The sequence below is a fragment of the Halioxenophilus sp. WMMB6 genome (assembly GCF_033283405.1).
In the GTDB taxonomy this organism is placed as follows: Bacteria; Pseudomonadota; Gammaproteobacteria; order Pseudomonadales; family Cellvibrionaceae; genus Halioxenophilus.
The window spans coordinates 57672-115342 of the sequence record NZ_JAWMQR010000004.1; the positions used below are offsets into that span (position 1 = coordinate 57672).

The following is a 57671-nucleotide window of genomic DNA, read 5'->3' on the forward strand; positions in this document are numbered from 1 at the left end:
GGTATCGGCGTGTAAGAAGAGCAATATATCAGCCTCGGCCAAGGCCGCACCGGTGTTCATCTGCCGCGCCCGGCCGCGTTCACTCACCACCACATTCAAACCCGCCTGCTGCAACAGGCCAACCGTATTATCACTGCTGCCACCATCCACCAGCAGCAACTGGCAATCACTCAAATGCTCCAGCTGGGCCAGCAACTCAGGCAGTTGCTGGGCTTCATTCAGTACCGGTACCACCACCGCAATTTGGGCAACCATAACCAATCCTATCCCGGCTTATTAGCCAGGTCGTTCAGGCGCCAGTCGTATTCCAAAAAGCGCAGTTTAAACTCACCCGCCTGCAGCCGTTTTTCGGCCTGATCACTCAACCCCAAATCAGAACTATAAGCCAATAGAAATTGGTCCAGGGAGTGGTAATCCAACCACCCTTTTTCAAAATCGCCCCGATACCATTTAAAAATTGCCGAGAGTTCCAACACCTTACCCGCCTGCCGGTTTTGTGTTCGATCGGCCAGAAACTGGCGGGTTTGCGCCTGCAGCTGCTGATCCAAGCGATCCGCCGTATAGGCCTCCTGTCGCAAAGGCGGGCAGCCAACGCTTGCGCAATTGAGCGCAAAGTGAATACGTAGTTCCTCATAGCGCCCCGAAGCCCGAATCATTCCATGTTCGATCCCATCCAACGAGACCACTTCGCCCAGCAGGGGAATAAAGGCCTTTTTCCAGGGCGACTGCAACAGGCTACCAATATCGCGGATACTCTCTACCGGGTAGTTCTCCACCACCAGCTGAATGGTCCAGGCGTTATAGGCATTGATTAAAAAAGCCAGACGCTCATCTTTTGGCCAGTTTTGAAAATCGGCGCGACTCACCCGGCTTAGCGAAACCAGATAGGGCTGTAGGGCGGCACTATCGTTTTTAATTTTCTGATAATCGACCCAGGTGTGTTTATGCTTGTCGACCACCACATAGCTTTTTAAAACGTTATCCCAAAGGGCGTGATCAAAGCCCGTAACGGGGTCAGCCATTAGCGGCATAGTGGCTACACTTAATAACAGCGCGAATAGCAATCGAACCACTCACCTAACCCCGGCGCCACTGGTGGTACCTCGCCACCCAGCGCAATAATTTTTTCGGTGCCCGCGCCTTTTTCCATTCACCGGCCGCGTACTTATTGGCCTCATTCCAGGTGGGATAGGGGTGAATGGTCGCCAATATTTTATTCAGGCCCAGCCCCCAACGCATGGCCAGAATAAATTCGGCAATTAATTCCCCGGCGTGGGGGCCAACGATAGTCACGCCGAGAATTTTATCCCTGCCGGGCGGGGTGAGCACTTTGATAAAACCGTAGTTGTCGGATTCCGTAATGGCACGGTCGAGATCGTCGATACCGTAGCGGCTCACCTCAAAGGCAACTCCCTGCGCTTCGGCCTCCTGTTCGTTTAAACCCACACGGGCCACCTCTGGGTCGGTATAGGTTACCCAGGGAATCACCCGGTAGTCCGCCTTGAATTTTTTAAACTGGCCAAACAGGGCATTCACCGAGGCATACCAGGCCTGATGAGCCGCCGTGTGGGTAAACTGGTAAGGCCCGGCAACATCGCCGGCGGCATAAATATTGGGGTAGAGGGTTTGCAGATACTCGTTGGTGGTCACCGTCTGCTGAGTGGCGATGCCTAACGCCTCCAAACCGTAGCCGGTTAAACGGGGTGCGCGCCCCAGGGCACAGATAATTTCATCGAAGCCGAGTCGTACACGCTCGCCAGCCGCTTCCGCCACCAGAAATTTTTGCCGCTGGCCGCCCGCCTCGTCACTCTCAACCGCAATCGCTTTATGGCCGGTTAAAACCTTAACCCCAGATTCCTTCAGGTGGGTTGCAACCAGTGTCGCGACATCGGCATCCTCCTTCAACAACAGCCGCTCGGCCATCTCTACCTGAGTCACCGCAACGCCCAGCCGGGCAAAGGCCTGGGCCAGTTCGCAACCGATGGGGCCGCCGCCCAACACCAATAAGCGCTCTGGCATCTCATCGCGCTCGGCAAATGTTTGCCATAGGCTATCGCTGGTCAACACACCCGCTTCCACCAACCCGGGAATCGGTGGCAGTAGCGGCTCGGCCCCGGCGGCAATAATGATCGAGCGGGTGGTTAATATCTGCTGCTGACCTTCGTGGTCGGTAATGGCGACCGTCCACGGGTCGACCAGTTGCGCGTGGCCAAGCTGCACATCCACCCCCATACCGCGGTAACGCTCGACGCTGTCGTGGGGCTCAATGGCTTTCACCACCGCCTGCACCCGCTCAAAAATTTTGCGAAAAGAGAGCTGCGGTGTTTGCGCCTGCAAGCCGTAGCTTTTCGCCCGGCGCATCGTCTCTGCCACGCGTGCGCTTTTGATCAATGCTTTACTGGGTACACAGCCATAGTTGAGGCAGTCGCCACCCATTTTGTGGCTCTCCACCAAGGTCACCTTGGCGCGCACCGTGGCGGCAATTAAAGCCGAAACCAAACCCGCCGCACCGGCGCCGATCACCACCAGATTGCGATCGAACTTTTTGGGCCGCGGCCATTTTTTATAAACCCGCATCGCCTGTAGCCGGGCCAGAACAAACTTGGCGATCAGCGGAAAAATACCCAGTAGCGTGAAGGAGGCCAGCAACTCAAAGGAGGCGATTTCACCTAGGCTGCTGACCTGTGCCAATTGGGTACCGGCATTTACATAAACAAAAGTACCAGCCAGCATGCCTACCTGGCTCACCCAATAGAAGGTCCAGCCGCGAATGGGGGTTAAGCCCATCACCAGATTAATAATAAAAAAGGGTACCGCCGGCACCAGGCGCAGGCTGAGCAGATAAAAGGCCCCATCGCGCTCGATGCCCTTGTTAATCGCCCGCAGTCGAGCACCAAATTTTGCCTGCACCCAATCGTGCAGCAGATAACGGGAGACAAAAAAGGCAGCCGTGGCTCCAATGGAGGAGGCGAAGGAGACAATCACCAACCCCCACAGCAAACCAAACAGCGCACCGCCGGCCAGAGTGAGCACTGCCGCCCCCGGCAGCGACAGCGCCGTTGCCACCACATAGACAAAAAAGAAGAGAATCGCCAGGCCAACAAAGGAGTCATCCCGCCATGCCTCCAATGTTGCCAGGCTCGACCTGATGCCTTCGAGGGTTAGATAGTCGCGTCCACCCAGGGCGACAAAGAGCACCACCAGAGCGATTAAAAGTGCGGCAATTGCGATTTTTTTCATATTTTTTACCGGCGCGGATTGCAGGTCCTGACCCAAAACACTAGGGCCTGTTAACACTAATTTAGCACCACTGCTGGAGGTCAGCTTTTTGTCCAGCTAGGCGCCAGACGTGCCATGTAGTGGGCCTACATAAGCGGCTGGCAACAACGCTGGGCAAAAAGCTGGCCCCAGCCCGAAGGGTTGAGCTTGATATGAGCTCGCTCGTTGTTGCTCACCGCTGATTTGGGCCCACCAAACTACGCGGCTCGCGCCTAGATCGAGCTCATTTCGAGCTCAACAGAGGTGCTAAATTAGTGTTAACAGGCCCTAGCTCAAGGCGCCACCACAGCTGGAGCCACTGCCGGCAATACAGCCATAGCAGTGATCGGCCACGGCAATGGGTTGGCCGTTGAGATCGTCGCGCAAGAGGTCGCGCAGCTGTTTGCGCCCGGCGCCCATGGGCAGCTCCAACTGCTGATTAAAATCACAATCGTAGAGCTGCCCCTGCCAGTCGACACTGACCAGAGTGCGGCACATCACCTGCGCTAAATTGGCGCTGTTCTGATTGGCTTTTAACAGCGCCAGGTAATCGTTAAACGTCCCCTTGGATATTAGCGTCGAGCCAAACCGTTTGATGGGCATATTGGCCAGGGCAAACAATGTATTAAATTCCACACCAAAATTTTGCCAGAGCTCCCGTTTGTAATCCTGCTCCAACTTGGTTTGATCCGGTGGCAGGCTCGGCCCCTGCGGATTGTAGACCAAGTTTAATTCAAGGCCGGTGCCGGGCTTGCCATAGCCCAGGCCATTGAGTTGCTGCAACCCGGCGATACTGCGGGCAAAAACACCGTCACCGCGTTGGCTGTCGACGTTATCCTGTGAGTAACAGGGCAGCGAGGCGACAATCTGTACCCGCTGCTCAGCCAAAAATTCAGCCAGCCCCTCCTGCCCTGGTTCGGAAAGAATGGTTAAATTGCAGCGATCCATCACCGTTACACCCAGGGCGCGCGCCTGGCTTACCAGGCGCTTAAACTGCGGGTGCAGCTCTGGTGCGCCACCAGTCAGATCCAACAGCTGTATGTTGCGCGCGGCCAACACCTCGGGAATTAATTCAATCAACTCATCCGACATCATCTCTTTGCGATCAGGCCCGGCATTAACATGGCAGTGCAGGCAGCGCTGATTGCAGCGATAACCCAAGTTCACCTGCAAGGTGGTCAAAGGCTGGCGACTAATGGCCGGAAAATCGGAAATTTCCAAGAGTGGTAGAGTTGCGTGCATGAAGTTCGCCTGCGTTAGAAATATAGAGTGAGAGCAAAATAGACGCTGCCGGTTCTCGAAGAAAGGCTTTTATGATCAATTTGTTAAAATTAGTCGGCCCAGTTTGCACTTTGGCAGTTTAATATTGAGCAGTTTACGCGCGCATGATTGCCCACTGTACAATCCGCTCACTATTGAACGGCATAAAAACCATTTAGGCCGTTACAACCAAAAACCATGACCAAGGGGAAACCTATGACCAGCACACCACCCAAGGCCGCTATTGGCATCATTGGCGGTAGTGGGCTCTATCAAATGGATGCTCTGAAAAATATCGAAGAGTACTCGCTGGAGACCCCTTACGGCACGCCATCGGAAGTTTTGGTCAGCGGCACCATCGACGATATTGCCGTGGTTTTTCTCGCCCGCCACGGTCGCGGCCACCGTTTGATCCCCTCCGAGGTGCCCTACCGGGCCAATATCTACGCGTTAAAAATGTGCGGCGTAAAATATCTGCTCTCCATCTCTGCGGTGGGCAGCCTGCAGGAGGAGTTGGCACCCAGGGATATGGTGATCCCCGATCAATTTATCGATCTTACCAAGTCACGTCAGAGTACTTTTTTTGGCCAGGGGGCCGTGGCCCACGTCTCCATGGCCGAACCGGTCTGCCCGACGCTTGCCGAGGTGCTGGCAGAGGCTGTGGCCGCGCTACCGGCCGAGCAGGCGGTCACCTGTCACCGTGGCGGTAGCTACGTCTGCATTGAGGGGCCACAATTCTCCAGCCTGGCGGAGTCGCACTGGTATCGCAGCATGGGGGCTTCGGTGATTGGCATGACCAACATGCCGGAGGCGAAATTGGCGCTGGAGGCACAAATCGCTTACGCCTCATTGGCCATGGTGACCGATTACGACTGCTGGCACCCGAAGGAGGACAACGTCTCGGCCGACATGGCTCTGGCCAACCTGTTTGAGAACGCCGGCAAGGCGCAAAAAATTGTTGCTGAGGTGGTGCAGCGCCTGGGTAGCCAGATGCCCGTCAGTGCTGCCCATCAGGCGCTGACCAAGGCACTGGTGACGCCATTCGAGCAGATGAGTGAAGCCACCCGCGCCCGGCTGCAGTTGCTGGCCACCTGAGGCCGCCTTAACGCGGCATAAAGGCCACTTTTTTTACTGTCTCCAGCGGCCGCGGCTCGGCAATGTAGTAGCCCTGCAGATAATCGACACCTATCTCCTCAAGCTGCTCGACAATCGCCTTGGATTCAACGAACTCGGCGATGGTTTTCAAACCCAGCTCATGGCCCAGAGTATTGATCGACTGCACCATCACCCGATCGACGCGATTGGTGGCAATGTCTTTAATAAATACACCGTCGATTTTCAAAAAGTCGACAGGCAGGTTTTTCAAATAGCCAAACGACGACAGGCCACTGCCAAAATCATCCAGCGAAAAGTAGCACCCCTTGGCCTTTAAGGCATTAATGAAGCGTTTGGCCGCCTCAAAATTGCCGATAGCGGCGGTCTCGGTGATTTCAAAACAGAGCGATGAACCTTCTACGCCATAGCGTTCAATAAACGCTGTAATTTCGTTCAAACAGCTCTTATCGCTGATGGTGGCACCAGATAAATTAATAGCGCACATTAACGGCTCAGTGGTGCCCTGCTTCTGATGATCGCCAAGCCAAGCCAGGGTGTTTTTCACCACCCACATATCCACCTCTTGAATCAGGCTGTAGCGCTCGGCGGTGGGAATAAATGCCCCCGGCGGCACCAGCTTGCCATTTTCCGCGAGCATGCGTACAAACACCTCCACGTGCAGAGATTCATCGGCACTCGGTTGTAAAGGGGCAATAGGCTGGCAGAAGAGGCGCAACATATCCTGGTCGAGGGCGTGGCGAATTTTGGAGACCCATTGAATCTGCCCACGCCGCTCGGCCAGTTCCAAATCGTTGGGCCGATAGAGATTAACCCGGTTGCGGCCGTCATCCTTGGCGGCGTAACAGGCGGAGTCGGCCAGACTCATCAGCTTGGGCAGGCTGGGGGTATCCTGATTAATTTTAACCAGGCCGATACTGGCGCCCACGCTGAACTGCTTACCCCCCCAGGAGAAGCGAAATGCAGCAATGGCTTCGCGAATGATCTCGGCCAGACGAATACCGTTCTCCTCATCGCAGTTGTGCAGCAGCACCGCGAATTCATCGCCGCCCAAGCGCGCCAGGGTATCGTCGCCGCGCAATTGGCGTTTGATCAGCTGTGCGATTTGGCGCAACAACTCGTCACCTGCCTGGTGGCCACAGGTATCGTTGACAAACTTAAAACGGTCGAGATCCAAAAAGCCGAGAATATGCTGCTCTTTGGTGGCGGCACTGCGGCTGATCAGCTTCTGGGCGGCCACTTCAAAACCGCTGCGATTCAGTATGCCGGTGAGGTTGTCGTGGGTGGCCTGGTAGGAGAGCTGGCGCTGCAGTGCCCGGGCGCTGGTCACATCGTGGAAGACCACCACCGCACCAAAGACATGGCCATATTTATCTTTGATCGGCGCCATGGTGTAGCTGACGGCATGCTCAATACCATTGCGACTGACCAGTGTCGCCTGGCTAAAGTCTTCGTTGAGACTTCGGCCGGTCAACACTTTATTGAGCAATTGACGGCTGTCCATCCCCTCTTGCTCAGTGCGATAAACCTTCTCAAACGGGCAGTTGGAGGCGCTGGCCAGGTCCCAGTCGGTCAGCCGCTCGGCGGCCGGATTTAAATAGACGATCAGCCCGTGCTGATCGGTGGTGATCACACCGTCGGCGATGGAACCCAGAGTGACCAGTGCCCGCTCCTGCTCCTTAAACAACTGCTCTTCAATCTGGCGTTTGTCATGCACATCGCGAAACACCGCCGTGTATTGGTCCGAGCCATTGGCCACCCCTTCGGTTACGGTCACCTCCATGCGAAATGGCCCCTGACCACGGCGCAACCCCAGGGTCTCTACCGTCTTATCCAACTCCATGTATTCAAACAGATCGAGCGGACCGGACTGGCGGATTTTACGGTTGCTCTCAAACAAGCTCTGTACCGGGCGCCCCACCGCCGCCACCGCATGAGTATTGAAGATCTGCTCGGCGGCCGGGTTGAGACTGGTCAGTATGCCCTGCTTATCAAAGGTGACGATGCCATCGCGGATATCGCGCACGATGGCCTGAGTCTGTTTCACGGCGTTTTCCAGCGCAACCATCACCCGGTTGTAGCGCTCGGCAATCTGGCCCACCTCGGTGAAGGGCACCACCGGCACCCGGCCGCTGATGTCAGCGCTTTGCTCCTGGTTGTCCATGGCTCGCAGCAGGTCGTGCAGGTCGGTTCTGGCGCCGTGCTCGGCAATATTGAGCCCCTCGCGCTCGGCCTCCACACTCACCCGCAGTGGTTTTATGCGGTTGTAGGTACCCAGCACCAGCAGGGCCACGCCGAACGACCAGGCGCCAATCACCAGCACCCCCAACGCCTGGGCGCCGAGCTGCTGCCAAAAACTGAGCCCGGTGTTGAGCGACTCCGGGTTACCAAACAGCGCCACCGCCAAGGTGCCCCAAATACCGGCACCCAGGTGTACACCAATTGCGCCGACGGCATCGTCAAAGCGGGCGCGCAACAACCACTGGTCGACAATGATCATTACCAGCGCGCCGATACTGCCAATAATGGCCGCCGCCAGGGATGAGACCGCATGACAGCCAGCGGTGATGGCCACCAGCCCAGCCAGGCAACCGTTGATGGGGGTGAACAATGGATCCAGAGTTGGCCACTTACTGATGCGTTCGAAGAGGTAGGCGGCCGAAGCACCAGCCGCCGCCGCCAACATAGTATTGACGATAATGGCCGGCACCTTGCCGTTCAGGCTAAGCGTGCTGCCGCCGTTAAAGCCGACCCAGCCGACAATAAAAAACAACAAACCGATAAAGGCCAGATGAACGTTGCTGGCGGTCATGCGCTGCACCATGCCATCGACAAAACGCCCCTCCCGGGCGCCAATCAACAGCACCCCCACGGCCGCCACCCAGCCACCCAGACTGTGCACCACGGTCGAGCCGGCGAAGTCGACAAAACCGAGCCCGGCCAGCCAACCAGGCGAGCCGTTGATCGCCCCCGACCAGGCCCAGTGGCCCGCCACCGGATAGATAACCACGGTGATCAGTGCCGCAATCAACAGATAGCCGTGAAATTCAATGCGTTCCGCCACGGCACCGGAAACCACCGTTACCGCCGTGGAACAGAACATCGCCTGGAAGAAGAAAAACGCACCGATTTGCGGGGAGGCCTGATGAAAATCCATGGCAAAACGGCTGGCGCCCACCAAGCCATGGACACTCTGGCCATACATCAAACCAAAACCCACCAACCAAAAGAGCAAGGTCGCCAACACGAAGTCGGCGGCGTTTTTCATGGCGACATTGATGGAATTTTTCGAGCGGGTCACACCGGATTCAAAACAGAGGAAGCCGAGCTGCATAATCAGCACCAGCACCCCCGAAAAAACTACCCAGAAAACGTCACCAATATTTGTGGTGTTATTCATACACTGTCGGCTCTATCGTCTTTGACTCGTCACTCCGTAACGGCCGTAGAGTTCCCATAATTACACTATCCGATTAAGAGCCATGCTCAAGCTGAGTCTGCTGCAGCAGCACGCTCAACACTATCGATTTAATGCGGTGTTCGATTACTGCGGTATTCGATTAATGCTCTGTGGATCTTAATGACTGTTCATCTATCCGCAACGCTGGTGCAGTGAATTACGGCTCCCTGACACGCAGCTCAGACACATCCTGTCCCCGGTTTTTACCGTCAAAGGGCTGAATTACGATTGAACGTGGGGGTGAATCCAAACAGCGGACATTGACGCTAACCCTATCGGGGTGAAAGCGCGGAGCATAAAAACTTTTATGCCACCAATTTTGCAACCCTATTTTGCAATCACGCTTCGCAAGAGGTGTGCTTGGCCAAGCCGGCATTAAAAGTATAGTTGGAAAGCTGATCGGCTCCGCGTAGCTGGTGAAATTTATCCTGCGTCACGGGCAAATGCAAAAATCCACTTTTCTGCGGCTTGAGCAGTTGCACTCATCCACCAACAAATCCTTATTCACTGCCACTGCCTTTATAAAGTATTTCCCTATCCTGCGCTTGAACTGTCATTTCGATCGAACCCAATTGCACACAACAAAAACTATCAACAACATCAAATTAAATTATTTTAACTATCAACGTATGTGACGGATACTTCTCCTCACGCCCCCCCTGGCACTAACCCAACTTTGGAGAAGCATCCATGAATCAGATCACTCAATACATCAGCCAAGCCATCCGCACCAGCCACAAAGGCGCCCAAACCACTGAGCAACGCAATCAACCGATGGAGTGCAACTACAGCAACAACTACTACGGCGACCAGGTGTGCCGTAACCGATGCTGCTAGTACCTCAATCTGCCCACCAAAAACGGTTCAACGCCAGCGCCAGAGCCTGCTCATCGGCAACCACCTGCGGCTGCCAATGGCCTGGCAGGCTGCCCTGGTAGGCAGGCGTTGTGTACCTGGGGTCGATCAGTACCACCGCAGCGCGGTCGGTTTCGGAGCGAATCACCCGCCCCCCCGCCTGCAAGACCTTGGCCAATCCGGGAATTCGAAAGCTGTAACTGTAGCCATCCCGCTGCCGTTGCTGCCAATAGGCCTGCAAGGTTTTAGCCGCCAGGTCCGGCTGCCCCATACCAGTGCCCACCACAATCACCCCCTGCAACACCCCACCAGGCAGGTCGACTGCCTCCGCCAACACCCCGCCCAGAACCGCCAGCACCAGGGTTTTCCCCTCGGCAGTGGTCAACGCCGCCAGTAGTGCCTCCTTTTGCGCCGGGTCTGAGTCAGCGGTTTGTTGAAGCAAGCGCCATTCGGGTAACGCCTCAGCCAGCGGCTCGGCGACACTGGCCAAGTAGGCGAACGACGGCATAAAGAGCAGATAGTTGCCACCACCGGCACGACAAACTTTGGCAATTAGTGCCACCAAAGCGGGCAAACTCGCAGCCCGCGCTCGCCAACGGGTATCGACAAACGGAGCAATCAAAGTCAGGCGGTTGCGTTCGGGAAAGGCGCTGGCCAGCGGCAGGTGGTGCAACTGCTGCTCGTCGAGCCCAGCCCAGCCCAGGTTGTCGAGGTAGTAAGGCAGTGGCGACAGGGTTGCGGAAAAGCCCACCAGCGCCCGCACCTCCGCCGCCCGCGCAGCCAAATAGCTGCCGGCATCGGCACTCCAGAGCAGACACACCACTGCACCGCCGGTCACCGTCACCTGGCTGAAATGGCTGTCGCCATAGAGCTCGGCCACCAACAAAAAACGGCGCAACGGCTGCAACGCCAACCCCAGGTCAACACCCGGCACCAGTAACCCACCCGCGGCAGGTTCCGTCGCCCGCCACTGCTCCACCGCCGCCAGTAGCGCCGTTAATTTCTCAAGCAGACGCTCGGGCGGCTTTTGCGGCAGAGGATAGTCGCCCTCCAGTTTGGCTGGAGCCAGCGCGCGCAGCGCCTGCTGACATTGGCGCAGGCTGCGCAGGCAGGCTTTCACACCCGTGGCCCCGGCCAGCGCCATCTCCACTTGGGTCAGTTGTTGAGTGCTTACCTCGGCCGATAACATCGCCCGGCCCCGCTCAGGGAGATTATGTACCTCATCCACCAGCAGCAGTCGTTGATTATTGTCCTGGTCAAACAGCGACAGACGCACCATCGGGTCGTACCAATAGTTCAGATCGCACACCACCCAGGCCATCCAGGGCAACATCTGCAGGGCCAGCTCAAACGGGCAGATCTGGTGTCGCTCGGCAATGGCGCTAATCGTCGGGCTGTCCAGCCAGCCCACCGCCAGGGCTTCATCCCTGGCCGCCGGCAGGCGATCGTAGAAGCCAATGCAGCGCGGGCAGTTCTCCTCCTCATCTGGGGGTGCGCTCGCCACACGACAGGGGCAGAGCTTGGCCTTGGCGGTCAACTGCACTAACGAGGGGGCCAGCCCTACCCCGCGCAGTACCGCCAGCGCCGACAACAACACCTGCTGCCCAGAGCCCTTGGCCGACAGCGCCACCACCTGTTTCACCAGGCTGTTGCCCAGGCTTTTCGCCGCCGGAAAGAGCACCGTCATGGTTTTACCACTGCCGGTGGGCGCCGTTACCAGCAGATGCGTGGACTCCCGCACACAGCGGTAGACATGTCGCGCCGCCGCCAGCTGCTGCGGCCGATAGTTAGCAAAGGGGAAATCGAGTGCCTGGCTGCTGACCACCACTGCCAAGTGCCGCTCGGCCACCCGTTGCAGCCAACGGCAGTAACTGGCCACCAGCAGCTCGGTGTAGCGGCCGAGATCGGCCAATGACAACACCTCACTTTGGCAGGCAAGCGCACCGGTGAGCAGGTCCATTCGGGTCACCTGAATGGTGATCGCGCTGGTATCCGCCAGTGCCAACTCTTGGCCCAACAGGTAGCCATAGACCTTGGCCTGAGCCCAGTGCAGCGTACCGGGCGGCTGTCGATGGGGGTCGCCGAGGCAGGTTTTCAGCTCCTCCACCCGCCATTGGCCGGACTCATCCTGGCGTACAAAATCGGCTCGCCCAGCCAACTCCAGGGTGATGCCCTCGATCAGTAACTGGCCGCGCAGGGTGCGCTCCGCTTGCCAAGGCGGTGGCCGCAGTTGGCGTAGGCGTTTGTGGCCGGCCATGCCCTGCTGGGCGGTGGGGCCGGCGACTGTGGCCGGGCGCAGGTCACCACTGGCCGCGGCAAAGGCTACCAGCTCGCCCACCGAAACTGAGTAGTGATCAAGCCTGCCAGACAACTTTCACCACCTGGTGGTCAATCCGGCGACTGGCGAAAAACTGTAGCCAACGGCGTTGATGGGGCTGCAACTTATCGCCCGGCCCCTTCACCTCCAGCCACTGGTAACCGCCGGCCTTGGGAAAGTGGATCAGGTCGGGCAGGCCCCGCCGCCGGCTCTCCAGGTCCTGCCAGAGATAGTCAAAAATCGCCAGCCAATCCCCGGCCGGAATACGCTCCAGCGCCAACACTAACAACGACTCTGGCAGCTGCCCCCAGTGGATGAGCGCATGATTGACCCCAAGCTTGGTGCGATAACGGGCCAACAGCTCCTCAACGGGTAACTTGCCATCGGTGGCTGCCTGCTGCGCCAGCCAATGGTCGACCTCCCTTTTCTGGGCACGACGGGCGTCGAGAAAGGTGGGCCAAAAGAGATCGTGAGGCTTACTCTGGAAGGGGTGGGAGAAGGCGCCGACCACCGGCGCAAAGATCACCGGCCAATAGGCCAGGGCAAACACCGCCAGCACCAGGCTGTTCTCTACGTAAAAGCAGGGGCCGCTGGCGGCAAAGTGGCTGGCCACCGCCCACTCGGGCAGGCGATCTCCCCAGGGGCCTTCACATTTGGGCAGGGTTAAGGTCACCACCGGCTCACTGTAGAGCGCGGGTTTAGGCCAGTAGCCGCAACTCAGTTTGCGCGCCGTGCGATGGCCAAAGCCCTCGGCAAACTCGCGTTCGTCGTCGCCCAGCGGCGCCGTCAGAATTTCCCGGCAGAGGCCGAGCGCCTGCTCCGGTAACCCCTGCTGTACCAGAATGCGGGCGGCCCGCTCCCGCGCCGGGTGGGCATCGACCTGGCGGTATAGCGCCAGCGCCTCCGGCAGTGCCGGCAACCGCTCCAAGGCCCGGGCCAGAGCGAGCTTTAAGCGCGCTACGCGCCGACGCAGGCGGGTATCGCTGGCGGCTACTGTGGGCAGGCGGGCAAGGAGTGAGGCAATCCCCTCGGCGGAGGGCTCGGTACATGCTTGCCATTCGGCCAGCAGCTGCTCTACCCGCATTTGCTGCTCGACTTGGTCCCAGCTCTGAAACAGGCGGGTGGCGCCGGTGAGGGGGTAGGTTTCATAACGGCTGAGCGCCAATTCGCGCAGCACAAATTCGCTCAAATCCTGGTGGGCATTACCAAAATAGAGCAGCTTTAACCACTCAAAGAGCGGCCGCACCAGCAACTGCACAATGGGCTCACCCGCCACCCGCGCCTGTTCGGCCGCTGTCAAATCGGCCAGTTGGGGGGCCAACCAGGTGTCCAACCGGGCGCGGGTGCATTGGTCAGCGATACCACGTTCCGGGCCCTCAGCCAGAAAACCCGCCCGCCACTTGGCCAGCCATTCAGCTTTATTGAAGAGCGGCAGCAGGCTGGCGACCGTTAGTTCGGGGTTAAGTGCCACAAATCCAACCTCGGCCAGCTGCTTGAGGGGCAGGGCCACCGGCCCGATTTCGACGTAGTTTAGTTTGCTCTGGCGGAAGCAGTCGCCCCGGCGCAGCAGCAGCCGCACCAGTAACGCCTGTGCCGGCTGTGGCAGCCCTGCCAGGCACGCCAAAAACTGGCGTATTGCCGGCGGCAGTAACGACGCGTACTGCAGCTCAACACCACGTAGCAGTTCGTGAAAATTGGCCAGATAGTAGTCGTCGCTGAGCGGCTTTAGAGGGGTTTGCATCTACTCACATCGGCTATAAAAGCAGCCGGCAATATCGGCCTTTTTTATATAACCAGTTAACAGGAACGGATTTATAGGCGCCGCAGCGCTCGAAAGTCATTCAGCGCTAGCCTACAATTTGTGAACAACATTGCCTAGCGAACCGACGCCCAGGCGGTCAACAAACTTGAGCGGGTCAGCCTGTGGCCGCAAACCTATGCAGAGGTAATGCGGCCAGTTGCGGGCCTGGGAGCCCGCGCTAACAACAGCCCCATCGGCTCGCGCACAGCCACTTCTCGCCATCGTTGCTCTGCTATCCAGACGCAGTGAGTCTGTGCCTGGAGACCTCTATCCGCAGCCAAGTGAGTGGGACCAAGGTCGGTATTCGTGTGTGCTACAGGTATTTCACACCGGATTAAGTGTTCATGACGTTAATCAGTTCCACCAAACAGGCCGTCAAACAGCTGCTCACCCGTATTGGCGTGCAGCCGGCAGCGCTGTTGCGCAGCCCGCTGGCATCACCCTATGCCCCCCGCCCAGTAACCGAAACCGGCGAGTGGCCAGCCTTTGAGCCGGCAACAGAAGCCCCCGAACCACACCCCTCCCAACACCTCGACCTGCGTTTGAAAGCACGCGACTATCGCGGCTCGAAAGATCGCCTCTACCGGGTGTTTGTGCCCAGTGGCTATAAACCATCACGGGCGGTGCCCCTGGTGATGGTGCTGCACGGCTGCCAACAGAACCATCTCGATATTGAAAAGATCAGCAACTTCAGTGCGCTGGCGGAGCGCGAGGGGTTTATCGTCGTCTACCCCTACATCACCAAATATGGCGGCATACGGGGCAAAAACTGTTGGGGCTGGTGGATGCCGAGTCAGACTCGGGCCGGCGCCGGCGAGGTGGAGGACCTCTGGCAAATTGTTGAAGAGGTGAAAAGCCAGTTCCACATTGACCCCAAGCGCATTCATGTTGCCGGCCTCTCATCCGGCGCGGGCATGGCGGTGGCGCTGATGGTTACCCACGGCCAGGGGCTGGCATCGGGCGCGTCGGTGGCCGGCGTGGCCTATGGCGAATCGGCCCACGCCGTCAACTTCTTTCGGCCACTCTCCCCCCACTATCGATCAGTCCCCACCCTGGTACGAACCATGGAAGATCAGATGGGCAGCGGCAAATTTAAAGTGCCGCTGCTGGTGATTCACTCCCGGGATGACTCGGTGGTGAATATCAAAGCGGCCAAGAATCTGCGCGACAGCTGGGCGCAGTGTTTCGACATTGCGCTGCACAAGAAATCGGGTATGCGCTCTGGCGAAACCGGCAACAGCCGCTGGCACCATACCCGCTACCGCTCAGCAAAACGCCGCTCCGAGCTGGAAACCCTCTGGCTGGAGGGCCCGGACCACGGCTGGTACGGTGGGCGCCCGGGGGCATTCAGCTACCCCAATGCGTTTAATATCTCTGAATTCATGTGGCGCTTCTTCAAGTCCCACGACAACGAAGCCCCTAGCTAGCGGACGGCAGATACCCATGGAAATCTATGTGCCAGCTGGCTAGAATAGCGCCGCAACCACAATCTGTGCCCTGGCCTATAATCAAAGCAACCAAGATTGCTTTCTATAACGATAAAAGATGTTGAATTCGCCACCACAACGCAGTGCCGCTCTTCTGGCGATTCTGACCGTTACCCTCTGCCCAGCGCTATGGGCAACCGAAACCAAATTAGGTGACGAACTCTATTTTTCCGGCCACGCCACCCTCGGCGCACTCTACACCGAGACCAAAGACGCCCAGTTTTACCGCAACCTCAATCAACGCAACGCCGACTTTGATCAACTCACCCTGGAGAGCGACAGCCGCCTGGGCCTGCGCCTGAGTTACCGGCCCCACAAGATGATCGGTGGCGAAGTGCAGTTGATCACCCGCTACGGCCTCTCCAACAACTTCGAGACCAACCTGTTCGCCGCCTCGGCCCGAATTCGCCCCGGCAACGGCTGGCAGCTGGGCGTTGGTATTCTGCCACTGGAGTCGTTTTATCGTTCCGACTCCATTCACGTGGGCTACTCCTACCTGTGGGCGCGGCCGCCGGTGGAGATGTACAACTTCAACATTGCCAATAATTTTGAAGGCATCTCCCTGCAAAAACGCTTTTTCTGGGGCACGCAGAGCCTCTCCGGCAAGCTCTACGGCGGCGTACTGGGGCGCCAATACTCGACCCACCCCAACGACCAGTACGATGGTAGTCACTCACCCCTGATGGGTCTCACCTTGGAGTACACCGGTGAACACCTAGCGCTTAGTTACGGCTGGGTAGAGTTCGACATGGCGGACGAGGCGCTGCTGACCACCAAAAACAACGCCTTTCTGGCTCCTCCGGAAGGGGGCGACGCGGCTCTGCTGCAGCTGCTGTTTGACAGCCTGGTAGACAACACCGATATCAGCTATCAATACCTTGGCTTTGCCTATGAGCAGGGCCCCTGGCGCCTAGAGGGTGCCGCCGCAGAAACCGATAGTGGCCTGCGCGTATTTCAGGATACCTACAACGGCTACTTAAGCCTGGGCTATCGGCTGGACAACTGGACTCCGTTTGCCATGGTCTCCTACGCCCACAACAACCCGCCACACTCCCTGCGCGGCAATCTGCCTGCATTCATTGAGGGGGTGATATTGGAAGGGGTCAAGGCCGCCCAGGCCGAGCAGACCAATCTGGCCTTAGGAGTGCGGCTTGACCTGAGCGCCACCCTATCACTCAAGTTGCAGTTCAATCACATTGAAGAGGCGCACAGCGACAGCTATCTCTGGATTAACGAGTCCCCCGATTGGAACGGCACCGCCAATCAGTTCTCCCTGGTAATGGACGCGATCTTCTGATGGCCTGGATCAAACGCCACTGCCGACTCCTACAGGTCCTGATTGGGGTGACCTGGCTACTGGCCGCCTCAGCCCAGGCCGAAAAGCTCTACGTGGTGGTGAATGCCGCCGTTGAGGTCGAGTCTTTAAGCCACAGTGAAGTACTCAATATCTTCATGGGGCGCAGCCAAAAGCTCGACCGGCAACAGATCGCACTGCCACTGGATATCAGCAGTGACCACCCGGAAAAGGCCGAGTTTTACCAGGCACTGATCCACCGCGACCTGGCCGAGGTGAACTCCTACTGGACCCGCGTCATGTTTTCCGGCGACGCCTCCCCACCCCGCCAGATGGACACCTATGAACAGATTCGGCAAGTTATCCGCAACAACCTGGGTGCTATTGCCTATTTGCCGGAATCAGAATTAAAACAGTTACCCGAAGCCAGTTACCGGGTGGTCCACGTTCTGGGGGAGTAGTTACCCAAACCCACGCGGCCCCATCGTCCGGCGTGGCACCTGGGTTGTTCTATACTTGATGTGCCGTTTTAAGAACCTGACCCCGTGGATTCTGAATTTGCCCTCTCTGCCCAAGCCGCTTGTTGTTTGCCTAGTTTGCCTACAGAGCCTTCTGCTGGCGGTGACCGGTGCAGCCCGGGCGGCCGAGCAGGAGATCGCCGACGACCTCTTTTTCAGTGGCCACGCCACCCTGGGCCTGCTTTACAACACGGAAAAAGAGGCCCAGTTTTATCGTGACGCCAGCCAGCTCAACGCCGATTTCAGCCAGTTTACCTACCAAGCCGATTCCCGCTTTGGCCTGCGCCTGAGTTACAAACCCCACAGCAGACTGGGTGGGGAGCTACAGCTGATTACCCGCTATGGGTTATCGAATGAGTTTGAGACCAACCTCTTTTCAGTCTCGGCCAATTGGCGGGCAGGTAATGGCTGGTTGATTAAAGCGGGTTATATTCCCTTTGAATCCTTCTATCGCGCCGACTCAGTCCACGTTGGCTACTCCTATCTGTGGGCGCGGCCACCGACCGAGTTCTACACCCTGAACATCGCTTCCAGCTTCAAAGGGGTCTCTGTCCGCAAAAGTTTTCTGTTCGGCTTCGACACCCTACAGCTGAAGGCCTATGGCGGTTTATACGGCAAAACACCCTCCAGCCATCCGGATGACCAAATCGACGCACGCAATTCGCCACTGTATGGCCTTTCGTTTGACTATATTTCCGGCAACTGGGGTGTCAGCGCCGGCTATAACCGAATTAAATTGGACCGCCAGGCGCTGCTCAGCACCCGAGATAACGCTCTGGTGCCCATCGACACCGGTGATGCCGCCACCGATGCCTATCTGGTGCAGGTTCTGAATGAAGCGCTGATTAAAGATACCAATTTCGAATACAGCTATTTGGGTTGGAATTATGATCGCGCCAATTGGCGCCTGGAGGCGGTGGTCAGCAACACCGACACCGGCTACCGCTCTTTGAGCCAGGCCAACAGCGCCTATTTTAGCCTCGGTTACAAGTTTCAGCGGCTGACCCCTTATGTCGTTATCACCTACGTCCACAACGACGAACTGCATAATCTAAACAGCGGCGGTCTGTCGGACGAACTGAACGCAATCATCAAGCAGAGCGCCAACAATACCCACGGCGAAGAGTTTAACTATGGCTTGGGTCTGCGCTCGGAGCTGGCGGAAAATATTGCACTGAAAATGCAGTACAACCACATCGACAGTAATGAGAACCCAAGCCTGTTTTGGCTGAGAGAATCGGAGAATTGGGATGGCAATGCCAACCTCTTTTCACTGGTTCTGGATATGGTGTTCTAATGGTTGGCCGGCAAACACACTATCGCCAGCGAGCATGCCCAGCAAAGTCAGGTTTTATCTCCGCCGGCGACAGAATGATCGCGGCTAAGACCATGAGAAAATCACTAGCAAGCAGGGTGGTACGCCTTTGAAAACTGCGCATTTCAGCAACAGCCTGGTTGTAAAATCGCTACAGTACTTCGCCTTGCTGGTGACTGTGATTGGCGCGATTTCACTGGCGTTTAACTACTCCCTCGCCAGTAGCGATATCAAAAACAGAACGCTGGCCCAGGTGGAGGGTTTGATCAACACTATCGAGCCCAGCGCAAAAATCGCCGCCTATCTGAATGACCGGGGCCTCGCCCGGGAAATTGCCCGCGGCCTGATCAACAACGATATTGTCTACCAGGTCAGGCTGATCGATTCCGAGGGCGACGATCTGATCTCAATGACCAACACCCGCGGCCATACCATGAGCGGCATAGAGACCACACGCACCATTCGCTCACCGTTCGACAATTCGGTCGTGGTCGGCCAAATCAGCATCCAGTTGGACCAAAACACCCTCGACCAACAAAAATTCCACTACCTGGTGAGCGTGCTAACGCCCATTGTTCTGCAGACGCTGGCGGTAATTTTTGCCATGGTCTGGGCTGGCTGGGCGGTGGCCATGCCGCGGGTTAAGGCGTTCCTGGCCAAGCTTGATAAGCTTGATATCGAAACGGGAGAGCACCTGGATATCGACGAACAGCGCAACGGCGTTGAGTTGGGACAGACCGCCAGATACATCAATACACTGATCGACAAGATGTACCAGGCTTTTAGCCTGGAGCGCGCACTGCGCCGGGAGAGTGAAATCCAACAACGGAAAATGGAGGCCATTTTTGAAAACGCCAGAACCGGCATCTTCCTGGCCGACCGCGACGGCAAGTTGTTGTCGTACAACCATGCCTGCCAAATTATCAGTTTGCGTAAAGGGGTAACACTAACCGGTGACAGCCAGGTTCAGGATATTCTGACCACCGACATTCCGGAGACCAACGAACAGATAGCCAAGAGCCTGAAAAACCTCTCCAAACTGCATTTGGAAATTTACCTGCCGGGAAAAAACGGCCACCGGGAAACCTGGCTGCAGTTGAACCTGACCCCCATCGACGACCACTCAATTCAGGGAATCATCAACGACATCTCCGCCGTGAAGAGCGAAAGTATTGCCGCCCAAACGCTGGCGCGTACCGACCCGCTCACCAAATTGGGTAATCGCCTGGGCTTCGAAGTTGAATTTAACCGGCGCCTGGGTCGCACTGGCTCCGGCCAGCAGAGTCTCACCTTAATGGCCATCGACCTGGATAGATTTAAGGTGGTTAACGACACCCTGGGCCACGGCGCCGGCGACCAGGTGCTAAGAGACGTTGCCCAACAGTTGCAAAAAATGACGCGCGCCAATGACTATATTTGCCGCATGGGCGGCGACGAGTTTGTCATTCTGCTGGACGATATCAACGAGACCATCTCGGCTAAATTGGCCGAGCGTATTGTTGAGCAGCTGCAGGAACCCATTGTTCTGGATGATGACCATTCGGCACATATCGGGGCCAGTATCGGTGTGGTTTATGTGCCGGCCAACGAAAGCGCCTGCGCTGAGGAGCTGCTGCGGCGAGCCGACAAAACCATGTACAAGGTGAAACACAGCGGCCGCAACAACTATGCTGTGGTTAATTTTTCTGCCGCGTAATCAATAGCGGCAGCAGATTTCACCCCCTCCACGCCAATACTCCGCTCAGCGATAATCGGGCGTTTGCCAAAATGTTTAAATGACGCGGCCAGCAAACTGCACGCACCGGTGAATTCATCAGTCAAAAAATTAATTTCTGCTTCAGAGCCAGAGCCTGGAACAACAATTGACCAAAAATGATCACCCGCCACCAAAGTACCAGTGAATTTGATCGAAACAGCGCTATAAACACCCACCCATCTAGGGTATAAATAGTGCCCCAATTACCGCGGGTTATGGAGCTGGGCGCCAACATTGTCTGGCCGAAATTCATGCCAGCCCCTGGCAGAAAATAGCAACATCCAGAAAAACAATTAGCAACATCCAAAAAAGCAATTAGCCAAGGCCCGACTCAACGGCGAGAGTGCCCCGACCAAAACTCTCTATTCCGACACAGGCCAGCGCAAACAAGGAGTATTTCCATGTCCAGTTCCGATTCAAAAGAGACGTTTAAACAAGCCTCGCTGCAATACCACCGCCTGCCCAAACCCGGCAAATTGGAAATTTCCCCCACCACTCCACTGGACACCCAATCCGACCTCGCCAAAGCCTACTCGCCAGGTGTGGCCTACGCCTGTGGTGCCATCGTCAGCAACCCGGCCGCCGCCGCGGAAGTAACCGCGCGCGGAAATCTGGTGGGCGTCATCTCCAACGGTACAGCGGTACTTGGTTTGGGCAGCATTGGCGCACTCGCCTCCAAACCAGTGATGGAGGGCAAAGCGGTTCTCTTTAAAAAATTTGCCAATATCGATGTCTTCGATATTGAAGTTGATCAAACCGACGTTGATAAATTTGTCGATATTGTCTGCGCCCTGGAACCCACCTTCGGCGGTATTAATTTAGAGGACATTAAAGCCCCGGAGTGTTTTGAAATTGAGCGCATGTGCCGTGAGCGCATGAATATACCCGTCTTTCACGATGATCAACACGGTACCGCCATCGTTGCCGCCGCGGCCGTCTACAACGGCTTAAAAATCGTCAACAAGCGCATTGAAGAGGTGGTCCTGGTCGCCTCCGGTGCCGGCGCCGCCAGCATTGCCTGTATCAATTTGATGGTCAGCATGGGGCTGAAAAAAGAGAACGTCTATGTCTGCGACAGCAAGGGGCTGATCTATCGCGGCCGCACCGAAGGCATGAATCGCTACAAAGAGGCCTACGCCCAGGAGACTGACAAACGCACCCTGGCTGAGTGCATGGACGGCGCCGATATTTTCCTTGGCCTCTCCGGCCCCGGTTCCCTCTCCGCCGAGATGCTGGTGGGCATGAAAGAGAACCCCTTGATTTTAGCCATGGCTAACCCGGTACCGGAGATTACACCGGAAAAAGCCAAAGCCACCCGCCCCGATTGTATTATCGCCACCGGCCGCTCCGACTATCCCAACCAGGTGAATAACGTTCTCTGCTTCCCGTTTATATTTCGCGGCGCACTCGACTGCGGCGCCAGCACCATTAATGAAGAGATGAAAGTCGCCTGTGTGAAAGCAATCGCCGAACTGGCCCTGCAGGAATCCACCGACGAAGTAGCCCAGGCCTATGCCGGCGAACAACTCAAGTTCGGCCCCGAATACATTATTCCTAAGCCTTTCGACTCGCGTCTGATTGCCGTGGTACCGCCGGCGGTGGTGAAGGCGGCCATGGAGTCCGGAGTCGCCACCCGGCCCATTGAAGATCTGAACGCCTATCAGCAGCAACTCAATGCCTACGTGGTGCGCTCCAGCATGTTCATGCAGCCGGTGGTAGCCATGGCCCAGAGTGCCCAATCCCGACTCGCCTACGCCGAAGGTGAAAACGAAATGGTGTTGCACGCGGTGCAGAAGGTAGTCGATGAGCGCGTGGCGACACCGGTACTGATTGGCCGTACCCAGGTGATCGAGGAGAAGATCGCCGATTTGGGCCTACGGCTTAAGGTGGGCGAAAACATTGAGGTGATCAACCCGGAAACCTCTGAGCTCACTCAATCCCTGGCGGAGGAGTTCCACGCTGTGGTGGGCCGCAGAGGCAACTCGGTGGAGGCCAGTCAGACCATGGTGCGTACCCACGCCACGGTACTGGCGGCCATGCTGGTTCGCCAGGGTATTGTCGATGGCATGATCTGCGGCAAGATCGGCCGCTTTGATTACCACCTACGCCGGGTAACTGAAATATTGGGCATGAGCAGCAAGCAACCCCACCTCACCAGCCTTTCCACCCTGCTGCTGAAAGATGGACCTCTGTTCCTAGCCGACTGCTTTATCAATATCGACCCCACCGTCGAACAGATTGTCAGCACCACTGAGTCGGCCATCGAACAGGTTCACCGCTTTGGCATCACCCCTAAGGTGGCGCTGCTCTCACACTCCAACTTTGGCAGCTCGACCGCGCCCTCGGCCCAGAAAATGCGCAAAGCCTCCGAGCTGTTGCGCCGGCAGTATCCAGATCTGGAGATCGACGGCGAAATGCACGCGGTCACCGCCCTCGATGAGGAGTATCGCAACACCATCTTTGAGCACAGCCACCTGAAAGGCAGCGCCAATTTGCTGATCTTCCCCAACATTGATGCCGCCCATCTGGCCCTGGGGCTGTTGCGCCGCAAAGCCAATGGCTTGTTGGTGGGCCCCTTCCTCTCCGGCCTGGCAAAACCAGCTCATATTCTGGTCAACTCCGCCTCAGCGCGCAGTATCTACAACACCAGCGCCCTGGCGGCGGCCGATATCCTGCGCTATCAGCAGCAGCTGGCCCGCTAGCCAAAATCTGCCTGGGAGCGGAGAGTGCACCCGCCCCCAGGCTATTAACCTCCCACTCCCGATTAATAGATCCATCGCAAAGATGTGTAGATTTTTACGCCCAACCCAGGTAACTTAACCGTTTAATTAGGGAGAAAACCTGGCCAAAGGTGACGCCAGGTTTAATCAACATGGGAAGCAACTATGACTAGCATGGCCCAGATTCGCGAGCAGCAACCCTTTCGTATCGGCTTTCTACTAGTTGATGGATTTACCACCCTGGCACTGGGTTCGGCCATTGAACCACTGCGCACCGCCAATCTGGTGGCCGGCCGCCAGCTCTACCAATGGCACACACTCAGCGTCAACAAGCGGCCGGTACACACCAGTGAAGGGCTGTTGGTGGCCCCTGACGCCGCCACCAGTCAACACCAACCCTTGGACTGCCTGCTGGTTGTTGCTGGTGACAGCTTCCAGCACCAATGCACCAACCACCATATCCGCTGGCTCACCAGCTTTGCCGACCAGGCCATTGTGTTGGGCTCCCTCTGCCGTGGCGCCTTTCTGCTGGCCGCGGCGGACCTGCTCAATGGCCACCGCATCAGTGCCCACCCTCAATGCCTGCAGGCGATACGCCGCCACTTCCCCAAAGTACTAGCCACCGACAAAGCCTTCCACCTGGCCAGCACCCGGCTGACCTGTGCCGGCGGCACCGCCCCCTTGCAGGCCATGCTCAACCTGGTCGGCCAACACCACGGCGAGGAGCTGGCCGAACAGGTGGCACTGCAGGTACTGCCTAGCTACTCCGGCCGTACAGAAATGAGTGAAAGTGTTGAGGAGTACCCGGAGAAGTTGCGCGAGACTATCGCCCTGATGGAGAACAATATCGAAGAACCTATCGCGCTGGATGAGCTGGCGAACTACGTCTCCATCTCGCGCCGCCAGTTGGAGCGGCTGTTCCAAAAACACCTGGCACAGAGCCCATCTCGCTACTACCTGAAGGCGCGCCTGGCCCGCGCCCGTCAGCTGCTGAAACACACCAGCCTGCCCATTTTGGATGTCGCCAATGCCTGTGGGTTTATCTCCACGCCCCATTTCAGCCGGGTCTATCGCGAAAACCTTGGCCTTACACCCAGGGACGAACGCCGTAATGATCAGGCGGCGCCAATCATGGAAACCAACACCAAGGCCAGCGCTGTAAGCCCGGAGAGCACGAATGAGGCGCGACGTTACTACTCGCCCTTTCGACGCAACCCAGCCGCCAACCTCTCGGCGATGGGCTAAACCTCTAGCTGCCACCGACAATTCGGTGGAACCGGCCATGGAAAAAACGGTTCTAATCCCAGACTTTTAAGTCGAATTAGCGTTATTGTGCGTAATGCAATAGAGTTACGGCACAAATCGAGATCTTTCCAGCCCATCCCTGGCACCTAAGCACCATGCAATCTAACTCAGTGACTGTAGATACGGACGGCCATTCACTCCCTTTTCGCATTGCGCCAGCGGTGGCCTCCGGCGTTTACCTGCGCCTCGCCTTTGACCAGTTACTCGACAGTGATTTAAAGCCCAATCCGGACGACTTCTCCATCTCCCTGCCTCTGTGTGAAGCCGGCGGCGACAGCACGGTGCGTCCTATCCACCTTGAAATCAAAAACCGCGACACCGACCAGGGCCCCCTGTCGACCATTATTTTGGTGCTCGACCACCCGCTGCCACCGGTATCGGAGATGGAGCTGCACTACCATCCGCTGGAGCTACTGATGTGGTCCAATACCACCGGTGACTCCATCGAGCCATTTATTCTGCATCTGCCGGTAAAACTATCCCGCCAGGAACCGAAAGGCGCCCTGCCTGCCAAGCTGCTCGAGTCGCTGGCCAATAAAGCCAAAAAGCAGAAGGCGCCGGAGCTACCTCCGGCCATCACCCACGTCGAAGGCAACCGCATTAATGTCTGCCTCAATCGGCAATTGATTCCGCACCAGGGTGTGGCGGCGGGTGATTTCCGCGCCGAGGCCGAAGACCACTGGTGCACAGTAACCGCCGCCGCCATTCATCAAAGTGGCAAAGACGAACCCCATGAGGTGCAGCTGGGCATCAAAGAGAAGCTCGAACCCGGCGCAGTGTTGACCATTGCCTTTAAGGCCAAACGCTACCCCATGACGGCCCTGGATGGCAGTCAGATCAGTAGCTTTAAGGTCTCAGCCCGCTATCTGGGGCCAGGTAAAATTGAAGCCCTGGCCACCGATACCGGTGCGGCAGAGGCTCAGGTGAAGGCGGACACCGAAAAATATCACCTGCAGGCATTGGAGACGATTCTCGATGATTCGGTAACCCCAAAGCAGGTGTGGGGCGGCTATCTGCTCAACAGTCTCTACTCACTAACCCAGCTGTTGGGTCGACCCCTCTCGCCCAAAGTGAACGGAGCTGTTTCGGTATCGCGCACACAGAAGTTGATGGCCATTGCCCTGGGCCTGATCATCATCTGGTTGGCGATTGTCGGGGTACGTTTTATTGCCAGTTTTCCATCCGCCAATCGACCGGCACCGGTGGCCAACACCGTTGGCAGCGACCCTGACCAACTCACATCCTGCCGCCTCAACTTTGTCTCCGGCAACAAATACACCGGCACCTGCAACAGCGCCAACCAACCCCACGGCAAGGGCATCTTCTCCTGGACCTCGGGCAGCACCTATGAAGGCCAGTTCGTCAACGGTAAACGCTCGGGCCAGGGCATTATGTCCTACCCCACCGGCGCTCGTTACGACGGCGCCTGGATAGACGATAAAAAACATGGCCGGGGAACCTACTGGACAGAAACCGGCGACCGTTTTGAAGGAGAGTTTATCGACGGCAAGATGACCGCTAACGGCACCTGTTACAAACACGATGGTACCCAGGTCTCTGGTTATTGCCCTACCTGAGATGAGTGAGCATTCCGCCAAGCCCGTGGCAAGCCTCTACCTCTGCCACTACTCCGACTGGGATTTTGCCGCACTCAAACAGCGTTTTTACTGGTTGTTAAACACCGAGGAGCAGGAGCGCTACGAGCGCTTTAAAAACCTGGATGCCCAGCACCAATTCCTGTTGGGCAAAATACTCACCCGCTGGTTTTTGGCCAAGCATCTCGATAGGCAACCGGAGAGTCTGCTATTCCAGCAAAACGACCACGGCAAGCCATCACTGGTCGACAACGCCATCGACTTCAACCTCTCCCACACCCAGGGCGTGGTGGCGCTGGCCATTACCAACAACGGTGCCATCGGCCTGGATGTTGAAACCACCCAGCGCAAGAGCAGCACCCTGGAGATTGCCGACCACTTTTTCCACCCCAGTGAAGTTACCGCCATCAGCGCCGGCAATACACCGAACGATCAACGGCAACGGTTTTTCAGGTTCTGGACGTTAAAAGAGGCTTATGTGAAAGCGGTAGGCCAGGGATTACAGAAGTCGCTGCAAAGCTTCTACTTTGCGCTGGGGCCACAACAGCAGGTGGCAATAGCCGATGAAGAGTGTGATTTGGTGGGTAGCCAGGTGCAGATATATTCCTACCGGGTCTGGTCGGACTACCTGCTCTGCTGGCTGCAGTTAGCGCCCTTGGTTGCCAATGGCGGGCCGCAGCTCTGGCAGGTGGCACCAGACTTGACCATCAGCGCGCTTGAGCAAGCTCCAGACTTTTTTGCCAACAGCGTGGCGCTGGCTGCGCATGGCTAACGCCGGCGTCACTCCTCGCCCGATACATCCTGACAAACCTCCGTGCCCAACAGTTGCGACGCACCCTGCTCCAGGGTTCGACGTGCCTGGCGCCGCTCCAGTGCGGTGGACTGTTGCTGCTCCGCTTTGCGAATCCAACGAATCACTTTTAGCCAGTCATCGCGATCGACCGCCGAAGGTTTGGGCAGCTCATTGATCCCAAGCCCCGCCTCCACCGCTTTCACGTAGTTTTGAGTATCGCGCAGGGTCGCCACCACTGGAATTTTCAGGCTATCGAGAAAGCGCTCCAGCTTTTGGAAGCTGAGCGTGTTGCGCTTAACCCGATTCATAATAACCCCCAGCGCCACCGGTTTGGCCCGATACTGGGGGTTCAACAGCAGCTGTTTAACAAAGGCCGCCGTGGCGTTGATATCAATTTGAGAAGGTGCCACGGGAATCAACAGGATATCGGTATCCAGTAACCAACGATCTAAATCCGGTGAGTGGATACCGGCGGGAGTGTCGCACACCACATAACGCACCTGCTGGCCGACCTTGTGAGTCATCCAGGAGCGGGTTACCTGGCCGCGATCATAGAGTTTGGTCGAGAGCGCCGAGATCTTGGGCTCACGCGGGCCACGCAGTTGCAACCAGAAACTGGCACTGGCCTGCGGATCGAGATCCAGCATTGCCACCGGCCCCAGCAGGCTGAGATGGGAGACCAGGTTAGTGGTGACCGTGGTCTTACCAACGCCACCCTTGCCGTTGGCAATCATTATCTGTGTTGCTTTCTGCCGCGCGATTACACGAACTTTCGAGGTTTCTGGCATAACTTCAACAACCAATGTTTCTCAGCATATTACCCACCCTATAGCGAAGCTGTCACCCCTGCACAAAACAACGCTCAGTTTGTTATAGTCCAAACGCCGTCACAGACAACCATATGGAACTCTGGCTGAGCGCGTAGGTCAGTTTCAGTTCTAGCCCAGTTTGCTGGGCAATTTTGCACTTTCACCTTCTAATTTAGCTGTAAAAATGGAAAAAGACTCAACAACTCGCTTAAAAATCTGGGATTTAAGCCTGCGCCTCTGGCACTGGGCGATCGTCGCCTTAATGATTTTTCTCTGGTATAGCGCCGAAGTGGCCGACGATTTAATGGAGTGGCACATGCTGGCCGGCCGCCTGACGCTGGCCCTGATCCTATTTCGCATTGTATGGGGGCTTGTCGGCAGCGATACCGCTCGGTTTAGCCATTTTTTACGTGGCCCCAAAGCCGTATTGCAGGAACTGCGCAATCTACTGCCGGGCGGCCAACTGCGCAGCAGCATTGGCCACAACCCTGCCGGAGGCTGGTCGGTGCTGGTGTTACTGCTGATAATTACAGCCCAGGGCGCTTCCGGGCTGTTTGCCAGCGACGACTATTTCTACGAAGGGCCCTGGGTGAGCTGGGCAAGCAGCGACTGGCAGGAACGTCTGACCGACTTCCACCATCTGGGCTTCAATCTGATTTTGGCAGCGGTGGTTATTCACCTGGCAGCCATTGTTCTGCACTCATTGCGGGGAGATCACTTGGTCGGCGCCATGATCACCGGCCGCCGGAAAATGCCAGCCGAGCGGGCACAGAGCTCATCACTGAAGTGGCAATCGCCCTTTGTTGGGCTGGTGGTACTGCTGATCAGCTGGCTGGTGGTATTTGCCAGTACCAGTAGTTAGGGGAGAGTCGGCGCACTTGGCGGCAGCGTTGCCAAATGCGCCAATTATCGATTAATCCTCTTTAAATTGGTCGTGGCAAGCCTTACAGCTTTTACCAACGGCCGAAAAGTTCTCTTTAAAGCCCGCCTCGGTTCCGGCATTTTCTGCCAAGGTAGCGGTGGCAGAAACAAAGTCGGCCAGGCGCTTATCGAATTCTGCTTTATCGCTCCAAATTTCCTTTTTCGCTTCGGAGCCCTGCACCGCACTTTCCAGCACGAAAGCCTGATCCGCTACCGCGGAGAGAGCGGCCAATACATTGGCGCTGGCAACCATCGCCTCTGCGTTGTAGTCGGCTTTGCCCTTCATCACCGCCCCCATCTTACCCATATGCGCCCCCACCAGGGTGAACAGGGATTGGCGATAGTGAACCTGTGCCTTTACCGGGTCTTTGGAATTATCTGCCCAAACCGGAGCAGCCAGCACGGTGGCACCTGCCAGCAGAGGTAATAACAGCTTTTTCATTACAAACTCCTATCAAATCTTATCATTAGGTTTTCTATTTTTTTGGAAGGTGGAAATCTATCGAAATCTGTAACCATCGATCAATACCGTGTTCCGCTTAACCATTGGCCGGGGCACAGAGTATCATCGAATTGTGGAAAAAAGTTGACCAAAATAGCGCAGAAATTTATCGCCGCGGAAAAAAAGCAATACCGACAATATCAAGCAGTATAACGCGGGCTCGGCAATATCCGCTTTTACCGACCACCAGTAGTGAATGCAAACCAGAATGGCAATAAGGTAGATGCAGTTGTGTAGCTGCTTCCAACGGCGGCCAAGCCGACGTACCAATTTCGGCAGAGAGGTCACCGCTAAAGCCATCACCAGCAGCCAGGCACAGAAGCCCACTGTGATATAGGGCCTTTTGACCACCTCAGAGAGCAGTGTTGACCATTGAAACTGCAGGTCGTAGGCAATGTAAATCGTCAAATGGGCACAGGCAAACAGTGCGCTATAAAGGCCCAGCGGCCGCCGCAACCGCATCAATGCAGACTGCCGGCTGTAGCGCACAAAAGGAGAGACCACCAGCGTCGCCAGCAGCAACTGCAACGCCGTGTCACCGTAGAGATGAATCAACGACTCCACAGGCTCACCGCCAATACGATCATTCAACGCCAGCCAATAACCCCGTCCCAGCCACCACCAACAGCCCAGATGCAATAGCAACTGCACAATTTTTACATGCTGGGGTTTGATGGCGTTACGGGGTAGGAGCTGACGAATCATCGACTGAATTACAAAACCGGAAAATTGAGTGATAGCGTTACCCGCACACGATTAAACTGGCGCGGGCACAACAGATTGGCGGGAACCGTATGATTTAAAAATATCGGCGCAAATCCATGCCGGAGTATAGCCCGGCCACCTCCGCCCCGTAACCATTAAAAAGCTGCGTAGCGATGCGGCTATCGGAGCCCAAGCCACCCTTGGTGATGCGACGCTCCTGGGCCTGGCTCCAACGCGGATGGTCAACCTGCGGATTAACATTGGCATAGAAGCCATACTCATCGGCCGCCGCCCGATTCCAGGTGGTCTCTGGTTGACTCGATTGCAAGCGAATACCAACAATCGACTTAATACTTTTAAAGCCATATTTCCAGGGCACCACCAACCGTATGGGGGCGCCGTTTTGCGGCGGCAAGGCCTTGCCGTAAACACCCACGGCCAAAATGGTGAGCGGATGCATGGCCTCATCCAGCCGCAAACCCTCGACATAGGGGTAACGAATACCACCGCCAAACATACGGCTGCTCTGCCCAGGCATCTGTTTTGGATCGTACAGGGTTTCAAAGGCCACATATTTGGCTGAGGAGTTGATGCCCGCCTTGGCCAGCAACGCCGACAGCGGAAAGCCTACCCAGGGAATAACCATCGACCACGCTTCGACACAGCGTAAGCGGTAAATGCGCTCCTCCAATGGGAAATTAAACAGATCTTCAAAGCCGAGTTCGATGGGTTTTTCCACCAAACCGGAGAGCTGTAACCGCCAGGGGTCCGCCCGGAAGTTTCTGGCGTTTTGCTGCGGATCCGCTTTATCCAGGCCAAATTCATAAAAGTTGTTGTAGGAGAGCACCTTCGATTCGCTGGTAAGCGGATCACTGATGGGGCTCGCCGGCTGGTAGCTGAGCGCTGCCCGCTCTGGTAACGAGGCTTCTGGTTTGTCGTCACCCAGCCAGCTCCACACACCCGCTTGGGAAGGGTTGGCCAGCAAACCACCCAAACCGACAAAACCCATCTGTTTTAACAACTGGCGGCGGTTGCGGTAAACCGACTCATCGGTTACCTGCGCCTCGGTTAACTCACCCGCCTGCTTGCTACGAATCAACATTGTTTTACCCTCTGCCGCCACTCTCTTTGGGACCCAGGCAGCCCTCCCGGGTTCCCGCCACTGGCCTCTGATTACAAACCTTCACGGTTTAGTGATCACCGCAACCTGAACCCTGCTACTGTAAAAGCACTTGTTTATAAGTACCGCTTAAAAGCTCCCTGCGTTAGGCAGCACTTCGCCCCAGCTGCCACATTCTATACCTGTGCCACATTTTGTGAGATAACAAAAAAGTCACAATGCCCATGGCCGACTCACTCCACCCCCCTATGTATATAACCAACAGCGAGCCTGCTCAGCTTTTTTCCTTCTAATTTCAAATTGCCGACGCCGTCGAAGTCCTCGATATGGGTCCAAGCCTGATGCGCTATTTGCCAGAACGCAAAGCGGATAAGCAGCTCTTCAAACAGTTTGATTTCACCTCGCCGGCCATCACTCATATTGAAGAGATTAAAGCGAAATTGCAGTGCATTGTGTTGTTGGCCGTAAAAGCGCGCAACGGTGGTACTAAGCGGCCAATTAATGCAATTGCAGCAGGAACCCGGCCTGCTATTTATTGGCATCCCCTGGGTGACCGACCTGCGCTCGCTAACCGACTTGGGTTTGAGCATGGAGGACTATTCACGCTATGAACCAACCACCTATCTTTTTTTATTGACCGAAGCGCAACGCTCGTCGCTGGAACAGAGTGAGACCATTCAACAGCAACTGCAAGCGCTCAATGAGTCGTTCACCAAACCGGTGGAGCGGCGTACCGCACGGCTCACACAAATTAATGAGGAGCTGCTTCGCTCCCAAGAGAAGTTGCACGAAGAGATGCGCCAGCGACAGGAGATGGAGCTACGCCTAGCGCAGAAAATGGAGGCCCTCGGCCAGCTGTCGGCAGGTATCACCCCCTAAATAAATAGTCCCATTCAATTTGTAGGTGACAGCCTCAATCTTCTGCAGGAGGCGGTGGCCGACATCCAATCCGCCAACCAGGCATACGAAGCGCTGATCGAACTCAACAACGAGACCCAGCAAAAAATTGCAGTCATTGAGCAACGCTACGACCTACGCTACCGGAGCAATCGGGTGCCGGTAAGCTTCGAATGGGCTCGCACCGGCATCAAGCGGATTAGAACCATCATTAAATCGATGAAGGCATTCCCTCACAATGAACAGGTTGAACGAAATTTCTCTGATATCAACCAGGGCATTGACAACACACTGGTGTGTGACCCGCTATGAATACAAAATGTGCGCCGAGGTAACAACCCACTACGACGAGTTGCCACCTATCTACTGCAGCATTGGGGACATTCACCAGTTTTTTTTACATTTAATTATGAACTCGATGCATGCCATTCAGGCGAACTTTGGCGAGCATCCCAAAACCCCACAGGGCAAAATCACGATCGCCACCAAACAGTTAAAAAAAACAGGCTCTCATCACCATCGCGGATAACGGCACCAGCATCCCCACGTCGATTATCGATAAAATATTCGACCCTTTTTTCACCACCAAGTCGGTGGAGAAGGGTTCCGGCCAGGGGCTGTCACTCTGCCACCGGATTATCTGCGGTCGCCACCACGGCAAAATTAAAGTGAGCAGCCAGCCCGGCAGTGGTACCGAATTTAAAATTTATCTACCCAAAAAGCCAAACCGAAAACACCGAGCAGAAGATCAGCAATGAGCAAACCTAAAGTTCTGATTGTCGACGATGAGAAGAATGTGCTCGAAAGCCTGCAGGACCTACAGCACAAAATTTAGAGCGTCCATACCGCCATAAGCGCCAAAGAGGGGCTGCAAAAGCTGACCGACGATGGACCTTTCGCGCTAGTGGTCAGCGACATGATATTATGCGAGAGGTTGACGGCGCCCAACTTCTATCGAAGGTGAAGGCCAGGAGTATAAGCACCATTCGCATACTACCCACCGGCCAGGCCAATGCCGAAGCAGCCAATCGTGCGGTCAACCAAGGCGGTGTTTATCGCTTTTTAATGAAGCCCTGCGAATCTGAAGATCTGCTTGCGGTTTTAGCGGACGCCTGCGAGCAGTAGCAGGCCAATCTGGTGGAGAGCGAACTGCTGCAAACCGCCTTATTGGCCAGCATGGAGGTGATCAGTGAGGTACTCAGTATCGTCAACCCCATGGCATTCAGCCGTAGTGGTGGCCCGCGCATCATTGTTACCAAGCTCGCCAAAGCTTTTAATGCTAGGGCCTGTTAACACAAATTTAACACCACTGCTGGAGGTCAGTTTTTTGTCCAGCTAGGCGCCAGACGTGCCATGTAGTAGGCCTACATAAGCGGCTGGCAACAACGCTGGGCAAAAAACTGGCCCCAGCCCGAAGGGTTGAGCCTGAAATGAGCTCGCTCGTTGTTGCTCACCGCTGATTTGGGCCCATCAAACTACGCGGCTCGCGCCTAGATCGAGCTCATTTCAAGCTCAACAGAGGTGCTAAATTTGTGTTAACAGGCCCTAGCGATTGGAAATTGCCGCCATGCTATCGCAGCTGGGTTGCGTCACACACTCTGGAGACCTGCTGGAAAAAGTTGACACCCGCACAAAATTAACCGAGGCAGAGAACAAACTTTTTAAAAATCATCCAGAAGTAGCCTACCACCCGCTGAACCGAATCCCTCACCTGGAGCAGGTCGCCCTGATGATTCGCAATCAAAATGATCTGCAAGCGCCCACAGTGGCGGAAGGCGACGCGCCCGAGTCGCTCTCCGAGGAAACTCTGCTCGGTGCCCAGATGCTATTTTTCGCCGGGCCTTATGAAGATTTACGCATAGCCGGCGCCAGCCATACCCAAACCATTGAAAGCCGAACAACCATTTCCAAGGCAAGTACAACCATTTTATTGAAGCCCTGGGTAGCGTCGGCGCGGCCATGGATGCGGTGTTAATTACCAAAACAGTGACCCTGGCCGAGCTGATGCCCGGCATGAGCTTAAGTGAAGATGCCTATTCCGAAGCCGATATACTGCTGATGACCAAAGACCAACGAGTGACCGGCACCGTCGTGGGCCGGCTATTGGGGTTTGCAGAGCGGCGGGGTGTGCGACAACCGTTTCGCGTGCAGGCCGCCAAGAGTTAAGCGCCTTCCCGGGTGACGTTTTAGCGTGCCGCAACGCTTGCTATGGCTCCACCAACGATTACACTGGCGGCCATGAAAAAATTCACTCCCTTTGCCATATTCTGGCAGTTTTTGGGCCTTGGCCTGATGAGCTTTGGCGGCCCCATCGCCCACATCGGCTATTTCCAAAAAACCTTCGTAGAGCGGCTGCGCTGGCTCGACCAAGCCACTTTTATGCAACTCACCACCCTCTGCCAACTTCTGCCGGGGCCGGCATCCAGTCAATTGGGCTTTGCCATCGGCCTTAAACACGGCGGCCTGGGCGGGGCATTGGCCGCCTTCCTGGGCTTTACCCTGCCCTCATTTATCTTAATGGCCTGCCTGGCCATCTACGCACCGGCAGAACAGCCATGGGTTCATACCACACTACTGGGGTTAAAGCTGGCAGCAGTGGTGGTGGTCGCCGATGCCTGCTGGAGCCTCTTTATCCGCTTTTGTGATACCCCGTATCGCAAAGGCATCGCCGCTGTCACCACCCTGGCACTATTGGTCTTTCCCGCCCAATTTACCCAAATTTTACTGCTGGCGGTGGCCGCCTTGGCGGGTGAAAAGCCCAACTGGCGTGCACTCACACAGCGCGCTGAAGGACGGCGTCGACCAGCAGTTAACTGGTTGTTTATAAGCTTTGCGCTGCTGTTGCTGGCCGGGCCACTGCTGGCACTGGCCGGCGGGCTCGGCCGGCTTTGGGCCGGCTTTTACCAGTCAGGCAGCCTGGTCTTTGGTGGAGGCCATGTGGTGTTGCCACTGCTACAGCAGTTTGTTGGCGACAGCCTGGATAACGACCACTTCCTGCTCGGCTACGCCAGTGTGCAGGCGGTGCCCGGCCCCATGTTTACCTTCGCCTCGTTTTTAGGCGCTGAACTAACCCCCAACCAACCCTGGTTGGGGGCCGTCACCGCCACTATTGCCATTTTTACACCGGGTTTTTTGCTGGTATTGGCCACCGTTAAAGGCTGGCAGAGCAGCTGGCAACAGAGCGCCCTGCAGCCGGTTTTCGCCCGGGTAAATGCCGCCGTGGTCGGATTGCTATTGGCGGCCTTTCTGCAACCGGTGCTGGTCACCGGGGTGACCAACGGAGTGGATACCACCGTGGCTGTGGTGGGGCTGATTCTGGTGAGAACCGTTAAGCTCTCTGTGCTGTGGCTGTTACTGGGGATGGTGGCCACCGCCTGGCTGCGTAGCTTTCTCTAAGCCACCGTCAGCACACCCATAAAAAACCGGGGCAACCTCAGTAGGCTGCCCCGGTTTGGTGTGGGTGCCGCACAGGCCGGCACCAACGTGTTCCGCCGCTTAGAGATTTTGCTCCAACCACTGTTTAATTTGGCTCTGCATCATGGCGCCGGACTTTTTCGCCGCCAATTCGCCACCTTTAAAGATCATCAGTGTTGGTGTGGCCATGATGTTGAGCGATTTGGCGGTCGCTTCGAACTCTTCCATATTGGCCATGACCAGCTTGAAGCGCTCCGGGTCTTCACCATGAATTCGCTCCAGGGCGGGGCCTACCATTTTGCAAGGGCCGCACCAGGGCGCCCACACATCAACGACTACCGGTGTTTCAGCCGCCAGTACCTCGGCCTGCCAGTTGGCGTCTGTCGCATTAATTGTTGTCATGAGCTTTCTCCTAGAATCTTTGAGCCTGGAATAAATGGGCCTTGAATGAATGGGCCGCATTGTCGCAGAGAACTGGGGCCAGCCCACGCAAAAGATGGCGATTGAGCCCATAGGCGAAAGCTATTGAACAGACAATCGCAATCTAATTTGGCTAGTCGAATAGCGGGGAGAACTCGCCAGTCAGCTGGTCCAGCTCCAACACACCACCGGTTTCTATCTCATAGAGCCAACCGTGCAGGCTCACCTGGTGGGTGGCCAGTTTGGCGGCGACTGAGGGGTGGGTGCGGATATGTTGGATCTGCAGCTTGATGTTTTCCCGGGTAATCTCATCAAGGTAATGGCTGGAGAGGTTACCGTGCTTCTCTTTTACTACGGCGGCGGCGGCCCGGCAGTGACCCAGCCACTCCCTGACGTGGGGCAGTTCGCCCAGGGATTCCGGCTCCAGCGCCCCTTTCATCGCGCCACAGTCGGTATGCCCACAGACGATGATATGTTCCACCTTCAATACCTCCACCGCGTACTCAATGGAGGCGGTCATACCACCGGTTTGATTGCTGTGCGGCGGGATGACGTTACCGGCATTGCGGCAGATAAACAGCCGGCCTGGTACGGTCTGCGTCAGCAAACAGGGGTCCAGACGGGAGTCGGAACAGGTTATAAACAACACTTCAGGATCTTGACCATTGGCCAGCTCGGCAAATTCAGCTTTGCGGCTGGGAAAGATTTTTTTCTGAAAGTGGCGCACACCCTTTAAAATGTTGTCCATTCAGTGCATTCCTATAACTGCAGCAGTAGTTAAGAGACGATGATTTCAGCGGTGCATTAGACACTGGCTGCTGCAAAAAGTGAACCGCTGTTAGACAATACTGTTTCCTTCCAAAAAAGCCGCCCACATGCGGCAAAAATGGAATTAAAATTAATCTCTTTAATGGTATCGATTTAATTTTACAAGTACTCTTGCCAACCGCTTTGGCTAACATGCGGCGGGTAAAAGTGCCTGTGGGTCAGGCGTAGAGCCGGCCGCCACCACAAAAGACCACAATGAATTAGAGTCTTTGGCCGAGCTCCTACCCACTTGCCCAAACCAGCAGTCTCGCAGCCCTGCCAGGCGATTAGGAGAACAACACAACGATAAGCCGGACCACCGGCAAGAAAACCAGGCCAAGCTAAAGCCATGGCCCATGTACAACAATTGGGGAACAAACAAATGAAGATCGCTATACCCAAGGAAGTCAAGCCAGGGGAGTGCCGTGTCGCCACCACTCCGGAAGTGGCGAAACATCTCCAGAAATTGGGCTACTCGATAGCTATCGAGAGCGGCGCCGGAGAGAAAGCCAAGTTTCGCGACAGTGACTATGAAGCCGCTGGCGTTGAAGTCATCAAAGATACCAAAGCCCTGTGGCAAGACGCCGACATCATTCTGAAAGTCCGTCCGCCCATGGACCATCCGGAACTGGACATTAACGAAATAGACCTACTGCACGAAGGCCAGACCCTGGTCTCGTTCATGTGGCCCGCCCAAAATCCAGAATTACTGCAAAAACTGGCCGATAAAAAAGTCAATGCCCTGGCCATGGATATGGTGCCGCGGATCTCGCGCGCCCAGAAGATGGATGCCCTCTCGTCCATGTCCAACATTGCCGGCTACCGCGCCTTAGTAGAAGCCGCCCAGCATTTCGGCCGCTTCTTTACCGGCCAGATCACCGCCGCCGGCAAGATCGACCCAGCCAAGGTACTGGTGATTGGCGCTGGCGTTGCCGGCCTCTCCGCCATTGGTACCGCCAAATCCATGGGCGCCATTGTGCGCGGTTTTGACACCCGCCCAGAAGTAAAAGAGCAGGTCGAATCCATGGATGCCGAATTCCTAATGCTCGACTTCGAAGAGGATGGCTCCGGCACCGGCGGCTACGCCAAAACCATGTCGAAAGAGTTTATCGATGCGGAGATGAAGCTCTTTGCCGAACAGGCGAAAGAGGTCGATATTATCGTCACCACCGCACTGATTCCCGGCAAACCAGCCCCAGAGCTGATCACCGAGGAGATGGTTAAATCCATGAAAGAGGGCAGCGTTATCGTTGACCTCGCCGCCGAACAGGGTGGTAACTGCAAGCTGACCGAACCCGACAAGGTGGTGGTCAAGCACGGCGTTACGCTGGTCGGCTACACCGATATGGCCAGCCGCCTACCCTCGCAGGCCAGCCAGCTGTACGGCACCAACATGCGCCACCTGTTGACCGACATGACCCCCGCCAAAGATGGCCAATTGACCGTCAACTTCGAAGACGAAGTGGTGCGCGGCGCTACCGCCGTGAAAGCGGGTGAAATCACCTTCCCACCACCGGCACCCAAGCTCTCTGCCGCACCGGCCAAAAAGCCGGAGCCCGCGCCTGTGGCGGCACCGGCAGAGAAGCCCGAGTCCAAAGGCGGCAGCCTCATCTGGTTTGCCCTCGGCGCACTGGCCCTGATCGGCCTTGGCGCCGGTGCACCAGAGTCCTTTATGTCCCACTTCACCGTCTTTGTGCTGGCCTGCTTTGTCGGCTACATGGTGATCTGGAACGTAACTCCGTCACTGCACACCCCGCTGATGAGTGTGACCAACGCTATCTCCAGTATCATCATCATCGGCGCCTTGATTCAGATTGACTCCCCCGACCCTTGGGTCATGTGGACGGCCGGAATCGCCATCCTCATCACCAGTGTCAATATTTTCGGTGGCTTTGCCGTCACCCAACGCATGCTTGCCATGTTTAGAAAGTAAGGGGAGAGAATCATGTTGTCTCAAGGTATGATCAATATCGCCTACATAGGCGCATCCATTCTGTTCATCCTCGCTCTGGGTGGACTGAGCAAGCAGGAAACAGCCCGTCGCGGTAACTATTTCGGCATGATCGGCATGGGCATTGCCCTATTCGCCACCATTGTGGGAATAGTAACCGCTAACTACGCACTACTCATCGGCGCCGTGATCATCGGTGCGGTGGTCGGCATCATCCTGGCCCGTAAAGTCGCCATGACCCAAATGCCAGAGCTGGTTGCCATACTCCACTCCGGAGTTGGTCTGGCCGCGGTGCTGGTGGGCTACGCCAACTTTCTGGAGCACGATGCCAGCCTCATGGGTGTTGAAAAGACCATTCACGATGTCGAAACCTACATCGGCATTCTGATTGGTGCCCTCACCTTCTCCGGCTCCATCATCGCCTACGGTAAGCTCTCCGCCAAAATCGGCGGCAAGCCACTGCTGCTACCGGCTCGCCACTGGTTCAACCTGATCCTGCTGGTAGTGGCTATTTGGCAGGGCTTTGCCTTTGTCGCTGCCAACGCAGCTGAAGGCGGTAACGCACTGCTACCACTGGCCGTTATGACCATTGTTGCCCTGCTGTTTGGTATTCACATGGTGATGGCCATCGGTGGTGCCGATATGCCGGTGGTGGTCTCCATGCTCAACAGCTACTCCGGCTGGGCCGCCGCGGCGACGGGCTTTATGTTGGCCAACGACCTGTTAATCGTCGTCGGCGCGCTGGTCGGTTCCTCGGGTGCCATCCTCAGCTACATCATGTGCCGGGCCATGAACCGCAAATTCCTGAATGTAATTTTGGGTGGCTTCGGTACTTCCAGCGGTGGTAGTTCTGCCGCCAGTGGCCCTGCCGGCAGCGAGGAGGACATTAAAGCGGTCGAAGCCGAAGAGGTGGCCAACATGTTGTTGGGCGCCAAAGAGGTGATGATTATCCCCGGCTATGGTATGGCCGTAGCGCAGGCTCAGCACACGGTTTATCAAATCACCAAAGCTCTGCGCGATAAGGGCGTGAAAGTACGTTTCGGCATCCATCCTGTGGCCGGACGAATGCCTGGCCACATGAACGTGTTGCTGGCGGAAGCCAAAGTGCCCTACGACATTGTCTTCGAGATGGAAGAGGTCAACGAAGATTTCCCGCAAGTGGATATTTCCGTGGTAATTGGCGCCAACGACATCGTTAACCCTGCCGCCAAAGAGGTTCCTGACAGCCCCATAGCCGGCATGCCGGTACTGGAGCCATGGCACGGGAAAACCACGGTGGTACTGAAACGAGGCATGGCCACCGGCTACGCAGGTGTGGATAACCCACTGTTCTATAAAGAAAATACCCGCATGCTGTTTGGCGATGCCAACGAAAGCTTGAACGAAGTTTATAAGGCAATCGTCGCCTAAACACCCTTCGGGCCGCTGCTTCAGCAGCGGCCCATTCTCCACCCCATAACATTCGCCTTTTGCATTCTTTTCGCGCCAGCGTTAAGTTGATTAGTCGTTGCCTAAGTTTGGCAGCTGGGTATAATCAAATGTTGCAATGCAGCAATAACCTGGTCGATGGCGCAATAAACTACACTTGCGGCTACTGTCAGGTATCAAACTAAAAACCAATCGGCACGCAATGATCGTTTGACACTGCAAGACCGTAAGAAAACAGATACAGGTATTAGGTAACAACCGATAGGTTGGATCGTAGTAATTATGGTTGTCACCTCACGGTAACGCGACTATCCCTTCGCCGAAGCGCTTAGAAATAGCCGAGCGACTGTGCTTATGCGCCTTTGGAGAAAAAAATGCTATATCACCTCTACGAGTTGAACCACGCCGTTCTTCATCCTCTCCGAGAAGCTGCCGGCCTCGGCAAAAAGCTCTTCGATTCCAAGTTAAACCCGCTGGCCTACACCTACCCGGGCAAATTGATCAACGCCAGCTGCGACCTATTTGAAAGCCTCACCCGCCGCTACGGCAAACCCGAATTTGGCCTGAAAGAGACCAAAATCAATGGGCAACCGGTCGCCATTACCGAAGAGATCGCCTGGGAGAAGCCTTTCTGCAGGCTGGTCCACTTCAAGCGCAACGAAGACGACATGATGAAGGCCTATGGCAAAGAGCACCACGACCCTCGTCTACTCATTGTGGCGCCACTTTCCGGCCACTATGCCACTCTTCTACGCGGCACTGTGGAGGCTTTTCTCCCAGAGCACGAGGTCTACATCACCGAGTGGGTTGACGCCCGCGATGTACCTCTTTATGAAGGAAATTTCGACCTCAACACCTACGTCGATTATGTGATTGAAATGCTTCAGGCGCTTGGCCCGGGTGCCAACGTCATGGCCATCTGCCAACCAGGCCCCCCTGTTCTGGCAGCAATCTCGGTGATGTCCGAAGACGACGATCCAGCCCTACCAGCGACCATGACCTTTATGGGTTCACCCATCGATACCCGAAAATCGCCCACCGCCCCCAACCACCTGGCCAAAACTCGGCCTTATTCCTGGTTTGAGAACAACGTTATCTACACGGTGCCGATAAATTACCAGGGCGCATTTAGGCGGGTCTATCCAGGCTTTCTGCAGCTGACCGGTTTCATCACCATGAATACCGAGAACCACGTAAACGCCCACAAGGATTACTTCAACCACCTGATTGAAGGCGATTGTGACAGCGTGCAGAAGCATCGGGAGTTCTACAACGAATATCTCTCGGTGCTTGATCTCACCAAAGAGTTCTACCTGCAGACCATATCCGAGGTATTCCAGAAGCACTCTCTCGCCGTTGGCGAGTTCTACCACAATGGCCGACTGGTTAAACCGGAAACAGTCACCAAAGTGGCGCTAATGACGGTAGAGGGAGAGAACGACGATATCTCAGGTATTGGCCAAACCCAGGCGGCTCACGATCTTTGTAAAAATATCCCACAAGAGATGCAGTTCGACTACATCCAACCGGGTGTTGGCCACTATGGCGTGTTTAACGGCAAACGCTTCCGCACCGAGATACAGCCGCGCTTACGGGACTTTTTCCGCTCCTTTTTTGACGTTAACAAGGAGGCTGCCCTGCGTAAGGAGCAGGTCGAAGCCAAGGATAAAGAGACCAAGGCCGCCTAAGCTAAGAGAAGCGCTCTGACAAACAGAGCGCTAAACAAGAGCCATAAAAAAACCCGCTTCGCGCGGGTTTTTTTATGGCTCTTTACATCAGAGTAAAGAGTAATGTCTTGCTAACGCTAAAAGATCTCGCCATCAGGCACCAACGATACCTGCATAACATTAGCTGAACGAGCGGCATCAGCCACAGCCACATAAACTCCGGCTTCAGACTTCACATCGGCCTTAATAATCACACTGGCTTTAGGGTTTTCAGCGTGCATACGTTCAATAATAGAGCGAATTGAACGGGCGTCTACACGACGGCCATCCATGATGATGTCGTTGTTGGCGGTTACTTTAACCAAAATATTGGGTGGCTCGTCCGGGTCTGCTGGTGGCGGATTTTCTGGTACTTCCGGCATATTCAGATCCAGGCCAATTTCCTTAACAAAGGATGCCGTCACAATAAAGAAGATCAGCATAATAAACACCACATCAAGCATGGGTGTTAAATCGATTTCGGCTTTCTCTTCTGCGTCACCGTGTCTACGTCTTCGGCTCACAGTTGCTCCCCTCGTAAAACTGTTATTTCATTCGTAATTGTCGCCTGAGCAACCAGGCCACATCTTAGCAGCTTTGCTGAAAATGTCCTCAACAAATTGATGACGGTTAGATAACACACACAATTGAGGTGCAACCACAGTCAGCAGCCAAGCCCCCAGCAAAGCAATTGGCATACCAGCAGTGTAAAGAGTCTTAAATAGCCCCGCGGGGGCTGGAGGAGAAGCGCCGCCCATTGGGCGGCGCAGCTGTTATACCCGTTCCAGCAGCGCGGCGATGCCCTGACCGCCGCCAATACAGAGCGCAACCATGGCGTAGCGGCCACCAGTACGCTGCAGCTCGTGCATGGCTTTGATGGCAAGAACAGCCCCGGAAGCACCAATAGGGTGCCCCAAAGAGATGCCTGAGCCATTGGGATTGACCTTTTCACTGGGCAGGTTCAGCGCCTTGACCACACCCAACGCCTGGGCTGCGAAGGCTTCGTTCACCTCCCACACGTCGATGTCATCCACATGCACACCGGTTTTGGCCAGAATCTTATCGATGGCTGGTACCGGCCCCATACCCATAAATTTCGGATCGACGCCAACCAGGGCATAGCTCACCAACCGAGCCATCGGCATTAAACCTCGCGCCTGCACCGAAGCCCCACTGGCCAACACCACCGCTGCGGCAGCATCGTTGATGCCGGAAGCATTACCAGCGGTTACCGTACCATCGGCTTTGAATACCGGGCGCAGCTTCGCGAAATCATCAATGGTAGCGTCAAAGCGAACATGCTCGTCCTGAACTACACGCTCAACACCTTTGCGACCTTTAATCTCGATAGGCAAAATCTGTGAATCGAAAAAACCAGCCTTGATAGCCGCCTCAGCCCGCTGGTGACTCTGCAGTGCCAGTTGATCCTGCTCCTCGCGGGAAATTTTCCATTCGGCGGCAATGTTTTCAGCGGTAATACCCATGTGCACATTTTCTATCGGACAGGTTAGCGCGCCAGTCATCACATCCACCATCTGTGCATCACCCATGCGAGCACCAAAGCGGGCGCTGGGCAACCAGTAAGGCAGGCGACTCATCGATTCGGCACCGCCAGCAACCACCGTTTCACAATCGCCCGCCAAAATCATTTGCGCGGCACTCACAATGGATTGCAAACCGGAACCACACAAGCGATTAACGGTAAGTGCCGGAACGGTTTCAGGTAAGCCGGCATTAATGGCGCAGACGCGGCTCAAGTACATATCACGACGGTCAGAGTGGGCCACATTACCCATCACACAGTGGTCGATATCAGCGGCTTTAACACCCGAACGGGCAACCGCTTCTTTTACCACCTGGGCCCCCATATCAGTGGGAGCCACTGATTTTAAACTGCCACCAAAATCACCTATTGCCGTACGAACACCATTCACCAGATAAACTTCGCGGTTTTCCATAGCTACCTCGTATTTCGCTACACAAAAAATAGTACTTGAATAGCCCGCTTACATTGCGGACCAGGAGAGGGCCCCGCCTATGCGCCGTGCGCATATAGATAGCAGTTGGACCATAAAAACGAACAAGCAGGGTACTGAATTAACAGCCGCGGCCAGACAAAAAAGAGATGATGAACACACACGTAGTCCCCCGCACGTGTAAAGCCGACGTTGTAGTAGACCCTTCCCCTCCAGGCCGGCGAGAGATTGCCGCTGGACTCTAATCTTCTTTATAAAGCAACCAGTGGCTTGGAGGGCCGCGCATCTTGTATGTTTTTTAACCTGAATGCAAGTATTTATGGCCCGTTTTTGATCAAGTTAGTCATCAAACTGGGGCCTCGCACCAACCTGGAACACAACAGCGGTAAAAGAGGTATTGCAGACAACAACCGGCGTCGATAGACAATTCTCAAACGACAGTTTCCAACCAAGCTCTTCCACGAAAATAATAAAGCGATGTTTACAGGCCTACCCAGCTGAGACTGTTCCGAAAATCGATAGCGCATGGCTGGCCTTCTCTTCCATCGCACAGGCAATTTGGGTGAAACGGTTAAAACGATGAAAAGTCGACTGGCCGACTGTTTGGGGGGCTTCGCCAAAGCCGTCAGCTTGATAAACAACCATGCGAAGACCTAGCAGGAGAACTTCTGCAAATGCAATGACGGGCCAGATTAAATCTTTGTGCCACTTGCATCGACTTAAATAGCCGCAGGAATTACCACGATGTTAAATCGTTAGCTACAAAGCGCTGGTGCCCGGCGGCCATAAATCACGGATTAAACCAATTGACATCATCCAAATGGCAAACCAGAAAATTCACCGCTCCGCCCCAGTTAGACTTCGTGTGAGGCATTCCCTCTTTATATGAGTGTTTAATGGAGACCAATGATTCGGGAAAAGCCTAATAAAGGAGGAAGAGTTTAAACCACTACTCAGAAAACAGGTCGCTGTTGCAATACAGATGGTTCAATCGTTAATTAAAGAGAGAGTAAAAATCCAATTCTCCGCCATCATCCGGAATCGACAACCGCACACTACACTAATCGACGAAATCTGCCCGCACGAATGTCGCCGGCTAATTATCTGTACGTTTAATAGTGAATTAATTCTGCTCGAAACAAGATTCGCCATCTATAACAGAGTCTTTTAGGGGGGGGGAGCTGCTGGTAAGGTATGAGGCTGCAACCCGCTATAGGATTGAAAGACGCCAACTCAACCAGCTACGCCGGCAATTTTTTCCTGGTCAATCGACCCTTAAGACTACTGTCGCCTCCTGGCAGGCCATTATCCTCAAATAGATAACCGCGTAATTCAAACTGATTTAGCTAAAGCCTCAATGTCGAAGCACGGTAACGCATGTATCTGAACGCCAATGCGGTCTTAAGTTACTTCCGGCTCTAACCACCCCCCAGCCATTCACTAATTGAATATGCCTCCCCTTTAAAATATCGAATATCCAGATGGCCACCGAATCACAGCATCTAAACCCAACGCATCGCCTCATTAAAGCTCGATCTAGGGGTGATATACGATTGCGGACCGGAGTAATTAGCCAACTAAAAAACGAGAATTAGGATAATGGAGGGTCGATCATCCAAATAGTCCTGTAATCGGGATAATTGCCGTTATTCAAACTCCCAAGCGGCATCGACCATTTCCGCGAGCTAAGTCAGGAGTGAAACAGGATGTACCGAAGCTGAATAAATTTGCGGACTAACATTGAAAATTGCGCTGGCTCTCTATAAATATGCCGCCTCAGTAGCTTCTCTGGGCTGGCTAAAGCAGATCTTTAAAAAATGGATAAATCAAAAATCGGTGCGCTTTACTTAAAGAGGTATTAATTTGCTTTTACCCGGCAAGCGAAACTTTTAATTTCCCCGATTTCTCAATTTTTCACTTCAATGATGTAAAAAATTTGAATTTTTCTAAAAATATTCCGTTTTTATGTTCTCTTTTTTTAAAAATTGGTCTATTTTCAAGCAAAGTGCTTGAATTTTTTCTATAAATGCTTAACTTATGTCGCATTATTAATCCTCCCAAGGCACTTTTTTAATTTTCACAAAGGAAACCCACTATGGCTGCACGCAAAGCAATCGCGGTAGATCCTGTAGCTAAGCTTGAACAGGAACTCGCGGCACTCAAAACTCAGCTCACCAAGGCTCGCGCCAAGCAAGAGGCTGATCTTGCCAAAGAAGTTACCAAACTTGCGGCGGCGGCCAAAAAAGCCGCAATGGATAGCGCTAAAGAAAAAACCAAATTGGCAGCTGCCCGTAAAAAGAAAACCCCCGCTGCTGCTAAAATGGCAGCTACTGCCAAAGCAGCTGTAGCAACCGCTAATACCAAGGCTGGCGAAGCCAAAGCGGCTTTGGCCACCGCCAAAGCCGAACTTGCCCAATTAAAGACAGCCAACAAAGCCGCCAATGCCCTGGCAAAAGCTCAGAGCCAGGAAGCCGCTAAAATCGCCAAAGCCAAATCTATAAAAGAGAAGGCTGCAGCCAAAAAAGCAGCCGCTGCAGCTAAGATTGCAGCTAAAAAAGCTGCTATAAAAGAGAAGGCCGCTGCCAAGAAAGCCGCTGCTAAAGCTAAGATCGCAGCTAAAAAAGCCGCGGTAAAAGCCAAGGCCGCCGCCAAAAAGGCGTCTATAAAAGAGAAAGCCACCGCTAAGAAAGCCGCCGCTAAAGCCAAAGCAGCAGCGAAAAAGGCCGCGATCAAGAAGAAAGCAGCTCCCAAGAAGAAAACAGCCGCTAAAAAGGTTGTTGCCAAAAAGGTCGCCGTGAAAGCAGCAGCACCAAAGAAAGAAGCCGCTCCCAAAGCAGCGCCTAAGAAAGCAGCCCCTAAGAAGGCCGCTGCCAAAAAAGCCCCTACAAAAGCTCCAGCCAAACGTCGTGGCCGCCCACCTAAAGCGCCTGCAGCTAAAGCCGCAGCACCCGCCGCGACCGCCACTGCAGCCAAAAAGCGCCGTGGTCGCCCACCAAAGGCTAAAGCTTAATCCCCAAAAAAAGGCCAGTTTATCTGGCCTTTTTTTGTTCTTCTCACATGTCGCGGTTACCCCCGCACGCAGTTAGCCATTTAACGCTATTGGCTACCCGGCCTGGGTTTTACATCAAGCGAAAGCTCTTGAAGAGAGTTGAAATGGCAGTAGCCACGATACTTGAGCAGGATCCCCTCAGCGTTTTCAGCGGTAAAGTCCACTTCAAAATCCACCACGTCATCATTCAATAGTGTTGGCGCCAGGGAATCACTCTCCGGCCAAACCGGCTTTATCATCCGATGGACTTTAGCTTTAAGCTCCGTTACGCAAACTCGCGCATATTGTGGCAGATCAGGACCCTTCTGTTCTTCAATTGGGGGGTCGACATGAGCGTGCAGATCCTCATAGCTATCTCCATCAACCAATACGGCGTAACTCTGCCCTTGCTGATCTCGGCAAAGCACGCGGAACACCGGATGCTCCGCAGTCGATTGGGATTCTAGCAACTCGCCCCTAATTACCTGGCGACAGGTTTCAAACTGACTCACCTGCTGGGCGGATTGAATTAAATCTCCCATGTAACGGGCATAGCTGGCAGGCAACCAGAGCTTCTGCTTAAGTTCACTAGAAACGGTTTCCTCAGCGACACTATTCACCCCCAGCAAAGCGGCCGTTAAACCGAGCAAGGTTGGCCTAAGGAAGCGCGGGTGAGACGAATAAAGCACTGATGACCTCTAACTACTGTTAATTTCGAGCTATTTCGTAAAAAGTGTAGACCATAAAGGAGGCTGGTTCGCGCAATGCACCACCGCTAGCAAGCCGAATTCCCGGCTAAAAAGCCAGAAACTCCGGAAATTCAAAGCAGAGGTATTAAATAAAGAGGGAGAAGGAGCAGATCAAGTACCAAAATTACTGATGCTGGGATTCCATTCCACTAACAGAGTCGCCAGCTCAACCGCTTGATTGTGGAGCGCCTGCAGCTCTTCAAATCCTCCTTTGGGCAAGGAGAGAACTTTTATCCGGCGATGCTTTTCAGCCAAGGGGTGAGATGGGTGTTGTTGACGGTATACTTCCAGCTGCCAGCGCAGCGTGTGGACCACATTTCGATAAAAAGCTTGCTTGATGGGCAGCTTGATCAGCGAAAAGTCATTCAACCGGCCAAAGGCATTAAAGTCCAGACCAAAAACCGTTGCCTGACGACACTGCTCCGCCACACGGATATCTGCACTCCTCGGCTGCCCCAAAATCAAGGCAATTTCACCAAAGACCTCGCCAGCCTGAATTTTGTTAACGATGATTTTCTCATCGTCAGGGCGGTCAACGGTTACAGCCAACTCTCCTCGCAACAGGAAATAGAGCCACTGGTCCTGACTACCGGCATGCAAAAACAGCTGTCCACGCTCCAGAACACTCACTTTAGAGAAAGAGAGCAACACCTGAAACTGTTCTGGATCTTGCTGTTGAATTTGCCGAAAAAATGGGATGTATTGCAGTAGTCGCTCCACATCATCCCGTCGAACACCGCTGAAGGGTTGCATTAGCATAGGAGTAATCGATTGATCCTTTAACGAAAACTAAAACGAACAAGTACTACCACGAGCACCAACCTTGTTACTGCCTTCCTGTCATTACAGCTGCTCACGAGCCAAAGTCAAACCGGGAAGGATGATCGCCCGCCAAAATTAGTGCTGGCAAAGTAGCTGATCCATTGGCACAACTGCCGCCCGTAAAATCAGTTACTGCGAGCCTTAGAGCAAACCGGTTAACCTACTGGCTTAAGCTCCAGGTCTCTTAACTTGGCTCTATCGCCTTCTTCAGATAATTCCTTCACCTGAGCGTTAGCAGACCCCCGAGATATTAGCGGCAGAATCCATCTCTCGTCTTGAAGAGAATCTCAATTCACCATTTTCCGTACGCGCGTGCCCTAAAAGGCGGACTACTACCATTCCTGCGCAAACAACAGCCGTTAATTTTGTACTAATCAGCGACAGCCATCGTTGCGAAAGATCAACCCGAAACAGGAATGCTCCAGGCTATCTCTCGGCAGCGCCTAATGGCCGAAAAGTCGCGACATACGCATAAACTGGCGTCGAATTTCACCAAAATAGATGCTTAAAGGGCGCAATGCTCAAAACGTCTGTGACCTCTATTGCAGAACGAGCTAATAAATCGGTAGACTGCCCAACGACTTCTAGTTAACGGTTCTCGTCTTAGCAATCAAGGCTTTTAGTGTTTACCGGTATAAAAATCAGAATAGCGGCGCCTAAAATTGTGTGCTAGAAGTTAATACAAGGCCACATTGGATGACGGCTAAAAACACCTATAAATAATTATTTGTTATAGCGATACAAGAATAATAACAAGCCAACTATAACGGGAGAGGGGTCAACGTGTTTGGAATCAATATCACACTCCTGCGTCACCTTCGCGGAGCTCTATACCTTTTCGGAATCTGTTGCATTAGCCAAGTAAATGCCGAGCCACTGCTGAATGGGCTTGCCAGTTACCAACAGTTGGGTAATGAACGTTTTATCGCTGCTCTTTATCTGGATAAGTTAACCAGTGATTCAAAGGGAGCATTGGCGGTATCCCAACATCGGCAGATGGAGCTGAGAATTCCCGATAGCTTCAGCGCCCGACGTCACATTCGCACCTGGATTGAGGGCGCGGCTATCAACAACCCCGCCGCCCTTCTCACCGAGCAGGCGGAGGCAATGGTGGCATTTACCGAGCTCATCAACATACCGCTTAAATCCGGCGACCATCTATTAATAGATGCCCCCTGGGAAGGCGCGCCGCTCGTTATATCTTTAAATGGGACGGAGCTCGGCACAATCAGCCAGGCGGGGCTTTTTGACGTGCTGTTGCGCGCCTGGATCGGCAACGTGCCCTTATCATCAACCTTCCGGCAGGAGATCTTAGCCGACGGCAAGGTGGATCCCGATTTACGTGCTCGCTTCACACAACTGACGCCAACCCCGGAACGGGTCGCCTACGCCAAAACACTCACCCAAAAATCGGGGCAGGATAGTGAACAAGCCACCACCGTAGCGGCGGCCACAACCAGCAAGCGGGCACCAAACCCGGCACCGGCTGCAGCAGCCCCCGCTACGGTGGTGGCGGTTCACAAGCCGGCCATCCAGCCACCGTCAACGAAGGTTCACCAACCACCAGCTGCGCCACCACAGCAGGCGGCCAACGTAGCCGAAACCAGCGTCACTGTGGCTTCGGTAGAACCGATTTCCCAGCCACCCGTGGATAAACCAGCGCCCCGGGCCAGCAGTGAAAGCACTGCCCAGAAAAACCCGATCACTTTGGCGTCACTCGGCGATGAGCGCTTAATCGATGATGATGACGATGTCTTGAGCGAGCCACTTAGCGTTAATGATCTGCTCCAGCAGCAACTCTACCATTCCGAGCTACTGTCTTGGGCTTACGGTAAGGTCCGCTATCCCAAACGGGCCGTAGATCGCAACCACGAGGGGCGAGTGACGTTACAGGTGACCATTAATCAGAAAGGGAAAGTGGTTGAAACTGAAACCCTGGATGGCTCCGGTTATTCAACACTGGATAGCGCTGCTATCAGGGCCGTGAAGGATGCCGACCCCTTCCCAGCTCCGCCTATGGAGCTAAACGGTCAGCTTTACTCCTTCACAGTCCCGATAGAGTTTCGTTTACAGTAATTGAGGGCAGGGCCTCAATCTTTTTTCAACAAAGATTCGAGGCCTTTTAGTCTATCTTTCTGCTCATCGTCGAGCTTATCCAGCAGTTTATCCTTCACCTCTTGTTCTGCTCGCTCAGCTGCTTTCTTCTTCACCGCCGACAGGGCTCGGTCGACCAACGGTTTTAATGCAGCCTCGGCCAACTCCGATGGCGTTAGTCCCTTCTCTTCGCTACCCAGATTGGCCAGTGTGAAAGAGGGAATCTCGACATCGACATCACCCAAGGTCGGTGAACGCAGCGCAAGGGAGTTATCTGAAAAGACCAGTTTTTTCACCGCCAACAACACCGGGGCCGACTCTTCAGCAGGCTCACTGGCTGACTCAGTGGAACTGGTAGCGCCACCGCCAGTAGAGGCTTTGATATTATTCAGCAAGGTTTGCAGATTGGAGTCGGTCACACCGGTCTGCTCGGCCAGAATTTTGATACCGGAAATCGTCACCTCATCAATCACGATCACGCCACCTTTTTTGGTTACCGAACTGGGGTCGATATCGAAAACCACCTTATCCAATTCAAAAATATCTGCCTTGCTATAGCCTTTGGGGTTGGCAATCGACAGCCCGCTCAACTCACCGCGCGCCTCTTTTAACTGGATATCAACACCGCTGAGCGTAACACTGGTTTGAGTGACTTTGCTGCCCGCTTCCTCAACGCCATATTTAACCAGGTCGTTAATGTTGGCCACGAAAATGGCAAACACCACCACGATCACCAAAATCAGGGCGACGGCGACTCCCATTAAGATTTTCATTGCTTTCATTGTTGTCACACCTTTTTATTGTTCATAAAAAAAGCCCCCTTGCAGGAGCTTTTCACCATACGGAGCATTAATGAATATTCACCATGGCGCCGCCACCAATCAGCTTTTTTTGCCTTGGTTGGCAACCGCATTCATGGCATCGGCCAGCGCTGCTTCATCGGCCAGATAATAACTTTTGGTGGGTTTTAGATTTTCGTCCAGCTCATACACCAAAGGTGTGGCAGTGGGAATATTGACCTTCATGATCGCTTCGTCGCTCATGTTATCGAGGTATTTCACCAAGGCCCGCAAAGAGTTGCCATGCGCGGCGATCAGAATACGCTTGCCGGCTTTGATATCGGGTACGATGATCTCTTCAAAATAGGGAACCACACGCGCTACGGTATCGGCCAGGCACTCGGTCAATGGAATTTCAGATTCGCTTAAACCGGCATAGCGAGGATCGTTACCCGGATAACGCTCATCGTCTTTGGTTAATGCCGGTGGTGGAATGTCGTAGCTGCGTCGCCAAATCAGCACCTGCTCTTCACCGTGCTTCTCGGCAGTTTCGGCTTTGTTCAGCCCCTGCAGGCCACCGTAATGACGCTCGTTCAATTTCCAGCTGTTAATAACCGGCAGGTAGCAGGCATCCAGTTCCGACATAATGCTCCAGGCGGTTTTGATCGCCCGCGTCAGTACCGAGGTGTAAACCTTGTCGAACATGAAGCCTTCCTGCTTCAGGCGCTGGCCAGCGGCGGTCGCTTCGGCCCGGCCCTTCTCCGACAGATCAACATCCTTCCAACCCGTGAATCGATTTTCTTTGTTCCACACGCTCTCGCCGTGACGAACCAACACCAATTTGTACATTGAAACTCCTAAATTTCCTTAACTAGCCAGTTATCACTCGGTAACCTTGCGGCACTGTATGACGCCCGCTTTAAGCAGGCCGGATTATATCAGCATATGCCCGAAAATGTGGCCGCAGCTTGATCACAGGCAATATTTGCCTCCTCACCCGATCAAGAGTCACTGCTCGACTCCGAACCGGCCTGTCCGAGGAGCGGATAGTCTGACAGAGGGCTTCGGGGCTGCAGAGTTTTGCCGGAGCCCAACATCACCCCCAACCAGCGCGTCTCGTCAAAGCTTTCCAGCGCTATTTTGATGGTCATGGTTAAAGGGATCGATAACAACATCCCCACAGAACCCAGTACCCATCCCCAAAACACCAACGATAAAAATACCACCAGAGCTGACAGGTCGAGCCCCTTACCCATGGTGCGTGGCTCAATTCCGTTGCCGATGATGCCGTTCACCAGCAGAAAGCCTAGAGCGGTTATGGCGGCATCCCCCACCCCCAACTGCACCAGCGACAGCAGGGTCGCCGGCACGGCGGCCAGAATCGAACCCAGAGTGGGAACAAAATTGAGTAAAAAGGCCAACAAGCCCCAGAGGACGGCGTAGTCCACCCCCTGCACCATCAGCCAGATGGTAATGAAAGCCCCGGTCATCAGGCTCATCATCAATTTGATTGCCATGTACCGATTGACGCTGGTGGTAAAGCGTTTTACCGCCACCAGCCCCTCTTCACTTTTGGCAGTGGCCAACATGTACTTATCACCAAAGCGCACCTCTTCAGCCAGAATGAACACCACCGTTAACAAGATGAGGAAGGCGTTGGTCATCAGGTTACCCAAGCTGGCCAAAGTGTTACCCACAAAACCCAAAGCGGCGCCGGGATCGAAGCTATCGCGCCACTGTTTGGGGTCGAACTCCAGACCAAATCGCGCTAGCATGTTGAGCATGTCGTTGCTGATCAACTGCAAACGCTGCTGATAGAGCGGCAGATCGGCGCGAAAACTGTTGATGGAACTGCCGACCACCGCACCCACCACTACGCCGATCACAATAATGGCCGTGATAATAATCAGAATCGCTAACCAGCTGGGTACCCCGACCCGTTTCATCCAGGTCAACGGAGGCGAGCATAAAACCGCGATAAAAAGCGAGAGAAAAAACGGTACCAATATAGCCTCCGCTGCCCGCATACCCGCCACCACGATCACCACCGCGGCGGAAACCACCAGAAAGCGAATTACTGGTGAAAATTGTAAGGTCATCCTACCCCCTAATCCTGTTATTGCCCGCCTGCACCCGGGTCGTTGATAAGTTTTGCCAATTTCGGCAACAGTTTCGCCACCCGCTGGCGGCCGCGCTCTGATAAGACATAGTCGCCAATGGTACGGGATTCCCGTTCATCAATGGCCAGACACAATCGACGAATCCGTTCCAACTCCGGGTTATCGCGGATCTCATAAGCCAGGAACACCTGCCAATCGTTGGCATTGGCCTGCCCGACCAATACCTGCTCAAGCAGCTGCTGAACTCTGCTGGCAGAGACCCGGTACCGCGGCGTTTTCACGTTCAACAGCAGCCATAAAACCAGGGCAAACACGAGTACAGAGATCGCCACGGACACCAAATAAGCCACAACTTCATCACTCAATTTTGCTGATTGTCGAATAAATTACGGTTGCCGGGCGGGCATATCAGCCACCGGGCATTGTCGGTTCAATTTCCCAGTCAACAAAATAATCGTTTTGTTTGGTGCCAAGCTCACCTATAATGTCCGGCTTGATTGGCCCGGCCAACTCCGCCATTTTCTACTCGTGGGGCGGTAGCATTTCGGAAAACTGCCACTTTTCAGTGTGCAGTCGTTTGGTGAGGGTCGCACACTATAGTTCCAGTTTTACAGGCACCCTCAACATGTCCGAGCAAATTACCGGCGATTTCTCATCGCTGGGCTTACCTAATTCCCTATGTGAATCCCTTAAATCCCTAGGTTACGAACTTCCCTCACCTATCCAGGCGCAGAGCATACCGGTTCTGCTGGAAGGACGCGATCTTCTGGGCCTGGCGCAAACCGGCACGGGTAAAACCGCCGCCTTTGCACTACCTATTCTCACCACCATCAACCTGAAGAAAGCCAGCCCTCAGGCGCTGATTCTGGCCCCCACCCGGGAGCTCGCCATCCAGGTGGCAGAGGCTTTCCAAAGTTACGCCGCCAATATTCCCGGCTTCCACATTGCCCCCATCTATGGCGGCCAGGATATGCGCGCTCAGCTGCGCCAGCTGCAGCGTGGTGTGCACGTGGTGGTTGGTACCCCAGGTCGGGTTATGGACCACCTGCGCCGCAACAGTTTGGATCTATCCAGCCTCAACATGGTGGTGCTCGACGAAGCCGACGAAATGCTGCGCATGGGCTTTATCGATGATGTCGAGTGGATTCTCGATCACACCCCAGATGAGCGTCAGGTGGCGCTGTTCTCTGCCACCATGCCATCGGCTATCAAAAAGATCACCAATAACTACCTGAAAGATCCGGTTCGTATTCAGATTGAAGCGAAAACCAAAACCGTTGATCGCATTGAACAGCAGTACGTTATGGTCAGCCCGGCCCGCAAAATCGATGCCTTGACCCGCATTCTTGAAGTCGAAGACTTCGACGGCCTGATCATGTTTGTACGCACCAAGACTGCCACCGTTGATCTGGCCCAGAAGCTGGAAGCCCGCGGCTACGCCAGTGCCGCACTGAATGGCGATATCAACCAGAAGCAGCGCGAAATCACCATCGAGCAGCTGAAAAACGGCAAAATCGACGTGGTAATCGCCACCGATGTCGCCGCGCGTGGCATTGATGTACCCCGCATTACCCACGTGGTGAACTACGATATCCCCTACGACAACGAAGCCTACGTGCACCGCATCGGCCGCACCGGCCGCGCCGGTCGTTCCGGTAAAGCCATTTTGCTGGTGACCCCCCGGGAACGGCACCTGTTGCGCTCCATCGAGCGCAGCACTGGCCAGCCGATTGCCGAGTCACGCCTGCCCACTTCGGAAGAGCTGACCACCCGCCGCGTGTCCCAATTCCGCGAAAACATTCTGGAGACCCTGGAATCACAGGATCTGAGCGAATTCAAACAACTGGTGACAGAAGTTCAGGCGGAAGCCAATGTCGACGCCGAAGAGGTGGCCGCAGCCCTGGCCTACCTAGCTCAGTCTGACCGGCCGCTGTTTGTTAGCAAAGACCGTCTGCTCGACGAACCCCTGGTCAGCAACCACCGTGAGTCGCGCGGCGACCGCGAGCGCCGCCCTGGCAATCGCGACAACCGCGAGCGCAATCGAGCGCCCATGGACTGTTATCGTGTGGAAGTGGGCCGCAACGACGGCGTACGGCCAGCCGACCTGGTGGGCGCCATTGCCAATGAAGCGAAGATGCGTAGCAACAATATTGGCCAGATCACCATTAACGATAGTTACAGTCTGGTACAGCTGCCGCAAAATATGTCGAGCAAGGTTACCAGCCTGTTGAAGCGGGTCTATGTTCGCAACAAACCGCTAAATCTTAGCCGGGTGGACGACTCGGAAATGGCCAACCAGCAGCGTCGACGCCGCTAAGCCGCCACACTAAGCCCGCCCCCCGCGTGGTCGCAGTATCACACAGCTGTGACCTGCACCACGCCCAACCACCCCAAACGCAGCGCCAGCAGCGTCAAGACCAGAGCCACCGCTCGATTCACCCCCAACTGCCAACGGCGTGAGCCAACCAGCCAGCGGCTGATTCTGGCGGCCATCACAGCAATGGTGATAAACACCAGCAGTGCCGCTGTGATAAACAAGCCACCCAAAACCATTATCTGCCCGGCCGCGCCCACCCCCGCCGGCACAAATTGCGGCAAAAAGGCGAGAAAGAAGAGCAACACTTTGGGGTTGCTCAGGTTCATCACCACACCCCGGCCATAAAAGCTGGCCAGAGAACGTTGGCTAGCCTCGTCCGCGCTGCCGTTTAGGTCGATGACAACAACACCGCTGCGCCAACTGCCCCAGGCGAGATAGGCCAGATAGCCACAGCCAAACAGCGCCAACAGCGCCAATGCCCAGGGGCGCTGCCCAATAAACTGCGCCACGCCCAGGGCAACCAGTGCGGTGTGAACCAGCAGCCCGCTACAGAGTCCCAAGGTTATTGCCACACCGACCCGCGCCCCAGCCTGCAGTGACTGCGCTAACACGTACAGGTTATCCGGCCCCGGGCTCAGCGCGAGCAGCAGGCTCGCCAGAAAAAAACTAAAGTACAAACAGATGCCTCATATAGGATCTAAACTGATGAAGAGCGCATTGATGACCAAATAAAATTGAAGTGAATGCCGCCTGTTTCGTCTTTGCTGCCAAGAAATGCTATGTAAGAATGGCCTGAAACTCCAACTACTGTGGTAACACCACTGCTCATGACTAACCTCTTGTCCCGATCACGCCGCCGTAAATTTACATCAATCCTCGCACTCCTTTCACTCTGCTTTATGGTTACCGCCTGCAGCCCGGGCGAAAGCCGAGTGGAACAGGGCAACCGCGAACAGGTTTTTCACCTGGAAAACAGCGCCGAGCCCATGAGCCTGGACCCGCAGGTGAGTACCGGAGTCCCCGAAAACAATATCATCATGGCCCTGTTCGAGGGGCTGGTGAGCCGCGACCCGGTCAATTTGACCCCGGTTCCCGGCATTGCCGACCGCTGGGAGATCAGTGACGACGGTTTGGTGTATACCTTCCACATTCGCGACAATGCCCGTTGGTCCAACGGTGAACCCATGACGGCGGAAGACTATCGCTGGTCCTGGATGCGCGAGCTGGACCCAATGATGGCCAGCGAATACGCCTACATGCTCTTCCCCGTTAAAAACGCGGAACGTTACTTCACCGGCGAGGTGGATGATTTCGACCAGGTGGGGGTTAAGGTGCTCGATGACCACAACCTACAGGTGACCCTGGAAAACCCCACCCCCTATTTTCTGCAGCTGTTGGATCACCACTCAACCTATGCGGTACCGCAAAAAGTGATCCTTGCCCACGGCGAAATGACCGACCACTACTCGGACTGGACCCGCCCCGGGAATATGGTGGGCAGCGGCCCTTTTGTACTGACCGAATGGAAGCTTTACCACGAAATCAAAGTGGAAAAAAACCCCTACTACTGGGACGCCGATAAAGTCAAACTCAACGCCATCTACTTCTACCCCATTGAAAACTACTCCACCGCTGAGCGTATGTTCCGGGTCGGTCAGGTACACAAAACCTACGAACTCCCCCTCGATAAAGTCCCCTACTACCGCGAATACGCGCCAGAAAAACTGCAGAACAACCCCTACTTCGGCACCTATTACTACCAATTTAACCTGACCCGCAAACCCTTCGACGATGTGCGGGTCCGCCAGGCGCTGTCGATGGCCATCGACCGCCAGGCGATTGTCGACATGGTGATGTACGGCGTGGTCGACCCGGGCATGACCATGACGCCACCCGGCGTTAACGGTTACGAACCGCCAAGAATTATTGAATTCAACCCAGACAAAGCCCGCCAGCTGCTGGCCGAGGCCGGCTACCCCAACGGCGAAGGTTTCCCCCCGGTGGAGTTGCTCTACAACACCAATGAGTCGCACCGCAAAATTGCTGTGGCAGTACAGCAGATGTGGAAAAAATACCTGAATGTCGAAATCGCCCTCACTAATCAGGAGTGGAAGGTCTATATCGACAGCCGCAACCGGCTCGATTACGACATCGCCCGCGCCGGCTGGATTGGCGACGTCACCGACCCGATGAACTTCCTGGACCTTGGCCTCTCCACCAACGGCAACAACCGCTCCGGTTACAACGACCCCGCCTACG

The 57671-nt window shown here is 55.1% G+C and carries 50 protein-coding genes (2 of these 50 cut by a window edge); 27 read left to right on the forward strand and 23 right to left on the reverse strand.

Annotated elements, in window-relative coordinates:
• The 4 genes from SBL51_RS12050 to arsS form a co-directional block, all read right to left on the reverse strand.
• Positions 1-255: the start of a TIGR04283 family arsenosugar biosynthesis glycosyltransferase gene (locus SBL51_RS12050; protein WP_317931212.1), read on the reverse strand. It extends 420 nt beyond the left edge of the window; only the first 255 of its 675 coding nucleotides appear in the window; it begins with the start codon at positions 253-255; the stop codon falls past the left edge of the window.
• A gap of 8 nt (positions 256-263) precedes the next feature.
• Positions 264-1031 carry a DUF547 domain-containing protein gene (locus tag SBL51_RS12055; protein WP_317931213.1) on the reverse strand — a complete coding sequence of 256 codons (768 nt, stop codon included), beginning with the start codon at positions 1029-1031 and terminating at the stop codon, positions 264-266.
• A gap of 46 nt (positions 1032-1077) precedes the next feature.
• Positions 1078-3240: an FAD-dependent oxidoreductase gene (locus tag SBL51_RS12060; protein WP_317931214.1), complete on the reverse strand. Its 2163-nt coding sequence runs from the start codon at positions 3238-3240 to the stop codon at positions 1078-1080.
• A 306-nt stretch (positions 3241-3546) separates the two neighbouring features.
• Positions 3547-4500, reverse strand: a complete 954-nt coding sequence (gene arsS / locus SBL51_RS12065) for an arsenosugar biosynthesis radical SAM (seleno)protein ArsS (protein ID WP_317931215.1) — start codon at positions 4498-4500, stop codon at positions 3547-3549.
• 234 nt (positions 4501-4734) lie between these two features.
• Between arsS and mtnP the strand changes: the two genes are divergently transcribed.
• Positions 4735-5613 carry an S-methyl-5'-thioadenosine phosphorylase gene (gene mtnP / locus SBL51_RS12070; RefSeq protein WP_317931216.1) on the forward strand — a complete coding sequence of 293 codons (879 nt, stop codon included), beginning with the start codon at positions 4735-4737 and terminating at the stop codon, positions 5611-5613.
• 7 nt (positions 5614-5620) lie between these two features.
• Here the strand turns inward: mtnP and amt are convergent, their stop codons facing one another.
• Complete coding sequence (gene amt, locus SBL51_RS12075) at positions 5621-9031, reverse strand: ammonium transporter (RefSeq protein WP_317931217.1); 3411 nt, start codon at positions 9029-9031, stop codon at positions 5621-5623.
• 750 nt (positions 9032-9781) lie between these two features.
• On the opposite strand from amt, the gene SBL51_RS12080 reads away from it, so the two are divergent.
• Entirely contained in the window at positions 9782-9928 is a 147-nt protein-coding gene (locus SBL51_RS12080; protein WP_317931218.1) for a hypothetical protein, read from the forward strand.
• A 4-nt stretch (positions 9929-9932) separates the two neighbouring features.
• Here SBL51_RS12080 and SBL51_RS12085 read toward each other — a convergent pair whose 3' ends face one another.
• The gene (locus SBL51_RS12085) at positions 9933-12317 is read right to left on the reverse strand and encodes an ATP-dependent DNA helicase (RefSeq protein WP_317931219.1); all 2385 of its coding nucleotides are present in this window, start codon (positions 12315-12317) and stop codon (positions 9933-9935) included.
• Positions 12301-14004, reverse strand: a complete 1704-nt coding sequence (locus tag SBL51_RS12090) for a VRR-NUC domain-containing protein (protein ID WP_317931220.1) — start codon at positions 14002-14004, stop codon at positions 12301-12303. Before SBL51_RS12090 ends, SBL51_RS12085 begins: the two co-directional genes overlap by 17 nt.
• A 404-nt stretch (positions 14005-14408) precedes the next feature.
• Here SBL51_RS12090 and SBL51_RS12095 point away from each other — a divergent pair, with 404 nt between their 5' ends.
• The 5 genes from SBL51_RS12095 (at position 14409) to SBL51_RS12115 (ending at position 20374) form a co-directional block, all read left to right on the forward strand.
• On the forward strand, positions 14409-15491 hold the full coding sequence (locus SBL51_RS12095; protein ID WP_317931221.1) for a PHB depolymerase family esterase: 1083 nt from the start codon (positions 14409-14411) through the stop codon (positions 15489-15491).
• A gap of 118 nt (positions 15492-15609) precedes the next feature.
• Positions 15610-16848, forward strand: a complete 1239-nt coding sequence (locus SBL51_RS12100) for a hypothetical protein (protein ID WP_317931222.1) — start codon at positions 15610-15612, stop codon at positions 16846-16848.
• Entirely contained in the window at positions 16848-17306 is a 459-nt protein-coding gene (locus SBL51_RS12105) for a hypothetical protein (protein ID WP_317931223.1), read from the forward strand. The genes SBL51_RS12100 and SBL51_RS12105 overlap by 1 nt, the downstream gene beginning before the upstream one ends.
• Before the next feature lie 160 nt (positions 17307-17466).
• Positions 17467-18660 (forward strand): outer membrane beta-barrel protein, encoded by a 1194-nt coding sequence (locus SBL51_RS12110; RefSeq protein WP_317931224.1) that lies wholly within the window; start codon positions 17467-17469, stop codon positions 18658-18660.
• Between the two features lie 127 nt (positions 18661-18787).
• Complete coding sequence (locus SBL51_RS12115; RefSeq protein ID WP_317931225.1) at positions 18788-20374, forward strand: diguanylate cyclase domain-containing protein; 1587 nt, start codon at positions 18788-18790, stop codon at positions 20372-20374.
• Here the strand turns inward: SBL51_RS12115 and SBL51_RS12120 are convergent.
• Entirely contained in the window at positions 20344-20565 is a 222-nt protein-coding gene (locus tag SBL51_RS12120) for a hypothetical protein (protein ID WP_317931226.1), read from the reverse strand. The two genes, SBL51_RS12115 and SBL51_RS12120, sit on opposite strands and share 31 nt — an antisense overlap.
• A 270-nt stretch (positions 20566-20835) precedes the next feature.
• On the opposite strand from SBL51_RS12120, the gene SBL51_RS12125 reads away from it, so the two are divergent.
• From SBL51_RS12125 to SBL51_RS12140, 4 genes are all read left to right on the forward strand, one after another.
• Positions 20836-23136 carry an NADP-dependent malic enzyme gene (locus tag SBL51_RS12125; protein ID WP_317931227.1) on the forward strand — a complete coding sequence of 767 codons (2301 nt, stop codon included), beginning with the start codon at positions 20836-20838 and terminating at the stop codon, positions 23134-23136.
• 183 nt (positions 23137-23319) lie between these two features.
• A complete protein-coding gene (locus SBL51_RS12130) occupies positions 23320-24399 on the forward strand; it encodes a GlxA family transcriptional regulator (protein WP_317931228.1) in 1080 nt (359 codons plus the stop codon).
• A 170-nt stretch (positions 24400-24569) separates the two neighbouring features.
• Entirely contained in the window at positions 24570-26036 is a 1467-nt protein-coding gene (locus SBL51_RS12135; RefSeq protein ID WP_317931229.1) for a hypothetical protein, read from the forward strand.
• A gap of 1 nt (position 26037) precedes the next feature.
• Positions 26038-26826 (forward strand): 4'-phosphopantetheinyl transferase family protein, encoded by a 789-nt coding sequence (locus SBL51_RS12140; protein ID WP_317931230.1) that lies wholly within the window; start codon positions 26038-26040, stop codon positions 26824-26826.
• Positions 26827-26834: 8 nt separating this feature from the next.
• Here the strand turns inward: SBL51_RS12140 and SBL51_RS12145 are convergent, their stop codons facing one another.
• Complete coding sequence (locus SBL51_RS12145) at positions 26835-27635, reverse strand: ParA family protein (RefSeq protein ID WP_317931231.1); 801 nt, start codon at positions 27633-27635, stop codon at positions 26835-26837.
• A gap of 205 nt (positions 27636-27840) precedes the next feature.
• On the opposite strand from SBL51_RS12145, the gene SBL51_RS12150 reads away from it, so the two are divergent.
• A complete protein-coding gene (locus SBL51_RS12150) occupies positions 27841-28518 on the forward strand; it encodes a cytochrome b/b6 domain-containing protein (protein WP_317931232.1) in 678 nt (225 codons plus the stop codon).
• A gap of 51 nt (positions 28519-28569) precedes the next feature.
• On the opposite strand, the gene SBL51_RS12155 is transcribed toward SBL51_RS12150, so the two are convergent.
• From SBL51_RS12155 to msrP, 3 genes are all read right to left on the reverse strand, one after another.
• On the reverse strand, positions 28570-29019 hold the full coding sequence (locus SBL51_RS12155) for a cytochrome c (RefSeq protein WP_317931233.1): 450 nt from the start codon (positions 29017-29019) through the stop codon (positions 28570-28572).
• 123 nt (positions 29020-29142) lie between these two features.
• Positions 29143-29784 (reverse strand): protein-methionine-sulfoxide reductase heme-binding subunit MsrQ, encoded by a 642-nt coding sequence (locus SBL51_RS12160; protein WP_317931234.1) that lies wholly within the window; start codon positions 29782-29784, stop codon positions 29143-29145.
• Between the two features lie 94 nt (positions 29785-29878).
• Positions 29879-30886: a protein-methionine-sulfoxide reductase catalytic subunit MsrP gene (msrP, locus tag SBL51_RS12165; protein ID WP_317931235.1), complete on the reverse strand. Its 1008-nt coding sequence runs from the start codon at positions 30884-30886 to the stop codon at positions 29879-29881.
• Positions 30887-31384: 498 nt separating this feature from the next.
• Between msrP and SBL51_RS12170 the strand changes: the two genes are divergently transcribed.
• The 8 genes from SBL51_RS12170 to chrA all read left to right on the forward strand — a co-directional run bounded on the left by SBL51_RS12170 (position 31385) and on the right by chrA (position 35197).
• A complete protein-coding gene (locus SBL51_RS12170) occupies positions 31385-31783 on the forward strand; it encodes a hypothetical protein (protein ID WP_317931236.1) in 399 nt (132 codons plus the stop codon).
• Between the two features lie 54 nt (positions 31784-31837).
• The gene (locus SBL51_RS12175) at positions 31838-32113 is read left to right on the forward strand and encodes a hypothetical protein (protein ID WP_317931237.1); all 276 of its coding nucleotides are present in this window, start codon (positions 31838-31840) and stop codon (positions 32111-32113) included.
• A 200-nt stretch (positions 32114-32313) separates the two neighbouring features.
• Entirely contained in the window at positions 32314-32559 is a 246-nt protein-coding gene (locus tag SBL51_RS23285; RefSeq protein ID WP_411860481.1) for an ATP-binding protein, read from the forward strand.
• Between the two features lie 166 nt (positions 32560-32725).
• The gene (locus SBL51_RS12180) at positions 32726-32926 is read left to right on the forward strand and encodes a hypothetical protein (RefSeq protein WP_317931238.1); all 201 of its coding nucleotides are present in this window, start codon (positions 32726-32728) and stop codon (positions 32924-32926) included.
• 12 nt (positions 32927-32938) lie between these two features.
• Positions 32939-33094 carry a hypothetical protein gene (locus SBL51_RS12185; RefSeq protein ID WP_317931239.1) on the forward strand — a complete coding sequence of 52 codons (156 nt, stop codon included), beginning with the start codon at positions 32939-32941 and terminating at the stop codon, positions 33092-33094.
• A gap of 259 nt (positions 33095-33353) precedes the next feature.
• On the forward strand, positions 33354-33776 hold the full coding sequence (locus SBL51_RS12190; protein WP_317931240.1) for an HD domain-containing phosphohydrolase: 423 nt from the start codon (positions 33354-33356) through the stop codon (positions 33774-33776).
• Complete coding sequence (locus SBL51_RS12195) at positions 33761-33967, forward strand: hypothetical protein (protein ID WP_317931241.1); 207 nt, start codon at positions 33761-33763, stop codon at positions 33965-33967. Before SBL51_RS12190 ends, SBL51_RS12195 begins: the two co-directional genes overlap by 16 nt.
• A gap of 42 nt (positions 33968-34009) precedes the next feature.
• A complete protein-coding gene (gene chrA, locus SBL51_RS12200) occupies positions 34010-35197 on the forward strand; it encodes a chromate efflux transporter (protein ID WP_317931242.1) in 1188 nt (395 codons plus the stop codon).
• A 99-nt stretch (positions 35198-35296) separates the two neighbouring features.
• Here chrA and SBL51_RS12205 read toward each other — a convergent pair whose 3' ends face one another.
• Positions 35297-35617, reverse strand: a complete 321-nt coding sequence (locus SBL51_RS12205) for a thioredoxin family protein (protein ID WP_317931243.1) — start codon at positions 35615-35617, stop codon at positions 35297-35299.
• A 151-nt stretch (positions 35618-35768) separates the two neighbouring features.
• Positions 35769-36383 (reverse strand): carbonic anhydrase, encoded by a 615-nt coding sequence (locus tag SBL51_RS12210; protein WP_317931244.1) that lies wholly within the window; start codon positions 36381-36383, stop codon positions 35769-35771.
• Positions 36384-36824: 441 nt separating this feature from the next.
• Between SBL51_RS12210 and SBL51_RS12215 the strand changes: the two genes are divergently transcribed.
• From SBL51_RS12215 to SBL51_RS12225, 3 genes are all read left to right on the forward strand, one after another.
• Complete coding sequence (locus tag SBL51_RS12215) at positions 36825-38375, forward strand: Re/Si-specific NAD(P)(+) transhydrogenase subunit alpha (protein WP_317931245.1); 1551 nt, start codon at positions 36825-36827, stop codon at positions 38373-38375.
• A 15-nt stretch (positions 38376-38390) separates the two neighbouring features.
• Positions 38391-39803, forward strand: coding sequence for an NAD(P)(+) transhydrogenase (Re/Si-specific) subunit beta (locus SBL51_RS12220; protein ID WP_317931449.1), 1413 nt, complete (start codon positions 38391-38393; stop codon positions 39801-39803).
• Positions 39804-40195: 392 nt separating this feature from the next.
• Entirely contained in the window at positions 40196-41509 is a 1314-nt protein-coding gene (locus SBL51_RS12225; RefSeq protein ID WP_317931246.1) for a polyhydroxyalkanoate depolymerase, read from the forward strand.
• A gap of 116 nt (positions 41510-41625) precedes the next feature.
• Here the strand turns inward: SBL51_RS12225 and SBL51_RS12230 are convergent, their stop codons facing one another.
• Complete coding sequence (locus SBL51_RS12230; RefSeq protein WP_317931247.1) at positions 41626-42051, reverse strand: biopolymer transporter ExbD; 426 nt, start codon at positions 42049-42051, stop codon at positions 41626-41628.
• Between the two features lie 249 nt (positions 42052-42300).
• Complete coding sequence (gene bktB, locus SBL51_RS12235; RefSeq protein WP_317931248.1) at positions 42301-43485, reverse strand: beta-ketothiolase BktB; 1185 nt, start codon at positions 43483-43485, stop codon at positions 42301-42303.
• Positions 43486-45598: 2113 nt separating this feature from the next.
• Between bktB and SBL51_RS12240 the strand changes: the two genes are divergently transcribed.
• The gene (locus tag SBL51_RS12240; RefSeq protein WP_317931249.1) at positions 45599-46513 is read left to right on the forward strand and encodes a hypothetical protein; all 915 of its coding nucleotides are present in this window, start codon (positions 45599-45601) and stop codon (positions 46511-46513) included.
• Between the two features lie 86 nt (positions 46514-46599).
• On the opposite strand, the gene SBL51_RS12245 is transcribed toward SBL51_RS12240, so the two are convergent.
• Both SBL51_RS12245 and SBL51_RS12250 read right to left on the reverse strand, forming a co-directional pair.
• Positions 46600-47220 (reverse strand): hypothetical protein, encoded by a 621-nt coding sequence (locus SBL51_RS12245; protein WP_317931250.1) that lies wholly within the window; start codon positions 47218-47220, stop codon positions 46600-46602.
• 171 nt (positions 47221-47391) lie between these two features.
• Positions 47392-48039: a cyclic nucleotide-binding domain-containing protein gene (locus tag SBL51_RS12250; RefSeq protein WP_317931251.1), complete on the reverse strand. Its 648-nt coding sequence runs from the start codon at positions 48037-48039 to the stop codon at positions 47392-47394.
• An 846-nt stretch (positions 48040-48885) separates the two neighbouring features.
• Here SBL51_RS12250 and SBL51_RS12255 point away from each other — a divergent pair.
• Entirely contained in the window at positions 48886-50178 is a 1293-nt protein-coding gene (locus SBL51_RS12255; protein WP_317931252.1) for a TonB family protein, read from the forward strand.
• Positions 50179-50192: 14 nt separating this feature from the next.
• On the opposite strand, the gene SBL51_RS12260 is transcribed toward SBL51_RS12255, so the two are convergent.
• From SBL51_RS12260 to SBL51_RS12275, 4 genes are all read right to left on the reverse strand, one after another.
• Positions 50193-50978, reverse strand: coding sequence for a hypothetical protein (locus tag SBL51_RS12260; RefSeq protein ID WP_317931253.1), 786 nt, complete (start codon positions 50976-50978; stop codon positions 50193-50195).
• Positions 50979-51077: 99 nt separating this feature from the next.
• Positions 51078-51824 (reverse strand): 2,3-diphosphoglycerate-dependent phosphoglycerate mutase, encoded by a 747-nt coding sequence (gpmA, locus tag SBL51_RS12265; RefSeq protein ID WP_317931254.1) that lies wholly within the window; start codon positions 51822-51824, stop codon positions 51078-51080.
• Between the two features lie 152 nt (positions 51825-51976).
• Positions 51977-53074, reverse strand: a complete 1098-nt coding sequence (locus SBL51_RS12270; protein WP_317931255.1) for an AI-2E family transporter — start codon at positions 53072-53074, stop codon at positions 51977-51979.
• 17 nt (positions 53075-53091) lie between these two features.
• A complete protein-coding gene (locus tag SBL51_RS12275) occupies positions 53092-53445 on the reverse strand; it encodes a hypothetical protein (protein WP_317931256.1) in 354 nt (117 codons plus the stop codon).
• Between the two features lie 275 nt (positions 53446-53720).
• Here SBL51_RS12275 and SBL51_RS12280 point away from each other — a divergent pair, with 275 nt between their 5' ends.
• On the forward strand, positions 53721-55412 hold the full coding sequence (locus SBL51_RS12280; protein ID WP_317931257.1) for a DEAD/DEAH box helicase: 1692 nt from the start codon (positions 53721-53723) through the stop codon (positions 55410-55412).
• A gap of 38 nt (positions 55413-55450) precedes the next feature.
• Here SBL51_RS12280 and SBL51_RS12285 read toward each other — a convergent pair whose 3' ends face one another.
• The gene (locus SBL51_RS12285) at positions 55451-56089 is read right to left on the reverse strand and encodes a LysE family translocator (RefSeq protein ID WP_317931258.1); all 639 of its coding nucleotides are present in this window, start codon (positions 56087-56089) and stop codon (positions 55451-55453) included.
• 150 nt (positions 56090-56239) lie between these two features.
• On the opposite strand from SBL51_RS12285, the gene SBL51_RS12290 reads away from it, so the two are divergent.
• On the forward strand, positions 56240-57671 hold the 5' portion of the coding sequence (locus SBL51_RS12290) for a peptide ABC transporter substrate-binding protein (protein ID WP_317931259.1). It continues 212 nt past the right edge of the window; only the first 1432 of its 1644 coding nucleotides appear in the window; the start codon lies at positions 56240-56242; its stop codon lies off the right edge, out of view.

Coding starts and splice junctions, on each gene's coding strand:
- SBL51_RS12055 (WP_317931213.1), bottom strand. CDS start 1,031: ATGCCGCTAATGGCTGACCCCGTTACGGGCTTTGATCACGCCCTTTGG.
- SBL51_RS12060 (WP_317931214.1), bottom strand. CDS start 3,240: ATGAAAAAAATCGCAATTGCCGCACTTTTAATCGCTCTGGTGGTGCTC.
- arsS (WP_317931215.1), bottom strand. CDS start 4,500: ATGCACGCAACTCTACCACTCTTGGAAATTTCCGATTTTCCGGCCATT.
- mtnP (WP_317931216.1), top strand. CDS start 4,735: ATGACCAGCACACCACCCAAGGCCGCTATTGGCATCATTGGCGGTAGT.
- amt (WP_317931217.1), bottom strand. CDS start 9,031: ATGAATAACACCACAAATATTGGTGACGTTTTCTGGGTAGTTTTTTCG.
- SBL51_RS12080 (WP_317931218.1), top strand. CDS start 9,782: ATGAATCAGATCACTCAATACATCAGCCAAGCCATCCGCACCAGCCAC.
- SBL51_RS12090 (WP_317931220.1), bottom strand. CDS start 14,004: ATGCAAACCCCTCTAAAGCCGCTCAGCGACGACTACTATCTGGCCAAT.
- SBL51_RS12095 (WP_317931221.1), top strand. CDS start 14,409: ATGACGTTAATCAGTTCCACCAAACAGGCCGTCAAACAGCTGCTCACC.
- SBL51_RS12100 (WP_317931222.1), top strand. CDS start 15,610: ATGTTGAATTCGCCACCACAACGCAGTGCCGCTCTTCTGGCGATTCTG.
- SBL51_RS12105 (WP_317931223.1), top strand. CDS start 16,848: ATGGCCTGGATCAAACGCCACTGCCGACTCCTACAGGTCCTGATTGGG.
- SBL51_RS12125 (WP_317931227.1), top strand. CDS start 20,836: ATGTCCAGTTCCGATTCAAAAGAGACGTTTAAACAAGCCTCGCTGCAA.
- SBL51_RS12130 (WP_317931228.1), top strand. CDS start 23,320: ATGACTAGCATGGCCCAGATTCGCGAGCAGCAACCCTTTCGTATCGGC.
- SBL51_RS12140 (WP_317931230.1), top strand. CDS start 26,038: ATGAGTGAGCATTCCGCCAAGCCCGTGGCAAGCCTCTACCTCTGCCAC.
- SBL51_RS12145 (WP_317931231.1), bottom strand. CDS start 27,635: ATGCCAGAAACCTCGAAAGTTCGTGTAATCGCGCGGCAGAAAGCAACA.
- SBL51_RS12150 (WP_317931232.1), top strand. CDS start 27,841: ATGGAAAAAGACTCAACAACTCGCTTAAAAATCTGGGATTTAAGCCTG.
- SBL51_RS12155 (WP_317931233.1), bottom strand. CDS start 29,019: ATGAAAAAGCTGTTATTACCTCTGCTGGCAGGTGCCACCGTGCTGGCT.
- SBL51_RS12160 (WP_317931234.1), bottom strand. CDS start 29,784: ATGATTCGTCAGCTCCTACCCCGTAACGCCATCAAACCCCAGCATGTA.
- msrP (WP_317931235.1), bottom strand. CDS start 30,886: ATGTTGATTCGTAGCAAGCAGGCGGGTGAGTTAACCGAGGCGCAGGTA.
- SBL51_RS12180 (WP_317931238.1), top strand. CDS start 32,726: ATGCGAGAGGTTGACGGCGCCCAACTTCTATCGAAGGTGAAGGCCAGG.
- SBL51_RS12195 (WP_317931241.1), top strand. CDS start 33,761: ATGGATGCGGTGTTAATTACCAAAACAGTGACCCTGGCCGAGCTGATG.
- chrA (WP_317931242.1), top strand. CDS start 34,010: ATGGCTCCACCAACGATTACACTGGCGGCCATGAAAAAATTCACTCCC.
- SBL51_RS12205 (WP_317931243.1), bottom strand. CDS start 35,617: ATGACAACAATTAATGCGACAGACGCCAACTGGCAGGCCGAGGTACTG.
- SBL51_RS12210 (WP_317931244.1), bottom strand. CDS start 36,383: ATGGACAACATTTTAAAGGGTGTGCGCCACTTTCAGAAAAAAATCTTT.
- SBL51_RS12215 (WP_317931245.1), top strand. CDS start 36,825: ATGAAGATCGCTATACCCAAGGAAGTCAAGCCAGGGGAGTGCCGTGTC.
- SBL51_RS12225 (WP_317931246.1), top strand. CDS start 40,196: ATGCTATATCACCTCTACGAGTTGAACCACGCCGTTCTTCATCCTCTC.
- bktB (WP_317931248.1), bottom strand. CDS start 43,485: ATGGAAAACCGCGAAGTTTATCTGGTGAATGGTGTTCGTACGGCAATA.
- SBL51_RS12240 (WP_317931249.1), top strand. CDS start 45,599: ATGGCTGCACGCAAAGCAATCGCGGTAGATCCTGTAGCTAAGCTTGAA.
- SBL51_RS12250 (WP_317931251.1), bottom strand. CDS start 48,039: ATGCTAATGCAACCCTTCAGCGGTGTTCGACGGGATGATGTGGAGCGA.
- SBL51_RS12260 (WP_317931253.1), bottom strand. CDS start 50,978: ATGAAAGCAATGAAAATCTTAATGGGAGTCGCCGTCGCCCTGATTTTG.
- gpmA (WP_317931254.1), bottom strand. CDS start 51,824: ATGTACAAATTGGTGTTGGTTCGTCACGGCGAGAGCGTGTGGAACAAA.
- SBL51_RS12270 (WP_317931255.1), bottom strand. CDS start 53,074: ATGACCTTACAATTTTCACCAGTAATTCGCTTTCTGGTGGTTTCCGCC.
- SBL51_RS12280 (WP_317931257.1), top strand. CDS start 53,721: ATGTCCGAGCAAATTACCGGCGATTTCTCATCGCTGGGCTTACCTAAT.